The sequence below is a fragment of the Nostoc sp. CCY 9925 genome, assembly GCF_963920935.1.
Lineage (GTDB): Bacteria > Cyanobacteriota > Cyanobacteriia > Cyanobacteriales > Nostocaceae > Nostoc.
The window spans coordinates 1-57,671 of record NZ_CAWUDO010000036.1; the positions used below are offsets into that span (position 1 = coordinate 1).

At 38.1% G+C, this 57,671-nt stretch carries 37 protein-coding genes and 2 pseudogenes (1 of these 39 running past the window's edge); 10 read left to right on the plus strand and 29 right to left on the minus strand.

Translation table 11 applies throughout. From position 1 onward, the window contains the following. Nucleotides 1–179: 179 nt before the first annotated feature. Nucleotides 180–1,085, minus strand: a complete 906-nt coding sequence (locus tag ACM0OY_RS18950; protein WP_414570399.1) for an amino acid ABC transporter substrate-binding protein — start codon at nucleotides 1,083–1,085, stop codon at nucleotides 180–182. Between the two features lie 366 nt (nucleotides 1,086–1,451). Between ACM0OY_RS18950 and ACM0OY_RS18955 the strand changes: the two are divergent. Then, nucleotides 1,452–1,610, plus strand: a pseudogene (locus ACM0OY_RS18955) (ATP-binding cassette domain-containing protein); the annotation flags it as partial. 160 nt (nucleotides 1,611–1,770) lie between these two features. Here ACM0OY_RS18955 and ACM0OY_RS18960 read toward each other — a convergent pair. The 3 genes from ACM0OY_RS18960 to ACM0OY_RS18970 form a co-directional block, all read right to left on the minus strand. Further along, on the minus strand, nucleotides 1,771–2,220 hold the full coding sequence (locus ACM0OY_RS18960) for a hydrogenase maturation protease (RefSeq protein ID WP_414570400.1): 450 nt from the start codon (nucleotides 2,218–2,220) through the stop codon (nucleotides 1,771–1,773). A gap of 90 nt (nucleotides 2,221–2,310) precedes the next feature. After that, nucleotides 2,311–3,171, minus strand: coding sequence for a sulfurtransferase (locus ACM0OY_RS18965; protein WP_414570401.1), 861 nt, complete (start codon nucleotides 3,169–3,171; stop codon nucleotides 2,311–2,313). Nucleotides 3,172–3,268: 97 nt separating this feature from the next. After that, the gene (locus ACM0OY_RS18970) at nucleotides 3,269–3,409 is read right to left on the minus strand and encodes a hypothetical protein (RefSeq protein WP_414570451.1); all 141 of its coding nucleotides are present in this window, start codon (nucleotides 3,407–3,409) and stop codon (nucleotides 3,269–3,271) included. 735 nt (nucleotides 3,410–4,144) lie between these two features. On the opposite strand from ACM0OY_RS18970, the gene ACM0OY_RS18975 reads away from it, so the two are divergent. Continuing rightward, nucleotides 4,145–4,366, plus strand: a complete 222-nt coding sequence (locus ACM0OY_RS18975; RefSeq protein WP_414570402.1) for a DUF4327 family protein — start codon at nucleotides 4,145–4,147, stop codon at nucleotides 4,364–4,366. A gap of 1,095 nt (nucleotides 4,367–5,461) precedes the next feature. On the opposite strand, the gene ACM0OY_RS18980 is transcribed toward ACM0OY_RS18975, so the two are convergent. Further along, complete coding sequence (locus tag ACM0OY_RS18980; protein WP_414570403.1) at nucleotides 5,462–7,117, minus strand: mechanosensitive ion channel family protein; 1,656 nt, start codon at nucleotides 7,115–7,117, stop codon at nucleotides 5,462–5,464. A 107-nt stretch (nucleotides 7,118–7,224) separates the two neighbouring features. Further along, nucleotides 7,225–8,808 carry a mechanosensitive ion channel family protein gene (locus ACM0OY_RS18985; RefSeq protein WP_414570404.1) on the minus strand — a complete coding sequence of 528 codons (1,584 nt, stop codon included), beginning with the start codon at nucleotides 8,806–8,808 and terminating at the stop codon, nucleotides 7,225–7,227. Nucleotides 8,809–9,445: 637 nt separating this feature from the next. Between ACM0OY_RS18985 and ACM0OY_RS18990 the strand changes: the two genes are divergently transcribed. Beyond that, complete coding sequence (locus ACM0OY_RS18990; protein ID WP_414570405.1) at nucleotides 9,446–10,771, plus strand: AAA-like domain-containing protein; 1,326 nt, start codon at nucleotides 9,446–9,448, stop codon at nucleotides 10,769–10,771. 86 nt (nucleotides 10,772–10,857) lie between these two features. On the opposite strand, the gene ACM0OY_RS18995 is transcribed toward ACM0OY_RS18990, so the two are convergent. Further along, nucleotides 10,858–11,667 carry a Uma2 family endonuclease gene (locus tag ACM0OY_RS18995; protein WP_414570406.1) on the minus strand — a complete coding sequence of 270 codons (810 nt, stop codon included), beginning with the start codon at nucleotides 11,665–11,667 and terminating at the stop codon, nucleotides 10,858–10,860. Nucleotides 11,668–11,921: 254 nt separating this feature from the next. Between ACM0OY_RS18995 and ACM0OY_RS19000 the strand changes: the two genes are divergently transcribed. After that, nucleotides 11,922–12,359 (plus strand): VapA/VapB family virulence-associated protein, encoded by a 438-nt coding sequence (locus tag ACM0OY_RS19000; RefSeq protein WP_414570407.1) that lies wholly within the window; start codon nucleotides 11,922–11,924, stop codon nucleotides 12,357–12,359. 312 nt (nucleotides 12,360–12,671) lie between these two features. Here the strand turns inward: ACM0OY_RS19000 and ACM0OY_RS19005 are convergent, their stop codons facing one another. From ACM0OY_RS19005 to ACM0OY_RS19110, 22 genes and pseudogenes are all read right to left on the minus strand, one after another. Continuing rightward, nucleotides 12,672–14,663, minus strand: a complete 1,992-nt coding sequence (locus ACM0OY_RS19005) for a response regulator (RefSeq protein WP_414570408.1) — start codon at nucleotides 14,661–14,663, stop codon at nucleotides 12,672–12,674. Continuing rightward, on the minus strand, nucleotides 14,660–20,734 hold the full coding sequence (locus ACM0OY_RS19010) for an AAA family ATPase (RefSeq protein WP_414570409.1): 6,075 nt from the start codon (nucleotides 20,732–20,734) through the stop codon (nucleotides 14,660–14,662). Before ACM0OY_RS19010 ends, ACM0OY_RS19005 begins: the two co-directional genes overlap by 4 nt. 420 nt (nucleotides 20,735–21,154) lie before the next feature. Continuing rightward, nucleotides 21,155–21,379 (minus strand): hypothetical protein, encoded by a 225-nt coding sequence (locus tag ACM0OY_RS19015; protein ID WP_414570450.1) that lies wholly within the window; start codon nucleotides 21,377–21,379, stop codon nucleotides 21,155–21,157. An 18-nt stretch (nucleotides 21,380–21,397) separates the two neighbouring features. Beyond that, a complete protein-coding gene (locus tag ACM0OY_RS19020) occupies nucleotides 21,398–22,594 on the minus strand; it encodes a family 10 glycosylhydrolase (protein ID WP_414570410.1) in 1,197 nt (398 codons plus the stop codon). 127 nt (nucleotides 22,595–22,721) lie between these two features. Continuing rightward, nucleotides 22,722–24,566, minus strand: a complete 1,845-nt coding sequence (locus ACM0OY_RS19025) for a contractile injection system tape measure protein (RefSeq protein WP_414570411.1) — start codon at nucleotides 24,564–24,566, stop codon at nucleotides 22,722–22,724. Nucleotides 24,567–24,581: 15 nt separating this feature from the next. After that, nucleotides 24,582–26,963: a hypothetical protein gene (locus tag ACM0OY_RS19030; protein WP_414570412.1), complete on the minus strand. Its 2,382-nt coding sequence runs from the start codon at nucleotides 26,961–26,963 to the stop codon at nucleotides 24,582–24,584. Between the two features lie 27 nt (nucleotides 26,964–26,990). Then, entirely contained in the window at nucleotides 26,991–27,215 is a 225-nt protein-coding gene (locus ACM0OY_RS19035) for a hypothetical protein (RefSeq protein ID WP_414570413.1), read from the minus strand. A gap of 5 nt (nucleotides 27,216–27,220) precedes the next feature. Beyond that, nucleotides 27,221–29,002: a tail fiber domain-containing protein gene (locus ACM0OY_RS19040; protein ID WP_414570414.1), complete on the minus strand. Its 1,782-nt coding sequence runs from the start codon at nucleotides 29,000–29,002 to the stop codon at nucleotides 27,221–27,223. Between the two features lie 14 nt (nucleotides 29,003–29,016). After that, the gene (locus ACM0OY_RS19045; RefSeq protein ID WP_414570415.1) at nucleotides 29,017–33,129 is read right to left on the minus strand and encodes a hypothetical protein; all 4,113 of its coding nucleotides are present in this window, start codon (nucleotides 33,127–33,129) and stop codon (nucleotides 29,017–29,019) included. 227 nt (nucleotides 33,130–33,356) lie between these two features. After that, complete coding sequence (locus ACM0OY_RS19050; protein WP_414570416.1) at nucleotides 33,357–35,774, minus strand: DUF4157 domain-containing protein; 2,418 nt, start codon at nucleotides 35,772–35,774, stop codon at nucleotides 33,357–33,359. A gap of 107 nt (nucleotides 35,775–35,881) precedes the next feature. Next, complete coding sequence (locus ACM0OY_RS19055) at nucleotides 35,882–36,289, minus strand: GPW/gp25 family protein (RefSeq protein WP_414570418.1); 408 nt, start codon at nucleotides 36,287–36,289, stop codon at nucleotides 35,882–35,884. A 32-nt stretch (nucleotides 36,290–36,321) separates the two neighbouring features. Then, nucleotides 36,322–37,950 (minus strand): type VI secretion system tip protein VgrG, encoded by a 1,629-nt coding sequence (gene vgrG, locus ACM0OY_RS19060; protein ID WP_414570419.1) that lies wholly within the window; start codon nucleotides 37,948–37,950, stop codon nucleotides 36,322–36,324. A gap of 5 nt (nucleotides 37,951–37,955) precedes the next feature. After that, nucleotides 37,956–38,678 carry a CIS tube protein gene (locus ACM0OY_RS19065; RefSeq protein WP_414570420.1) on the minus strand — a complete coding sequence of 241 codons (723 nt, stop codon included), beginning with the start codon at nucleotides 38,676–38,678 and terminating at the stop codon, nucleotides 37,956–37,958. Nucleotides 38,679–38,687: 9 nt separating this feature from the next. Next, complete coding sequence (locus ACM0OY_RS19070) at nucleotides 38,688–38,852, minus strand: DUF5908 family protein (protein WP_414570421.1); 165 nt, start codon at nucleotides 38,850–38,852, stop codon at nucleotides 38,688–38,690. Nucleotides 38,853–38,854: 2 nt separating this feature from the next. After that, nucleotides 38,855–39,337: a phage tail protein gene (locus ACM0OY_RS19075; RefSeq protein ID WP_414570422.1), complete on the minus strand. Its 483-nt coding sequence runs from the start codon at nucleotides 39,335–39,337 to the stop codon at nucleotides 38,855–38,857. A gap of 48 nt (nucleotides 39,338–39,385) precedes the next feature. Further along, nucleotides 39,386–39,847: a phage tail protein gene (locus ACM0OY_RS19080; RefSeq protein WP_414570423.1), complete on the minus strand. Its 462-nt coding sequence runs from the start codon at nucleotides 39,845–39,847 to the stop codon at nucleotides 39,386–39,388. A gap of 80 nt (nucleotides 39,848–39,927) precedes the next feature. Beyond that, on the minus strand, nucleotides 39,928–41,319 hold the full coding sequence (locus ACM0OY_RS19085) for a phage tail sheath family protein (protein WP_414570424.1): 1,392 nt from the start codon (nucleotides 41,317–41,319) through the stop codon (nucleotides 39,928–39,930). Nucleotides 41,320–41,341: 22 nt separating this feature from the next. Beyond that, on the minus strand, nucleotides 41,342–42,181 hold the full coding sequence (locus ACM0OY_RS19090; protein WP_414570425.1) for a hypothetical protein: 840 nt from the start codon (nucleotides 42,179–42,181) through the stop codon (nucleotides 41,342–41,344). 41 nt (nucleotides 42,182–42,222) lie between these two features. Beyond that, nucleotides 42,223–42,792 (minus strand): DUF4255 domain-containing protein, encoded by a 570-nt coding sequence (locus ACM0OY_RS19095; protein WP_414570426.1) that lies wholly within the window; start codon nucleotides 42,790–42,792, stop codon nucleotides 42,223–42,225. A 748-nt stretch (nucleotides 42,793–43,540) separates the two neighbouring features. Further along, the gene (locus tag ACM0OY_RS19100; protein ID WP_414570427.1) at nucleotides 43,541–45,502 is read right to left on the minus strand and encodes an ATP-binding protein; all 1,962 of its coding nucleotides are present in this window, start codon (nucleotides 45,500–45,502) and stop codon (nucleotides 43,541–43,543) included. Next, the gene (locus tag ACM0OY_RS19105; RefSeq protein WP_414570428.1) at nucleotides 45,502–45,927 is read right to left on the minus strand and encodes an ISL3 family transposase; all 426 of its coding nucleotides are present in this window, start codon (nucleotides 45,925–45,927) and stop codon (nucleotides 45,502–45,504) included. The genes ACM0OY_RS19100 and ACM0OY_RS19105 overlap by 1 nt, the downstream gene beginning before the upstream one ends. Nucleotides 45,928–46,094: 167 nt before the next feature. Next, nucleotides 46,095–46,233: pseudogene (locus ACM0OY_RS19110) on the minus strand (transposase family protein); the annotation flags it as partial. 775 nt (nucleotides 46,234–47,008) lie between these two features. On the opposite strand from ACM0OY_RS19110, the gene ACM0OY_RS19115 reads away from it, so the two are divergent. From ACM0OY_RS19115 to ACM0OY_RS19140, 6 genes are all read left to right on the plus strand, one after another. Beyond that, nucleotides 47,009–47,206, plus strand: coding sequence for a bacteriocin (locus ACM0OY_RS19115; protein ID WP_414570429.1), 198 nt, complete (start codon nucleotides 47,009–47,011; stop codon nucleotides 47,204–47,206). Nucleotides 47,207–47,913: 707 nt separating this feature from the next. Further along, the gene (locus ACM0OY_RS19120; protein ID WP_414570430.1) at nucleotides 47,914–48,204 is read left to right on the plus strand and encodes a hypothetical protein; all 291 of its coding nucleotides are present in this window, start codon (nucleotides 47,914–47,916) and stop codon (nucleotides 48,202–48,204) included. A gap of 1,348 nt (nucleotides 48,205–49,552) precedes the next feature. Beyond that, nucleotides 49,553–49,837 carry a hypothetical protein gene (locus ACM0OY_RS19125; RefSeq protein ID WP_414570431.1) on the plus strand — a complete coding sequence of 95 codons (285 nt, stop codon included), beginning with the start codon at nucleotides 49,553–49,555 and terminating at the stop codon, nucleotides 49,835–49,837. 528 nt (nucleotides 49,838–50,365) lie between these two features. Continuing rightward, complete coding sequence (locus ACM0OY_RS19130) at nucleotides 50,366–50,620, plus strand: hypothetical protein (RefSeq protein ID WP_414570432.1); 255 nt, start codon at nucleotides 50,366–50,368, stop codon at nucleotides 50,618–50,620. An 882-nt stretch (nucleotides 50,621–51,502) separates the two neighbouring features. Then, entirely contained in the window at nucleotides 51,503–52,942 is a 1,440-nt protein-coding gene (locus tag ACM0OY_RS19135; protein ID WP_414570433.1) for an NHLP bacteriocin system secretion protein, read from the plus strand. 218 nt (nucleotides 52,943–53,160) lie between these two features. Beyond that, on the plus strand, nucleotides 53,161–57,671 hold the 5' portion of the coding sequence (locus ACM0OY_RS19140) for an NHLP family bacteriocin export ABC transporter peptidase/permease/ATPase subunit (RefSeq protein ID WP_414570435.1). 820 nt of this gene lie beyond the right edge of the window; 4,511 of the gene's 5,331 nt are visible here — the first part of the coding sequence; the start codon lies at nucleotides 53,161–53,163; its stop codon lies beyond the right edge, outside the window.

Here is a 57,671-nt window from a genome sequence, read left to right on the forward strand (position 1 = left end):
GCAATTGAATTGTGACTCGATGCAATTGAATTGTGACTCGATGCAATTGAATTGTGACTCGATGCAATTGAATTGTCACCCGATGCAATTGAATTGTAACTCGATACAATTCAATTGTGACCTGATATTACCTGTGCCCCTCTGCTCCCTGTATGATAAATATTCAAGCAGAGGCGATATTATAGTTCGCTTTTGGGAATTTCTTCGCGAAATTCTATAACCAATTTCATAGTTTCCACTACCAAATCACGTAAATCACGATTGAGTACTACAGTGCCTTGAGATCCAAACGAACGGTCAAAAATAGCGACATATCGCTCATTACCATTGACGAATCCTTGCATAAACTTGACTAGAGAATAGTTGACTGTATCCAAGAATTTCGAGTTATTTTCTGGCACCATGCAAGCGATACCTTCTTGTGAATAAGGGCGATCGGGTACGATCGCAAAAGCATCTGGATTTTTTTGCTGTTGCAGCCATCCCTCTAAAATAATGCTATCGGATGAGAAAGCATCAATAGTACCTTTTTGTAAAGCTGTGTATCCCTCTGTCCTAGTTTTAAAATATACCAGTTTGGCTTTTGGTTGTAGGCGAGCGATCGCCTGCTCATTTGTGGTTCCAGGCAACACACCAATTCGCTTATCAATCAGGGATTCAGGAGAAGCTAGATTACTTCCTTTGTTAACTAATAATTGCGTTCCAGTTACACCGTAACTTACAGAAAAGTCTACTTTTTTATCTCGCTCCCATGTAAAACTACTAGCATCACACACAATATCAACTTGTCGAGCGACTATTTTAGGAATGCGCTCAGAGGGGCTAAGACCAACTAATTGCAGTTTAATTTTTTTTCGGAGGTTTTTTTCTAATTGCTCTTTAATTAGAGTTAGCATATCTACAGAATAGCCATTTAATTTTTCTTGACTATCCACATAAGCAAAAGGTAGCGCATCTCTACTAGTACCAGCTGTTAATACTCCTGTTCTGGCTACTTTTTGCATCACAGTTTCAGCAGCTACCACATTAGGCATAAGCATTGCAAACATGAGACTTAAAATAGGAATAGCAATTTTTTGAGACATAAGCTTTAAAAGTAGGTCGTTTTTTCAGAAATCAAATCTGATTTACAGCAATTTTCATTTGCATGAAGTACAAAGTTACGGGTTTTGAGGCAGGAGGCAGAAGGCAGGAGGCAGGAGGGAAGAGGTAAACACTGTTTATATTTGATAAATCAGTCCTGAATTTTGTACCTCACTTACTTGCAATCTGCTGTATATGTTAAGTTCAAGAAGTTATCACTATCGAGTACATAGTAAGCTTATCTAGTAACTATTCTTTACATGAGCTTTCTTTTGTCACTCTAGGGAGAGTCAAATCAGCCATTCAATTCCAAACCTTTTTTGATCATCTCGAACCAAGTACTATGAATTACTGTTGATATGTAAACAATCCAAAATTTACATGAGTCTTATAAATTAAGAAAAGTTTTAAAAAAATTAAATCTCCATATTGATTCAGGAGAAATTTATGGCTTACTCGGTGTTAATGGAGCGGGTAAAACGACCACTATTGATATTATTTGTAATCTCCTTAAATCTAAGAGAGGACTCATATTGTATTGAAAAAAACTCATTACACTTAATCTTGTAGAATCCTTTTGCCTATTGCCTATTGCCTATTGCCTATTGCCTGTTCCCTGCCTCTACGAGTAATTTCAAAAATCAAATACTAGTTCTATATGGTGGAAAGTAAACGTTCAGGAAAATTTTAAAGAAGTACACTCAAAGTTTCGTCTACAATTTGTGTAATTTTTTGTAAAGCGATCGCCACTCCAGTTTCAGCAGTTGGTGATAAAGTGTACCCTAATTCAAAGTTTACTCCTGGTACTTTGATCCACCAAGCTGGGGGGCAATAACCGTAAATTGCTTTAGTCAGAGCTAAAAGCGATCGCGGATCGCCCATATGTCCGGCAATAATCTTGAAAGATGCAGGTGAAAGTGGTTCTACTTGGATCTCAGAACTTTGGCAGGCGAAACAAGCATCAATAAAGATTGCCAAATCAGCATGGGCTAAATTTTGAGCAAGTTCGGGGGTGAGTTGGTGGACAGCAAGAGATTGCACGTTAGATAGATGCAACGCCTTAGCTACTCGTTGACCAATGCCATCATCACTACGCAATTCATTACCGTAACCAATAGCTATTACATTGCAATTCATAATTTTTAGCTGTCTAACACCAGCTTCAAGTTATAGAAAAAACTTGAAGAACTTGTGAAGAACTGTTAAATTCACAAATTATTCTGAAGCTTACACGCTCATGACTGTGCTATCAATGGGTAAAGAAAAATCACGAGACCATTCATTCCAAGAGCCAAAATAATTTCTAGCAGAAATTCCTGCCTGTTCTAGGGCTATTAATGTATTAGCAGCCCTTGAACCTTTAAAGCAGTAAATATATACAGTGGAATCAGAAGTAATACTTAGTGAGTGGCAAATTTCTCGAATTTCATCTGGCGATCGAAACATGGGAATTTCCGATTCAGAATTCATCAGACGATGCCATTCTAACCATACAGCGTTAGGGATTCTACCTTTGCGAGGACAAAAATCAGGAGTGTAGGGAGAAGAACTCAGCCCAAGCCATTCTGAACTGTCGCGCACATCTAATTTAATAATTGCTGGGTTGTCAATTGCTTCCAACATCTCGGCAGTAGTCAGCATTATATCAGCGTTAGGATGCAATCTAAATATGCTGCTTTCACGCTTCGGTACTTCATCGGTAGTAGGTAATCCTGCCTTGAGCCATGCTTGATATCCTCCGTGCAAAATTGATACCTGAGCGCAACCCAAATATTTTAGTAAAAACGCTGCTCGACAAGATTGACCGTAACCTTTATTTAAAGTATCTTCATAAACAACTAACTGTTCTGTACCAGATATTCCTACCCTACTGATAATTTCTGCAAAATACTCTTGCAATTCCTTTAAACCTGCTGGGGAGGAATTCTCTAAAAGATAAGTGAAGAAATCTCTAATATTTATGGAATGAGGAATATGAGAAATAGCATAGTCTTCTTGACTTCGCGTATCGATAATGACAGCCTGCGATGACTTTTCTGCTAACAGCGACGTGAGTTCTTGAGGTGAAATGAGGAGTTTTGTATTCACGCTTTCATGCTTCTGTTATTGTACCATTAGGCATTATCCCCCTCGACAGATTTGCGTTTTGAAATGCAAATCACAGAAGCATGAATGTTAAATGTTACTAGAGAACTTTTGAAATCCGCAAAATTAATCTTGTGACATGAAAGCGAGCATCGCTCACTTGTCCTGTATCGTTGAGATAAATGCTAATTTTGGCATGTCCTTTAATTCTAATAACTGGATCGATGATTACTTTTTTCATAACTATACTTGTGAGGAAAGTAATACCAATTCTCTAAAATAAAATTATAGATGAGGACGCGGTAACGCAGAGATTGAACTACAATTTGAGATATACCTAATACCTAAGTTAAATCCTCACAAGTTCCTCAGATTTTTGACTTAACCTCAAGATGTAGCTAAAACAGGGTTCAACAGTGAGGCAGAAGACGCTAATTCTTCTGCCTCCTACTTCTTGTCTTGTGAACCAACGAACTCGTGTTCTGAACCAATCGTTATGCACATAATAGCCAATTTTTACAGTGCGTAATACCATTTCTTTGCGAGGCTGCGCCAAACCCTTTTAACTTCTTTCTTTGTGTTCTTCTCTAACGAGACGCTGCGCGAATGAGTCCTTTGCGGTTCGTTTTTCTTTCTTGTACTTATGGTTTAGCGCATCTTCATACAGAATTGGTATAAGTCCTATGTTGATAGTTTCGCCTGGGAAATAAGTTTCTCGCTGTCGATCGCAAAAAAGCTGATGCCTGCGGCGGGCTGGCGCCAACGCATACAATGATGTTGTTTACGGAGCGTGGCATGTATTAATCAGGTTTTATTCGCGCTCACATCGGCTTGAGGAAGTTGTCAAGTGAAACTGCTGTATAACTTTAATTTACAATCTTCACAAAATCCTCAAATACTTTCGATAAAGTGAAATTAGAGTCCAAGTGTTGATACTTAGGCTCAACCTGCCTAGTTAACATTGAGGGGTTTTGTTATGGATACTCTTGTTAAGTATGACATTCAAGTTATCAAAGATGAAGCGCGTGAACTCGTTAAAAAAGGAGTAATTCGTCGTAACGAGCCAATTTATACTTTGTGTAAATTTATTCCCGGCCGTGATTGGGTTTGCGTAGAACTTGAGCTAGAAAAAAATGAATTTTTGCTTCGGGACAAAATTATAGATCTCTTAGGTCGTGAAGATTGGAGCGAAGATTGATAAAATTGCGATCGCTAGCTATAGCAGGGAATAGGCAACAGGCAACAGGCAATAGGCAAAGAAAGTCTATTAGTGTCAACGTTTTACGATCGGTTTATATTTTAAACTATGCTGCGCTGTAACTGCTATGTATAGAAATCCGATTTGATTGGCTGAAAAAATTCCGTAATCTTCTATAACTCTCTTGCCTATTGCCTATTGCCTCTTTACTTCATAACCTCACAAGTTCCTCAAATTATCTTCCTATAACCAAAGGTGTGAAACTCAAGAGAGAGTACAAAAGATTCTGAAGAGGCCCTCTCCCCGCTTCGGGAAGAAACTTAAAAACATTATTATTCACTCTAAATAATTAAGTCATACTACAACACTAGCTCATACTCTAGATGCCCTCTGATCTTCTTTCAAAATCAGTTGTTCAAATGGCTTATCCAGCAGTAGATTGCTTAAATTAAATAATGAGGATGAGAAAATTTTTCAGTATTTCAACTGATTTCATGAGTAGATAGCAAAGTTACAAATTGTAGGGTATTCAAGTGCCATAAGTGGCGAAAACGATACCCACTTTTTTACCCTCAGTTTACTTAACTTATGAAAATCACATTGATTAAAACACCGCACGTACTCATTGGTATTCTCATGGTAGCGAATTACGTACTATTCACTATGTTGCTCAAGTATTTGGATAGTATTAGTTTGTTATTTGGTAATTGATATTTTAGTTAGCTATATAGTTACTAACTAGCTCACTATTATTATGCGATCGTTTTGAGAAGTAGCGATCGCATTTTACTTGAGGAACTATTACATCAGGTACAAGGTAGGGGCGACCCTATTTTGTACCCAGGGCGGCCGCATCATGTCAACAAGCAAAGTCTATTCTCAATAGAACTAAAATTAATGTCATTAACTCTTGCTTATTGCGAAAATTTTAGGCGATCGCTTTGGGGCTTAAAAAATAATCAAGCGCGAAATCCTGATTTTTTCGTTGGTTTTTAACCTTCGTTGTGATCAAGAGTAATTTAGATGCGTTTGCCCTGATTTTGTACCTGACGAAAGCGAGAAATACTATCAGGTTATTTGATAACCTCTCTTTCATCATCCTAGTGTGTAAATATAAGCTTGTCTTAACCGCCGTACCATTTCTCGACGTACCTCATTTTGGACGCGGTTACCACGCCGCCAGTGTTCTAATTGAATATTATCAACGTAGAATCTCACAGAAAATTGCATCGCAGCACCTTGGATATCAGTTAGCTGAACTTGTGGTTCTTTCCAGGCAGTATTAGACTCTTTAAAACTGTCATGTAACCATTCAACAAATTTTAATGAGTAGTCATCTAGTCTGCTTTCATCTACTCCAGGATTAGAAATTTTCTGAAATATTTTATTCAGTTTTATTTTCATCAGGTCAATCTTTTGTTCCCATTCATCCGGTAAAGTATTTTGGTCTTCAAATACTAAATCAGGGTCTTTTAACCAAGTTTTATACCATTCACGAATTAAACCAATCAAAGTTTGTTTTCCAGTTTGTTGTTGTTCTTCTAGGCGCGATCGCTGTCGTTTGCCTTTACGTTCTGTAATGACTACCAGCCCGACAATGTTCAATATTTCTAGATAGTTTTTCTGGATATTTCTCAGTTCTTCTGCATTCAATCCCCCCTTTTCTAGCTGTTTGATTTCGAGCGCCAAATATTCAAATGCCTGTTCAAGCCTTTGCAACTGATCGTTGACATCTTTTTCAACTAATAAACGCAGTCGTCCTGCTTCTTTCTTTGATAATTTATCGCCTTCTGCTTCTTTTAATGCAGCAAAATTGTCCAAGTATTCAAGTTTTTCATTGATATCACCTAATGTATCTGGATGCCCGATGATAATTTCTTGCAGAATATTTGTTGCTACCACTGCATCAGCATCAACTCTGACTGACACTTTAATTGTATAAGCATAGTGAGTTGTAGGACGACTGAGATTGACTATATTTTGACCACCCAACGATGTGTTTGGTACATAAACTTCGCAATGCTCGTTAATCAAATATAGTTTGGTCACCCGGATACCAATTTGTTTGATAATTGCAACTGACCCATCTGGCATGGAGATGACATCGCCAAATTTAAAGGGTGTATCAACTAACAATACTAACCCGCTGAAAAAATCACTTAAAATATCTTTGACTGCCAATCCCAAAACTACGGTGATGCTACCTATTGCTAAACCGATTCCGCTTAAGTCAACTCCCAAGGTGCTGAAAAACAGAGAGATTCCAATTATATATGTAATTACTGGGATAAAGTTTTGCAGTAGTGGAATTAATACGTCATCCCAGACAGCTTCAGTTTTACGGGCGTAGTCTTTCAAGTAGGCGACTGCTGCTTCTGTAAATAACATACTAACCAAGTAGGTTAAAGCGGCAATTAGCAAGGCTGTGAGTCCTTGCTCAATCCAATCTATGATGCCTCCTGAACCTAATTGGTACAGTGAAAGTTTGAGACTCGCAAACAAAAAAATTGCGATCGCCGGAATTTGTGAAATTGCAAGAATTAATAGGGTTGTATCTTGTTCTGTACGCCTCAAAAACGATCGCAGTATATAGAAGAGTAATATGTAGATGACAAAGAAAACAATTACAGATGCGCCAAATGTATATAAGAAAGCACTGATTTGTGCCCCTGTTGGTAAAGTTGGCGGTGCTGGCGCTACGGGTGCTTTTGATGTAGATTCTGCCGCTTGGGCAATGAGGGTATAAATCATTTGCTATTTGCCTCAAATCTTGTAATTGAAAACTCTGGTGCTATCCAAGCGTCACTTGGATTGTTGAATGACTCTGGAATTTTTTGCATTCAAAAAACAGTAGTAAATTAACATTCTGTACTTTCAGCACGGCCGGGAATGACAATTGCTTCCCGCATTAGGGCATCTGTAAAAATCTTGCGAAGAATGCGCTGGATTTGAAGATGTTTTCCCGGCTTGACTTTCGTCAATGTCCGCAGCAACAAGTTAGACTCACCAAGACTTTCCACCCCATCTACCTGTGTGCTTTCCAATACATCTGGGTAATCTGCTTTTAACTGCTGTCCTACCTCTTCAATCACTTTGTAGACTTGAGTTAAATTGGAATCATAAGGGACACCAACTTCTACTACTGCAAAGATGTATTGTTTGGAATAATTAGTAATTGAGCCAATATTCCCATTCTGAATAATCTGCAATTGACCATTGGGATGTCTCACACGGGTGGTTCTCAGTTCTATTGCCTCGACAATACCTTCGACAACTCTATCTTCAGCTTTTCCAGCCTCGATATAGTCACCCACCAAGTAGTAGTTTTCAAACAGAATAAAGAAGCCGCAGACGATATCGTTAATCAGCGTTTGTGCCCCTAAACCTACAGCTATACCGACAATACCCGCACCTGCAAGTATGGGAGTTGGATCGATTTCTAGTGTATAAAGAATAGAAACAATCGCGCCGAAGTAAATTAAATATTGTAAGAAACTACGAAACAGAGGAACGAGGGTCAGGCGTCTACTTCTTTGAATTTCAGTGAGATTCTGGTTTTTAAATAGCACCTCTTCAACAAATAAGTAGATGACCTCAAACAAGGCACGACTAACAAAGATAATGGCGATGATTTTGATAATTCGCTGGCCAAAAACTGCGACATTGGCGATTAACTGCACCTGCTGAATTACCAACGTCGCCATGCAGACATAAATTACAAATTCTAGACACCGCTTTAAAAAAGGTATCAGATGTCGGAGGCGATCGTAAAATCTCAGGAGGTTATCAGGGCTAGAGTATCTAATGCTCAGAGCATCTAGGCTATCAACTACCACCGCCACTGCTTTGAGTATCAGCAACCCAACGGCAATAATTAAATAAATCCGCAGTCCAATGTAAAGATATTGCGAAACTACTGATGGTAATTTCAAAAACTCGGCACACAAGATTGCAGCCCACAGCCAAATTCCGCCAGTGACTCTTTGATTGAGGGCGTTGAAGAAAGCATCAATACTTTTATCGTCAGCAGTATTTTTTTCTAAGTTCTTGGCGCGAATGCTAGCTACTTTCAGCCAATAATTGACAAATTTCAGTGCGATCGCCGCTACAATCAATGTGCTAACACTTTTAGCTATACCAATTCCTATATCGATCCAAAATCCTGATGGAATACGGCGAATTATGGTTAGTGTGTATTCTTGGAGATTTTCACCACGATAAAGTAAATAACCATTCGCACCTACAATCAAAATAGACGATACTAAACAAGCAAGTAACAGTAATCCTGTGATATTGCGTCGTAGCTTTTTGATACTCCTATCATCACTCCTAAGTATAGAGGACTTAATAAACACCTTGAATGCTTTGCTTACAAGCCAGTTGATGAATAAGAAAATAAAGATTATCAGGCTAACTTCAGCGGCAATAATGAATATGTTCATTTTCGAGCATAACAATTTAATAATTTTCGACAACATCAAAATGGATAGATGTTAATTATTTCATATCCGCATAATTTGTCAATCTTTTAATATTTAATTCAATTTTATTGATTTCATATATGTAGATAAGCCTTGCTCTGCCTAGACATCAAATAAATATTTAATGTCTGCAATTCTCAGTTCGCTAAGACAACATCTTTTCTGCAAAAAGCAAAGCAGAAGCTTGGAAATTTTATTACTAATTATTTTTATATCAAGATTATTCTTGAACGATATCGGAACTTAAGTAAACAGAAAATTGTTGTTTAATTACTGTAAAAATATTTATTAAATTACTAAAATTACCTACATTTTGTATCCTCAATGTATAGAAAAACCTCCGTAGTTGTATAAAAAACACAACATCAAGCCTGTTTGTTTATCTCAGTACTTACTATTAAAAGTACTCTAATTGCTATATAATAGGCATGTTTTACTCGCATAGTATCGAAATATTATTGTCAATACTTGCTTTGTAGGTTTTTGAAAAAATATACTACTGTTAACTCCAGAACATAGCCGAACATTGACTACATTTTGGGTTGTCGGAGTTGTCTAGATCTCAATGAATGTGAAACGCGACGTACACATCCAGAAAATGAACATCGATCAAGTGCTACAAGTTCTATCACTCAGCCAAAAAAAACCTTTGACACCCCTGCAAGAATTAGTGTTGCGCTCGTGCTGGGAGGGAAAAACTTACAACTACATGGCAGCCGAAGTTCACTATGGGGCACAAAGTATCAGAGAAGTGGCTTCCCAGTTGTGGCATGTACTGAGTAAAATTTTTGGAGAACCGATTAGCAAAACTAACTTCCGCCACACCCTAGAGGTACGTCCCCTCACCAAAGCCTACCAGCAATTGATCGAGAAACACACCAGCAGTAACGCTCCTACCCTAGAATTTCCCAGTGGCCCAGTAATGCTATCCTCCCGCTTTTATATCCCTCGTTCGCCAATTGAGGAATTAGCTTATAGAGAAATTACTGAGCCAGGATGTGTTATTCGCATCAAAGGCTCTAGCCAAATGGGGAAAAGCTCTCTCATGCTACGGATTATTGATTACGCTGTATCTGTTGGTTATTGCAGTGTGAATTTGGACTTTCAGCAAGCAGACTCAACAGTATTTGGCAACCTCGATAAATTTCTACGTTGGTTTTGTGCCAACATTAGCAGTAAGTTAGAGCTAGAATCCAGACTCAGTGAATATTGGGATGAAGATATCGGCAGCAAAGTTAGCTGCACCAACTATTTTCAAAGGTATTTGCTAGGACATCTTACTTGTCCCCTTGTTTTGGCATTGAACGAAGTGAATCGAGTATTTGAGTATCCAGCAATTGCTCAAGAATTTTTGCCCTTGTTGCGTTCTTGGCACGAACAAGCCAAGCAAACAGAAATTTGGCAAAAACTCCGCTTGCTTGTGGCTTATTCAACAGAAATTTATATTCCTTTAAAGCTAAACCAATCACCATTTAATATTGGGTTACCGCTAAAGTTGCCCTCATTTACAATCCAGGAAGTGCAGGATTTAGCACAGCGTCATGGGCTAGATTGGAGAGATGGTAAAGAAGCCAAGCAACTGATGTCAATGGTGGGGGGACATCCCTATTTAGTGCGCCTAGCTTTGTATCATATTTCTCAGGAAAAAGTGACCTTAAAGCACCTATTACAACAAGCAGCCACGGAATCAGGAATTTATAACGACCATTTACGACGGCTGTTAACAGCACTTCAGGAGGAGCCAGAATTGGGTGCTGCGGTTAAAAAGTTAATTGCTGCACAAGAACGTGTAAAATTAGAATCTATACTTGCTTATAAATTAGAAAGTATTGGGTTGGTAAAACTCGAGTGCGATCGCGCTAACTTTTCCTGTGAATTGTATCGTTTGTATTGTGAGTCAGCAAACTTAGGTAGTTTTGAATAATAAGTGATTATCTGAAACTTTCTTAAATTAGGAATGGCTCAAATCAATTCGGGTTGTCCGCGTTTACTGAAGTAATGCTATTTTTCTCACATCTCAGACGTGGGGAGCAATGGTGCGATCGCCGATGCATCCAGACCTGTGATGCTAACTACCTGTTCCACCGTCATACCACCTGCCAATAAGTTGCGTGCTGTTTGTAATAACTGCGACTCTGCTCTGTCCGCTCGTTGGCGTTCCTGTTCGGCTCGTTGGCGTTCCTGTTCGGCTCGTTGGTATTCCTGTTCTTCTGGTGTTGGCAGTAATTCTCCCTCCAAAGTCGCCCAGCGTAGCCAAGTTGCATCAATTCCTTTGTAATTTCCCTGCCAACGCTGCAAGGCTAACCCTAAGGATTCACTCACCAATTGATGGCGATCGTTGACAACCAGTGGTTGGTAAACTCTCTGTTGGATAGAAAAACCCGCCCAATCATCTGGGTTAAACGGGTCATACCAGAAATATTCTGGCACGCGCATTTGATTTTGATAAATCAGCTTTTTCTCATTTTTGTCTGCGGCGGCTGTACTTTCGGAAAGCAACTCAATCACAACATCCGGAGCTTTTCCTTCTTCCCAAACCACCCAACTTTTGCGTTCACCTTGAGGGACACCCAACACCACAAAAAAGTCTGGCCCTCTAAAGTCTTGGTTTCGCACCTGCGCCAGACTGTAGTAGACAAACATATTGCCGCCGACAAATCCATCTTCTCGGTGTGACAGCCAAGGGATTAAGCCATCTATCAGCAAGTCAATCTGGACTTTGTGCCGTGCGCTTTCCATTGGGACACCATCATCAAAAGGGAGTTCTGCTTGGGTGGGTGGAATTTCAATTAAGGGTGCAGGTAGGGTGGTTTCTGACATGGCTGTTCATCAGTGGGGTAGCCCGCAGCGAATATATCTATAGTACTTGATAGCGTTCTCACAAAGGGAAAAAGCCTGGGACGCTATATCTACCCCAAGTATTGGTTCTAGCTTGAGGTGGTTTTTTGTGCGATGGATTGGGTTAGAAAAAAATGCCTTTAACTCGAAAAATTCAAAAATTTCTTTTTGGAAACGTCTTAAAAGTGTAGAAAGAAAGGGCAAACCTGAATCTTTGCAAATAAAGGAGAAAAAAGATGACTTCAACAATTTCTGTTAACAAAGAAATTATTGCTCATGATTTTCTGGTTTCTGTACATGACAAACTCGACCAAGACAAGATTGATGCTGCTGTAAAATCTATATTAGGTACAACTTCAAGCTATGGTGCTAATGGAAATGTTGCCAGCTTGATTTTTTACTTGCAATTCCAGGTGAATATTAATAACGGGAAATCCTTTAATGGTAAAGCTGGAGGTTTGTCAAGCGCTGGTGGTGGAGCACTTTTTGGCGATGTGTATACAGACGACCTGAATAGGTTGTATGCAAATACCGTTAGTTTCCAATTCAATGCAACGCCTGTTTACCTAAACATTAACTTCTTTGATAGCAACAGTAATTTGCTTGGAAATTTTCAATCTGGAGGTATTTCGACAGTTTTAGGAATTGGTGGTGGATCGGGGAGTTGGTCTTAAGAACTTCAAAAAAATAATTCCCTAAAAACTATCTATATGTCGATAAAACAGGACTCAAAAGTTTTCATTGAAGTGATTTAGTTACAAATGGTAAACTTTTGCATAGATAGTTGAGGAGGTAGTTGCCGTTGGTAAACACCTCCTCTGCCTTTGTAATAATTATCAGTCTTTGATAGGTAAGAAGAGGCATTTTTTGAAGCTGTGAAGGCGATGGGGAAATTAGGCGATCGCCATGTGTTTAACAACCCGCAGCAAGCTCTGATACCAGTAGTCTTGCTAGCTTTAGGTCAAGTACTTAAACCAAGATATTGTCTATGCTTTAACAGCACCCTTTGAGTTTGTGGCTTTCTCTACAAGAATACTGTGTAAGGTCTGCAATAACTCCTTGGTTGTGTATGGCTTAGGGATAAACTTTTTGACTCCAGGTATTTTAGTCAGTTTATCGCTAACATTCAGACCGCTAACAGCCACAACCTTCACCTGGGAATTCATTTTTTGCAACGTACTAATGGCAGTAGCACCATCCATTGATGGCATCATCATATCCATCAACACTAGGTTAATTTCGTCTTCGTGTCGAGCATAGAGGGCGATCGCTTCAATCCCATCACTCGCTATCAGAACTCTGTAGTTGTAAGTTTCTAGGGAAATTTTGGTTGTTTCTAAAATCTCGCTTTCATCATCAACTACTAAAATTAATTCTCCGTTACCTTTGAACAATTCCAGGTCTTCCGCTAGTGGTGTTTTTGCTACTTCCACTGCTGGCAAGTAAACTTTAAATTCAGTACCTCTACCGACCTGACTAGCCACAGTTATAAAACCACCATGACTTTGGATGATACCCCTGACGGTAGACAGACCCAATCCTGTACCGTTGCCAATATCTTTAGTGGTAAAGAACGGCTCGAAGATTCTGTCAAGGATCTCTGAGGGCATTCCCATGCCTGTATCTGCAACAGTAATCACAATGTAAGCACCAATATGGGCATCAATATTCATGCGTGCATACTGTTGATCGATGAAGAGATTTTGGGCAGAAATTTTGATATGACCACCTCTGGGCATAGCGTCACGAGCATTAACTACTAAGTTCATCAGTAGCTGATGTAGGTGCGTTGCATCGCTAATTACAGCCCAAAGTCCCGGCTGAATATGCGCTGTCAATTCAATCGATTTCGGAAACGCCTCTTGGACAATTTGCTGAATTTCTGAGAACAGATGGTTTACTTGCACAACGGTACGCTGTCCTTCGACTCCTCGCGCAAATTGGAGGACTTGCTTGACCAAAGCAGCTCCACGTTTAGAATTATTTTCTATGGTCTTCAACATTTGTTGATTGCGCTCATTGGTATCAGACATTTTGAGTTGCAACAGTTGTGCTGCCGTCAAAATGGGAGTGAGTATATTGTTTAGGTCATGAGCTATGCCACTAGCTAGGGTGCCAATACTTTCTAGACGTTGCGCCCGGAGAATTTGACTTTCTAAATGTTTCTTTTCGGTAATATCAGTATTTACCGTTAAAATTGATTTTGGTTGTCCGTCGCGATCGCGCATTAAAGTCCAACGACTGGCAACAATAATATCTTGTCCTTGTTTATTAATTTGGTGTAATTCACCATGCCAAAAACCAGACTCAGCTATACTTGCATAAATATTTTGGATTTGAGATAAGCTTTCTGGTGGATATAAAATCTGATTGACATTCATACCAATTACATCGGTAGATTTCCAGCCATACAAATCCTCAGCCCCTTGGTTCCAAAAACGGATTTGATTGACAAAATCTTTGACAATAATTGCATCACTAGTAATATCCAACAAAGCAGCTTGTTCGCGGATTTTTTCTTCGACTTGTAAGCGTTCAGCAATTTCGCTTTCCAAGCGTAAATTTTGTTCTTGCAGTGTTTTTGCCAGAGTTCGCAGTTTCAGATGGAGTTGAATTCTCGCTAAGACTTCTTGATGTTGAAGTGGTTTAGTAAGGTAATCAACTGCCCCCAATTCAAAGCCTTTGACTTTATCCACTGTTTCGGAAAGTGCAGTCATGAAAATAACAGGAATATCTTGCGTTAATTCACTCTTTTTTAGGAGACGGCAGGTTTCAAAACCGTCCATTCCCGGCATGAGGATGTCTAATAGAATTAAGTCAGGTGGGGCATACTCGGCTCTAGCGATCGCACTTTCGCCGTCTTCAGCAATCAAAACCGTAAATCCAGCTTGACCTAGAAAATCAAACAGCATTTCTAAATTTATCGGAGTGTCATCAACAATTAAAATGACACTGGATTTATTAACATCATTTTTCATACAGCCTCAAAATACTTTTGGAGAAATTCTAATATTTGTTTTCCTTTAAAACCTTTAGCTAGTTGATATAAATGACTAGCAAAAGGCTGCAACTCGTCATCTATTTCTTCTAGTTTTACAGCTCGTTCAGCAATGCTTCTTAAATCACCCCGCATCGCCAAATCTAGCAAAATTGCCAGTTCAGTTGCTGAAGGAGGCACAATAAGAGTCTGAGATGTTAAGTGTAAAGTATTAGTGGGACTTTTATTTTCGTCCTTCATTTTTCTTACCTTACCTTTATCTTCATATACCCATTCTAATCCCAAGTGAACCTGTAACTTTTCTAAAAGTTCTGCTTTTTTAATTGGTTTTGCCAGAAAATCATCACACCCTACTTTGCGACTTTCTTGTTGATTAAATTCAAAAACACTAGCTGAGACAGCAATCACTATCACTTCCTTAAAGTTTTGTAGCACTCTGAGGCGACGGGTAGCTTCAAATCCATCCAAGTTTGCCATTACCAAGTCCATAAAAATCAAGTCTGGCTGACATTCAGGAACTTTGCCAAGACAATCTAAACCATCAGCTGCTTCTACAACTTCAAAACCTAGAGGCTCTAAGATATTAACCAATACAGACCGATTTTCCCATTTATCGTCTACCACCATAATTTTACGTTTAGCGCCTAGAAAACCAATAATGTTAAGTTCATTAACATTATTTTTTGTGTGTTGAACAACTTCTGGTAATTCCAAATCTAGCCAAAAAACGCTGCCTTTACCTAATTCACTTGTGACATATAATTCACTCTCCATCATCTGAACCAATTGGCGACTAATAGACAAACCTAATCCGGTTCCTTCTGTCTTAAGGCTATCTTCACCTACTTGCTTGAAAGGTAAAAATATCTCTTCTAATTGCTCTGGAGCAATACCAATTCCTGTATCTTCTACTTGAAATCGAATTTTGGAGTTTGATAATTGATCTGCAAGTTTATCTGTATTATTGATCCACTCTCCATCCTGATTTACATAGCCTACTTTAAAAGTAATGCTACCTTTTTTTGTAAATTTAACTGCATTACTTAGTAAATTAATTAAAATTTGACGTAAGCGTTTGTCATCAGCAGAAATTAGACTAGGTAGTGGATATAAAGGTTGGTAAATTAAGCTAATTCCCTTATGTTCAGCGCGAATTCGACAAATTTCTACTATTCCTTCTAAAAAAGCTGGAAAATTAAACTCTTGTAAAGAAAGCTCCATTTTTCGAGCTTCTATTTTGGAAATGTCTAAAATATCATTGATCAGTGTTAATAGATGTTCACCACACTGATGTATAATATTTACACCATTCTTTTGTTGGGCAGTTAAAGATGTATCTGTCTGGAAAATTTGAGTATAACCCAAAATACCATTGAGTGGGGTTCGGAGTTCATGACTCATGTTAGCCAGAAATTCACTCTTGGCACGGTTGGCAGATGCAGCTATTTCTTCAGCTTTTTGCCGTTCGCTAATTTCTTGTTGTAATTGTAAATTTTTATCTTGTAATTCTAGAGTCCGCTCCTGAACTTTTATTTCTAATGTCCGATTATATTCTTCTAAATGATTATAGAGACGGGCATTCTCTAACGAAATTGCTGCTTGTGATGATAACAGTTGTAAAACTTCTAAACGTTGGGGTGTAAATGCCCCGGCAATCAATTTATTTTCTAAGTAAAGAATGCCAATCAGCTTACCTTGATGAATAATCGGGCTACATAAAATAGATTTTGGTTTGTGCTCAACAATATAGCTATCTGTTGTAAATCCTCCCTCACTGGTAGCATCGTTAAGTACAATATATTCCTGAGTTCGATGTACATAATTAATAATATATATAGGTAATTGCTGACTCAATTCTACAGGTGTTGATTGCTGAACATTGATTTGGGTTTGACCAAAGCTACCTGAAGCCTCTATAAATAAATTACCTGCTCTCTCTAAAATTAAAAATCCTGTTTCCGCACCAGCATTCTCAAGCACAATTTGCATCAATTTAGCTAGCAATTTGTCAAAAACAATTTCACCAGAAAGCGCTTGTGAAGCTTTCATAACTGCTGCTAAATCAAAAGATTCACTAATACTTTGATTCAGAGATTGGATGAGTCGGTTCCTTTCTGGGCTGTGCGTTCTTTGTTCCGACATCCGAGCGAAAATTTGGGGATATTTTACTTCTAAATCTCTCAGCTTTGCTGTTGCTCCCCAGTTACTATATCCATAGTAAGCATCAGCGAGATAAGTCTGAGCCACCTTTTCTTTACCGCACTGAAAATAAAATTTTGCTGCTAATTCATTGGCAAGAGCCTCTTCCTGGATGTATCCTTGCTCTTTAGCTCCAGCAATAGCTCGATCATAATATTCCATTGCTTGCCAATATTGCCCTAATAATCGTGCTTTTTCTGCCTCTATAAGCTCATATTTATGCTGAAAATTCATCGGAGCCTTGTTTGCCCAAATTTGCATTTTTGTTTGGTTATTAATTATTTTATCCCAGAGATATTTTTGCTGTTCATTTGATGCTAATTGATAAATGCCTAGCCGTGCTAAAGAATCGTAGAAATGAAATACTGGCACATGTAAAAATGCTTTGACACCATCCAAATAATGCTCGGCCTGTACTGCATTTTGCGCTGCTTGTTGGTAGTCACCAAATAAATAGCAAAGGATAAGTTTGTTTAAATAAAAGTAGTGAAGGCCAGTTCTAGCATTAGCTGTTTGCAGTAATGGCAATGATTTGTCTTCGTTATATACTTCACCCACTAGACGACACTGATTTTCACAAGGTCGGAGTAAGTTAAAAACTGACTGGTGAAAGATTTCATTCCAACTTAAGGCATTTTCCTGTTTAAGTTGAGCTAGAACATTACTAGTTGTTGCTATTTCTTTTTCCAATCTTGGCAATTCTTCGCCAATAAAATATAAATGCTGACATTTGTGTGCAGCAGCATAGCAACCATATTCAAACTGTCCGTTTTCCAGACCACTAGAGTAAGCATTTTCTAAAAGTGGTAACGTTTCCTTAGCATGAACTTTTCCATGCATCGTACATGATGCAGCCACATAAAATATGCTTGTCTTCAGTTCTAAAACATTTAATTTTTCAACTAAGCTTAATGCTAATTTGCCAAATTTATAAGCTGAATCTATATCTTGAATGATGCTATTTAAAATTACTGCATAACAAACATAACCATAAGCTGAAAAAGGTGCATTTCCATAGTAGATAGATAAATTTACCTGTTCGCACACCACCAACGGAAACAATGTGGGAGCAGCTTGATAAGTAGATGAACCCATACTAGTTAGCATTCTCACAGCTGCTAGCTTGTCTACATCTATCATTAATGGTAGGTTAATCAGGTCTTCTATTTTTTTCGTAGCTAAATTAGTCGCTGTTTGATTCAGAGTTTCCTGAATGTCCGACAAGCTAGGCGACACTGGAAAACTAATACCTAACAATTCTAGCGCTTGTAAACCAATTTTTGATGCTTCAAGTGGTTTAAGTTGCGCCATAGAAGCTTGGATTTTTACCTCATAGACTTTCATTTTATGGAGTGGAATTTTTGCTTGCTGTAGAACAAGGTTGGCCCATTTCTCCATCTTTACAAAATCACCGTTGAGGTATGCTATTTCTACTGCTGACTCATAAATTGATAGTGCTAACTGGTATTGATTTTGCCAGCTATCTAATGTTAATAATCTCAAACCTTCTTTTAAATAGCGCATGGCAGACTCATAGGCTGCTGCTGCTTTTGCTTTCTTTCCTGCTATGAAGTTGAGTTCAGCTAACTCATATTTTTCTGATTGTGAAGTTAGCAAATCAATACCATAATTTAGGTGATTTACTAAATAAAAAATGTTTTCTTTTTGCTCTTCAAGCGAAGTTTTTTGGAGAAGCAATTGCCCGATTTTCAGGTGAGTTGCTTTTTTCTGAATATCTGGAATCAAAGAATAAGATGCTTGCTGCACGCGGTCGTGCAAAAATTTGTATGTAATTGTTTGCTGTTCTTGCTCTATTATGAGCTGTTCTTCTATCTGCTCGGTAACAACTAAAGGTATTTTATAAGATGAGTTTATAGGTAAAACTAAACCTGCTTGCAAAGCTTCCCATAGTTCTTTGGCTGTTTCTGACAAAGACTTTTGGTTAACAACGCTCAAAATATCTAAAGTAAACTTATCGCCAATACAAGCAGCTAATTTTAAAACTTTCTGTGTTACTGGTAATAACTTTTGAATTTGATTAACCATTAATTCAACTACATTATCAGTAATATCAATCTTGTGTATAAGTTTAATATTCCACTCCCAACAACCTGTATCAAACTTAAAAAATAACAGATTATCTTGGTAAAGAGATTTAAGTAACTGGGTTACAAAAAATGGATTACCCTGGGTTTTGTGCAATACTAAATCAGCTAGCTCCTGTGATTTTTCTAGACAACTACGGAGTGTATCGTTAACTAATTGCTTGATATCATAAATCTCCAAAGGCTGGAGAACAATATTGTTGACATTCGCATCAGATTTTTGCAGTTCTTCTAGAGTTAATATTAATGGATGAGTCCGATTCACCTCGTTATCTCTATATGCTCCTATTATTAATAAATATTTACTCTCAGGGTCACTAATTACCAGTTGAATTAACTTGAGAGAAGCTGCATCTGCCCACTGTAAGTCATCCAAAAAAATTACTAGTGGATGTTCGGCTTGAGAAAATATATGAAGAAATTGTTGAAATAATCGATTAAAGCGGTTTTGAGCTTCATTAATTCCTAGTTGTGGTACTTCAGGCTGAGGACCGATAATTTTTGCTACATCAGGAATAACGTCAATAATAACTTGACCGTTGACACCAACCGCTTCTAATATTTGTGTTTTCCAGTTTGTTATTCTTTCAGTACTTTCTGTTAATAGTTGTCGCATCAATTCTTGAAAAGCTTGAATTAATGAAGCATAAGGTATATTGCGTTTATACTGGTCAAACTTTCCCGAAATAAAATAACCACGCTGGCGAATGATGGGTTTATGAACTTCATTTACTAACGAAGATTTACCAATGCCAGAATAACCGCTAACTAGCATTAACTCAGTTGCACCAGAACTAACTCGCTCAAAGGCATTTATCAATTTTGCAACTTCTTGCTCTCGACCGTAAAGTTTTTGGGGGATCAAAAATTGGCTATATAAATCAAGTTGACCAACAACAAAATATTCAATTTTACCAGTTGCTTGCAGTTGGCGTAAACATACTTCTAAATCAGCTTTCAGCCCTAAGGCGTTTTGATATCTTTCCTCAGCAGTTTTAGCTAATAATTTCATGACAATATCAGAAACTGCTAGCGGTATTTTGTTATTTAATTCGTGAGGCGTAACTGGAATTTTGGCAATGTGTGAGTGAACTAATTCTAAAGGGTCATCTGCAACAAAGGGCAGCTTCCTAGTTAGCATTTCGTAAAATGTTACGCCTAAGGAGTAAAAATCAGTTCGATAGTCTATTGAGCGGTTCATTCTCCCAGTTTGCTCAGGCGACATATAAGCTAGGCTACCTTCGAGCAAATTAAGATCGTTAACTATCTGATTTTCTCTAGATAGGCGTGATGCAATACTAAAATCGATAATTTTTATTTTAACTGTGTTGGAATTAATCAGGATATTTTGAGGTTGAATATCTTTATGAATAAGATTATTTTGATGTAGTTGATGTAGTGTTGTAGCTAATTGAATAGCAATTTGCAAAAAATGGTTTAATTTGAAATTTTCTGTGTTAATAATATCCTTGAGTGTTTCTCCATCAAAATCTTGCAAGATAAGTGCTACACCATTTTGTGTGCTTTCTAAGGCTAGAGGTTGAATAGCTCCTTCTATTTGTAGAGAATTCAATATTTGATACTCGTGCCTTATGCGGGCAATTTGTTCTATGGTGGGATACTCAGCTTTGAGAGTTTTAATAATTACTGAGGTTTGTTCTGACTCTTTGAAACCACGGTAAATACAGGTATTTATGCCATCAAAAATAACTTTGATGAGGTTGTAATCGGCAAGGATAATACTCATATTTATTTTGTTACTTGAGTTAGCTGAATTGTCAAATCAGCTATAAAAAACTTGTTGTGGCATTAAAAAGGATTATTTAAATAATTTGACAATGATTCTGATACGTTGTCGCTTGTTTGTTGTATGTTTATGGTAAATAATTTTACTTACCTACTTACTCACACTACTATGATTATTTTAAATTTTTGTTATGCAACCTGCCGATTTTTGAGTTATATTCAAGAAGTTTTATCTCGATCTTAAATTTTACTGTCATTTAAATCGGAAATTGTCATTATTTTTTGACGTATTAATAAGCCTGAGATTGATTTATGTGATTGAAAGTAAAGGAAAGTAAAGCTTTGATGAGATAATGTCGCAAAAACTAAAGCGTCATCCAATGGAATTATATTACGAATTATATCATGTCCGGATAATAACTTACGATAAGAGCCTGAGAGTACAACAAACATGGCAGCCAATAGGTGTTGAGGGATGAGGCCTACCACTATCCCAAAACAGGAAATCATTAGCATTGCCACCTGTGATGTAGTCATTTCCGGCATTGCCATGAATGGTATCACTGCCTGCACCGCCCGCCTGGGTGTAGTTATTAACAGTACCTAAAAGATTGAGAGCAACAATACTCTGATTGTTTTTACCTATGGCAAGGTTAGCAGAGGATCATATCGAATTTTTTAAGCTAGAAGCTGTTTTTTCTGGATTACCGGAAAATGGAAAAACTAAGATACTTCTAATGTTTGGATTATTAACTAATTTTCTTAGACGATTTAGTTGATAATCTGTGATTGCCACTCCAGCATATTTTTGAGCGTAGTTTAATTCTTCTTCAAAGTTCTTATCATTATAAGCTTGAATAAATACCCGATCTACTCCCCATTTTTCCCAGTCAGCTGCAAAATATTTTTTAGCCCAATAAGGATTATGATGGCAAATATCAAAACTTACTGATGAATTAGCTTGTTTCATAGAGCTTGTCATTTCTTGCACAAATTTAGTTAAATTTGCAGTTCTATCAACTTTTCCCGGTAATTCAGCATGGTAGCCTAGATAATCATCCCATTGAACTGCATCAATATTTGGATATTTTTTGACAAACTCAACTAAGATATTTTTAAATAGAGCAGCAACTTCAGGATTTTCCACATCAAGTACATAATGATCGATCCCAGAGTAGGTTTTATCCACTCCTGGAACAATCCATTTTCGGGTAACTGCTAAATCAAAAATTGGGCTATTTTTATCTATTTTGATTCCCTTCTCGAAGTAAGCGTGAACTTGCATTCCTTGGTCATGCGCCTCATCAATCAACCAATTCAACCATTGTTCCCGAAACTGGTTTAGGCAACTTTTATACCCTAGAGTTTGCTGCATAACGTCGCTTTTGTACATCGTACAACCATTCCCCCAAACACCGTGAATGATTGTATTAATTCCTTGAGTGCGATAGTAACGAACTCTTTGCCGGATGGTTTGTTCATCAGCATTATTTGTAGCTTGGTAGCGAGTTAAATAAATTCCTCTAATTACTTTTTTCTCCCAAGGAGTAGGAGGTAATGGCGTTTTTTGAACTTCTATTGTTTTACCTGTAGTTTCCTTATTCTTAACAGCTAAATTTAAAGGGATTGATAAAGTAGAAGTCGGGGTTGAAGAAGCAGTTGGGATGGAAATCGTGGATGTAGTTGGAGTAGGGCTGAGAATAGGAATAGTTACTCGTTCATTCTTTGGTAAAAATTTGCTGATATCTAAATTCCCTTTCTGGCTGAACCACCAGTAAGCAGATCCTAAGACAGCTATAATTACAGAAAATGGAATATTTAAGCATCCACATCCATTTGGCTCTTTATTTTGTTGCGGCATATTATCTAAAAGCTATCACTTAATCTCACTTTATATGTACAGATTGCTGCCATTTAACTGCATGGTCATAGACTTTTATCCTCACGACTTGTTAAACTCTTAGTCTGCGATCTGATGCACTATCTTTTTACCACTCTATATATAAAATGTTATCCATCCACGGCAGTTTGATAACTCGTATACTCCAAGGAATTCTATCTAGTAAAACATCGTAAGTTTCACGTTGAATTTGTAGCAGCCACCCAGCATCACGAACTCTCAAAATGCCGTTTCTCTGCAAAAAAGCTTTTCTAAATCCGTCTATAGATGTATTTTTCAAAATATTCCAATTTTGAATCACCGCAGATAAAAAATTTTCACATTCTGTTCGTTCGTATGTAGTGATTTCTAAATTAGTGTCTATAGGTTCTACTAAATCTATGGCACAAAGTATTTTGTTTAGGGGAAAACTATGTTCAGATGAATCTGTTGAACCATCAACTAAATACTGGAGTAAAATAGCTGCTCGTTCAGCAGATATCATATTAATAAAAAAATTCTTTTGTACTAGCCCTATTTTAATGAAAAAACGATTCAGAAATGGCCATACCAAAATTAATCCTGCATTGTAAATGTAGATTTCATCAGAGTGACTAAAAGTATTGACAGAATTTACAAGTGTAGTTTGCTTGGAATTGGTTTCTTGTTTGATTTTGATTTTAAGAGTTTGAGTAATTTCTAAAATTTCGTTGAGGCGTTTTATTTGGTTAGATTTACTCTCTACCAAAGCAGGATTTTTTATTTCCTTTAGTGAGATTTCAAGCTCATGTTTAAGTTGATTTATTTGCTGTATGTTTTGCGGTGATATCTGTCTATTTAGACTTAATTGTTGTAATTCGGTTAATAGAAATTTTGCTTGTTTATCTTCTACAATCAAGTGTGTATATTCGCTAGATATTTTGATTGCTGTTAATATTTTTGGAAGTGTGCTTTTGAAGTGATTACCTTCTTGAATTAGATGCTCTATTTTGGCAGCAAGATTATTTATAAACTCAGTATAATTAATCCCATTACTTGTAGTAATATGTAACAAACTTGCTTGGATTAATCTAACTTTATTCAGTTCAGTATTACTATCTGAGGAGAGACTGAAAAATATTCCTTGCCATTTATCCAATCTAAATTTTGCTTCCGGAATATTTCTAGTCTGCTCTAACTGTTTAAATATCGGCTTTGTGTCTATATTATAGTCTGTAATAAACTGGACTAAATGCGCAGTAAATAACCCTACTATTTTCAAGAGTATTGAATCAGAAAATTGGTAAATAATCCGCTGTAATTGCTTTGCATCTTGAAAATTTTGCTCGATAAGATATTTAATTTTATTTGGTGAATTTGTGATGAGGCGATCGCAACACTCTTCTAGCTCTTGTTTGCTTAATTTTTCACTCCACCAAGGTAGCATACCTGTTTGGATAAAGTAGCTAAAAACATCTAGTTGTGAAGCTACTTTCTCAGCAATTTCTGGGATTCCGATTTGATCGGATGATATTTCATACCAAGTTGCATCAATAGAGTTAACTTGATTTTCTCGTGGATTCTTACCTGTCTCTACACCTCTTTCATCAGATAAAACTTCTATTTTAGGAAGCAGCATTGAAGATTCGTTAGTATTAGGTTGTATCTCTCCTGAAAAACTAGAAGGTGATAGACGAATTTCTTCTGGTAATTGTTGCTGAAGTTTTTCTATAATTTTATTAATTAATTCCTGTTCCAAATTATTAATATCAATATTTCCTAGATTAAGTTCTAAAGTATTAATTCGATATATTATGTCTGAACTGCTGAACTGACTCAAGACATTATCAATAAGGGGAATAATTTTATGGCTATATATTCTACTTAACTCATTTTGTAGTTCAAAAGCACCTTCTTTTGAACTCAAATTAAGTTCTATAACCTGTTTTTTGATCGAATGTCGCTGTTGGTTCACTTGCAAAAAATTTAATCAACTCACTACAAAATCTGTACCGATAGTCATATACCCTAGAACGCTAAATTCTCCGATATCAACACTAGCAATTCCCAAGGCTTTAATTAAGTTATTACTAATACTCTTAATATCCTCAGGTTGAGCATTTTTATCCACAATTGTGTTCAACCAGTGAGTATAAGACCTTTCAAAATCTTGCATTTTAGATTTATCTAGCCAGTGGTAATAAGGGGTTATATGAGCAGGAATTTCTGCACTGATAATGTTATAAATTAGTTTTCTAAAGTTTTCATTTTGAAACTGCCAATTAGGGAATACAAAACTAAGTTGGAAAGAATAAGGATCTCGCGATCGATCTACTTGTACCCATTTTCCTTGTTCTGATTTTACAAATCCTGTTTCTATTTCTATATCGAATGTATCTTCTTGAACATTGCTAATAAAATAAATTCCATTGTAATTATTTGTGCAAAATATTTGTATTTGTTCGTTTTCGTGAAGCCCGTGTAGTATAGAAACACAAGTTACTACTTTGTTTGAAATTGTGTTTGATTTAAATTCCAAAATTTCATAACCTAAATTTAAAAAATTAGGGTTATGATCGGAATTTTGACTGCTATAAGGACGAAGTAAAATATGTTCGACTAAATGAAATCCTTCTGTTTCATTTGATTCATCAGAGAGAGCTAAAGTTTGTCGCTTGTAGGGGATTCCGATTAAGCTGCAAATTCTTTGTTTTAGACCTGATACGTTGTCTGTATCCCAAACTTGACTCGGATCAGTATAATTAAATGCTTTACCTCTTCCAGCACTAATTTGAGGATAGTTTTCTAAAAAAGTAAGTTTATGATTAATTAGTTTCTCTTCCAGGATTGAGTTATATAAAAGTAAAGAATAATCTGTAAATTTTTCACAATACTGTGCTATTAAATAGTTCAGGAAACGGTTTTTTCTTTCTAAATCAGTGTTATTCCATTTATCTGCTGATGAATTATTATTAACTTTGAGGATTTCAGTTGCACCTGGAAACATAGAAACATCATGATAAAAATAGCTGTTCTTGTTATTTCCTTGAAAATGAAATAAATTTTTAGCATGTTCTAATTGAGAAAAATAGTTAGCTAAAAGTTGATCGAAAAACATTAAATAAGCTTGCAGTTGCTTTGCTTGAGCTTTGCGTTGAGGAGAAGCAGAAGCAGGTAAACCTAATTCTCCAATACCGTAATTAGCAGGAAACTCGTTTTGGATTGATTCATAGTCAGATAATTCTCGATATTGTCCTTCAGGGATGGGGATATCTTTTATTTGTGTAGTTGATAGTGATTTTGTGTTTTGCTCTTGTAAGGATGCCAGATGAATTTTAGCTTTAGCCAGGTTCAAATTGCACGGAATTTGTCCTTTATAAAAGCTAATATTATTTGTCAAACTATCTATATTTTTAAGTTGGGGTGTAAGATTAGTATCTAATGCCAACGCCCATTCTTCTAATTCTGACGACTTGTTGCTCGAAAGATTGATTTTCCTAATTGTTTTTATTCCAGGAATATCTAAAATAATCTTAATAAAATCAGAAGTGTGGAGTTCATCTTTCTTAGTGAAGCTCTCAAGTTGTTCATCATCAATAAACCCATGTTCAAGGGGAAAACCCTCAAAAATTGCTTCAGGAGTTTTACCTAGCTCTAGTAATTCTTTTAAAGTTAAGAATCGTAAATGAGGAGAAATAAAATTCTCTAAGTCAAAATATATCTTTGCCATTAATTCATTGACATCAAAGCCTTCTTCTACTTCTATATCGGCTTTGATAGTAATTTCTTCAATGGATAATATTTCGATTGAAGGAAAATCTTCACACAGATTGCGGTGTTGATTAAGTTTAGTTTTTATTTTTTCTATTAAGCTGGCTTCATCAAATATATTCTTTTCTTTTTCAACCATTACCCGATAAAGCCCATTTAAATTGACTTCTTCAGTGAAATCAGAAGCTTTAAAAGTTAATGTATGAAGAATGGAATCGTAATAAATCAGGGGTTGTGAGTTCTTAATGGGTTTTAACCAAGCATTTTTAACACCATCAATGTCAATTAATAGTTTACGATAATCATTAATTGTCAGGGGATTAACGGTGAGAATTTCTCTAGCCGTGAAAAACTGTTTCCTGTTTTCTCCAGGAGAAGGTGCAAGCAAGTCTTTCATCTCGAAGTCAAGCCGATAGCTTAAATCCGTGATGGCATAGCAGAGCTGCTCTAGGATAGTAATACCAGGATCGTGGGTATTGTAATCTGTCCATAGTTTCCCTGCTAGGCGTTCAATGTGCTTTATACCTTCTTGTCGCAATAAAGCAAAATTCATCCCAGGGTGTTCGGGGAGAGTGCTAGAAATCGTAAGGTGTTCAGTCATGGTGATTTTATGGTTTTGGCTAGTGATTTAACTCCCTATTTCCTCTTTTTCTAAAACTTCTACCTTTTCTGGTTTAGATGCAGTACCATTATTTTTTGTTAGTTCTTCTTCTAATACTTGAATTGCTCCTTGAATGCGGAGTAAAGTTTCCCGGACACTTACTTGTTTGGATTCTAAATCTGCGAGGACTTTTTGTCCTGATGCAAATTCAGATTTGAGTTCGGCAAGGCGTTGTTCGAGTTGTTGTTTCATATTTTTTAACTGTTACATCCTATATTACTCATATTATTCAATTTTTGAATTTGGATTTTGAGTTCCTCAATTTCATCATTCATCTCAGTTTTTAGTTGTGCAATTTGGTTATCTATTTCAGTTTTAAGCTCTTTTAATCCTCCTATTGCTAATATGCCAAAGTCAGCATATTTTAATGTTAGCGTTGTTTCATGATTTTCTTGATTTTTTATTTCGCCAACTAGAGATGGAAACAAAGGCTGAACATCTTGTGCAATAAAACCAATTTTCTTAGTTTGAGCATCAGGATTATCTTTCCAATGATAGTTTTTGACATCCATTTGCATTAAACGACTTAAGATATTACCTTCATTTTCGATATTTGTTTTTAACCGGACATCAGAGACAGAATCCCAATTATTGTCACCATCCCATTTTATTACTCTATTGCTATTAGCTTTACCTTGGTATGAGTTCAATACTTTAAATAGCAAGCCGTCACCATCTAAGTACATCGTCAATTCATTCACAGTAGTCTTGAGTTTTAAATCGCCATTCACTTCTAACTTTGCACCAGGATTCGTTGTCCCAATTCCTAAATTGCCGTCAGGATTGATGGTTATTGCGTCTACAATACTCGGTTTACTATCACCTTTCTTTTGGGTTCTGATTCTCAAACCAATATCTCGATTGGACGAGTCGTCTCTTGCTTGAAAATAAGCAATGTTTTGCGTGCTATATTCTTTGAGTTGGATATGGCCTGAAAAGTCGATATTTGTTGTACTACCAACAGATGCAGCAACGGATAAAGAGTCGGTTATAGTTAATTTACCCTTGATGTATTGATTTCCTTCCACAGTTAATTTATAGCTACCTGGGTCAACTGTACCAATCCCAACATTGCCGTCTTTAATGACCATCTGTACTGTTCCTTTATCACCAGGATTTAGTTCAGTGTCATTATGAGTGCCACCTTTGTACCAAACAAAGTTCTTGTCACTGCGGAAATATTGAGTACCATTCTGTACTCCAATGCCATAATTTTCATTCCACAAGTTAATCATCTGTCTTGTAGATGCACCAAAACGAAGACTTTCTGTTACTGATAGATTTCCAGAAATAGTACCAGAAGTAATTTTGTCAGCTGATAAGTTAGGAATACGCTCAACAGCTAATATCCCAGAAGTAATTTTATCAGCTGATAAGTTAGGAATACGCTCAATAGCTAATATTCCTGAAGTAATTTTATTAGTTGATAAGTTAGGAATGCGGTCAACACTCAATATTCCAGAAGTAATTTTGTCAGCCGATAAGTTAGGAATACGTTCAACAGCTAATATTCCTGAAGTAATTTTGTCAGTTGATAAGTTAGGAATACGCTCAACAGCTAATATTCCTGAAGTAATATTTGTTGTATCGATTTTACCCGTAATTGTACCAGTAACTTTTAAATCCCCATTTACCTCTAACTTTGCTCCTGGAGTTGTTGTACCAATCCCTACATTCCCACTACTGCTGGTAATAAAAAGCTTACTACCTCCAGAATTAGAGATATTTAAACCTATTTTATCCTTATCAGGCTTTTGATTAATACTCCAGGTTTTTGTCTCACCTGCATAAAAATCCATTAATTTTTCATCCGTACCCTGTGCCTTAATCTTTAAGGGTGTATCTGCCCCAGATGGCTTTTCTATGCCATCATCTTTAATATTGAGAGTGGATTCAATAAAGTCGGCAAAATCCTGTTGAGAAGGCTTTGTTCCTGTTTTAAATAATCCTTGCAGTTCAGTTCTACTCTTTTGAGCCACAATCTTTACTCCTTTTAACTAACAATAAAATCAATACCGACAATCATGTAACCAACGCCTTCAAAATCCTCCTCATCATAATTTTCTGTGCCAATTAGGTCGATAATATGTTCAGGGGCAGAAACTAAAATTGAATCCGGGTGTTGTACCTGGGCGAGATTAGACTGATTTACCCGATAATAAGTATCTGATTTGCCTTGAGAACCTGCTTTGATACCGATTTGCTCAATTAATTTGAGATTGGCAACATAATCGACATAGGGTCTGTTCTCAATAAAATAGATGAGTGAGGAACTGTGGATTGAACTTCCAAAGGTAATGTCTGCTTGTTCTTCATAGGCCCAGGGGGACAAAAAGCGTTTAATATCTTCATTGAGTTGATTGAGATAGTAACCCTGTTCATATCCATTGCGAAAACGAATACCCACTCTATATTTAATACGTTCGTAGCGGGGATTTTTCACCACAATTTGTACAAATGGTGAGGTATATTTTTGCAGATATGCCTCGATTTCCTTGAGCAAATATAAAGGTGCTTTGGGTTCGAGGGGAAAGAACGGCGCAGTATTAGAAATATCGGGAACTACTACCACTGTTACCTTTGCAGCCTCCGGATTATTTGAGCCAGCAGCAGACGTGATACATTTGGCCTTATAAATTTGGGGAAAATGTTCCAGTACCAGACGTTCGTAATCCCAAGGAGTTATCGCCCTCTGTTTATGGCGCAGTCTTTCACTCACCCGCATAGTAAAAGCGCGGTTATCTTCTTTTGCTTTACCGCCAAATGATGTATGAGGCTGTTGTACTGTTTTGATGGCGGGATCTCGTGTGACAAATCCTTGAATAGAATTAGATGCGAGGGGTTTACTGAAATGCTCGGCTACATTTCCCTGATTGATAAAAGTAGCCCTAACTGCTTGGGTTTTGATGTCCAAAGTATCAGGAATGGCGGTGGTATTTTCCTTGGTGGTGGCTCGTAACCAATGTAAATTACTGGGTAATAAGTTATGCTCAGTAGTGGCTTTGTCTGGGATACTCAAGCGGATAATCCCCGGATCTACTAACCCGTTGGTAGTATCGGAAAGTATCTCTGTGTCTTGAAATTCTCGCCAATTATTACCACTCAAGTAACTCCAGTGAATTTGTGGCGGAGTGAGTTCGCCATTGCCACTTCCCGCTATCATTTGGAAGAGGATGGAAATGTTTTGCGGTGGTTGCAGATTGCAAAGACCTATGTATAAACTGGCTTCTTCTTCATATTGAGGTAGGAGATAATATTGGTTACTTGTTGAGTTATCTTGATTGAGGGTTTGGATATCTGCATAGCCAAAGGGATGAAGATGGAAGATTTGGCTGGATTCATGATTGCTTGGGGACGCTTGCAAGTCAACTTCCGCTGAAGCAGTATAGTCAAGGGAGATAGTTTTTACTTGTGGGGTATAGGGAGGATAAACTGTCAGGTTTTTTTTGTCATCCGTTGCCAAAGCAACCTTATTTAAGACTATCGGATATAAATCATGTGCAAAATCAGGGCTTTCTAATTCCAGTTTGAAATACCTGCGTTGCTCAAAAGGATCGTCTGTATCGGTTTCTAGATTAGAAGTGTCGAGAGTATAGTCAGAAATATTAAAATTTTGATAATTGAGATTAATTGAATTACTTAAAATGCTCCCATTCTGAGAAAAAATAGATTTAGAAGTTTCAATTTTAACCCAGCTTCTATTATTGAGAATTTTCAAACTGGCTTGAAAACTGCTATTGTCAATTTTGGTAATTACCCCAGTGTCCGAATAAGCTTTGTAGTATTCTCCAAAGTTTTTAGGCAGTCCCATCCATTCCATCTTTATGAAAAGACTATCTAATTTTTTGTAACTAATTTCTCGATTGGCGAAGTAAAAGCTCGAACCTGCTTTGGGATTATTACCAAAGGCTTGAAAAGGAGTTTTAATATTTATGACTGAGTTATCATTCCGCAATTGTAACTCCTGAAGATTTTCAACTTTAACTTTTAGGTTTACCTTTTTTAAAAGTACCGATTTAAATTCTTGATAATAAATTGCTTGTTCTTCAGTATCTTTTAATTCTGATACTTGTTTCAACAGAATTTTTACCACCGGATACGGAGTAGTAATAAAAGAGGTTGATTCCTCCACTTTTGGTGGCAAAATACTAGGCAAGGTGGGATCGAGGGTGAAATTAAATTGTAAGCTGTTGAGGTAAATAGCAGAAGTTTGATATAGTTTAATCTTGCCATTACTAACAACCTCTTGAGGAAAATTACCGATACCAATTTGCTGGATATTAGCTTTTTTACTGGTTAATATTCCTGTAATCTCAAATATTTTACTGTCATTCCAGATAAGAATTTCCCCTATATTATTGGAATCAAATGTATCATTAGTAGCTGTCAAGGACACACTTGTAAAGTTACCATTTTCAGGAGTACCCAAAGAGATTTCTGAAGTGTTATAGGATTTAAGTGCTTCTTCTAGAATAAAATCGCCAATTTCATATTTAAATGATTGAGGTTGTATCCATTGAGTTTCACTACTCAAATAAATATCAAAAGGTTGAATTTTACTACTTAGCATTTTTTGGAAAGCATTTCGATTCAACGTTTTCCCTTCAGATGCGAAGGTCAGGGTAATAGTACGTGCACCTTCTCGCAACAACAATATGGGGGAAGTAACTGCAAGACCGAGAGAGTTTTGTAAAGTTTTAGTAAGATTTCCAAAAGTATTAAAGCGTTGTAATTTAGCTGCTTGCCCCTCTTTTATATTAACTGGAGAATTTGGATAAAGATTTTTAATTTCCGTTCTTCCAATGGGAGGATAAGTAAAGTTGATTTTCTTAGTTTGTGCTTTTTCAACGAGTCGATAAACTTCTTCCCAATTAGGATTTACTGTAGTAGCCTGGATTTCCATAATCTTGCGGAAATCTTCTACGCTCATATAAAGTTGTTCTTTGATATATCTAATAACTAGTTCTTGAGTAATATTATTAAATATCTCAACCAAGGTTTTATAATTATTCGGCATTTCCGGTAAATAATCACCAGGATTAGGACTACCGAGAGCCAACTTCATCATTCTCTCGAAGCCTGATTTTTCTCGCTCTTCCTTTAAAGTATTACGCCTTGTGAAAGTAATTTTTTTTCTGTAGGCTTTTTCTGTGAGTTTATAAACCTCTTGCCATTCTAATTCCGTAGGTTTTTTGATATTTTGATTATCCTGATTTATTTGGCGATCGTGTATCTCAAAGCAATATTGGAAATTTTCTATCGTATCAAAAAATAGCTGATTTTCAATATATTGTTTTGCTTCTTGAGAGATTTGCTTAGTATTTTTAAGTGGTTGATAAATACGTTGTTTGAGATAACTAATATCAACAGGTTCGCGATTCAAATCAGGAAAACTATCTCCTTGGTTGGGGCTACCAATTGCCCATCGCAGCATATTTTCAAAAGCGCGATCGCTTTTATTATCTTGTTGATGAATGTCTTCTAAAGTAATGTATTTTTTTTCTATAAATAAAGTTTTAACGCTCGCTACAGTAGCTCGATTAACGATGATGTCTTCATCAGTAGCATAATTGAGATTAATACCTTGGCTATCTTGACCTGCGTTGAGCAAAGTACCCTGTTTAATCAGATGTGTTTCTTCTCCTGGCGCCAACTCAAAAATGACATTAACTTTGTCTGAAACTTCCGCTTTAGTAGCTAATTTCAGTACCTCTTGATAGTAAAAATCGAGATATCTTTGGGTCAGTGCTTTAAACTGTTGCTGCGGATAACGTAATAATTGTAAAAACGTAAATAACAGAACTAGATGAGGCTGAGATAATTGTCTGAGTGTTAATTCATCATCGGCGAAGCTTTCCGGATTATTAATGTAAGCAACCATTTGGTTCACATCTGCCGCAAAGAAAGGTGACCAATCACCTTTTATAGTATTGGACTCATCGTAATAGTTGAGTTTTGTGGCATACTCTTTTACAAAAGTCAGTAAATCTGATAGGTCACGTTCATCAACTGCAACATAATCTGGTTCCAGTTCTCTGAGTAAGCGATCGCGCTGACTAACACCATCCCGAAAAACTCGATCTTTAATTTGCTTGCTTGTATTCATATTCGCTTTTTGGTCGCCTCCTAATGAAGCAATTTTTCTTGTTACCGTTCCCGGAATTAAGTTGCTCTCCTGCTACTGTCAAGCCCACAAAATATTACCTAAATGAGCATTAATCGGTGAGCGATCGCTCGATATCTATTTTCCGAATTAGGCGATCGCACTGCGTTATGATGGGTTGGTTTGATACGCTACTTCATTAACGCACGTTACAAGAGCAGGCGATCGGGCTATCTCCGACTATTGGTGGCTTTTACCATGTCGTATATTCCCATCATTATCCCTTCCCATTCTCCTATGGGTCGCCTTGCGGGCCCTTGCTCTCTCGCTCCTATGGAATCGTACATAGCTCGCTCCTGCGCCGTCCTTGTGTCAAGTCCTGCTTTCGGTGGTCCATACTGAATTACTTCTCTCCTCTGGTTGGCCTGATCGGTGTCCAAGAGAGTCCCATATGCGGGGTTCAGATACTCCAAGTGTCGATTTTCCATTACGACTCCCATTCCCCGTCGTCCCACAGGCCCCAGTTGCTCTGGGCCCAATTTACTACTGTACGGATTAATGCTGCCAGCCAGCACGGGGTCCATGAACGTGTTGTTGGAAGCGTCGCGCTGGGCCAGACCAGTGTTACTGTCCAGGATCGCACCATAATGCCCTCTTAATATCTGATATAGATACTGTTTTACCGTGTAACCACTGAGACCGTCGTTCAACGTATCGGTCTTGTTTATGCCCACAGCTGTACAAATTTCATCTATTACCTGTTCGACCAAGGTAGTATCAACTGCCTGCAACGGGTTTGTCACCTGGGTTGGCAAGCCAGTTGCCACGTCATAAAGGTCGCTCTTATAGTAATGCATCCCTACCAGTTTCTTCGCGAGTTCGCCCCCTCCAGTGTGTGCATTCATCAGCATGAAGTAATTACATAAGAGCGTTAAAAACCCAAGAAAGTCTTTTTCTGCTGCGCTCGATAGGTCGATCTTTGTGGTATCTGGCAAAAATTTTCGTGTCACCTGAACTCTTGGCCACAATCTCTTAATGGCTGTCATAGCCGTTTTTGCTACTGCTACCGAACGTTTCGTCAGCGCTACATTCCTGGCATGTTCCTGTTCTGGTGCATTGTGCCTCGCATATCGAGCCATTCTGTTCTTTTGTTGAGTAGTCTGCTCGAATAAATGGGGTACTTGTGCGAGTTTTATCCCATATGTTGCGTGAAAATACCCTAAACGTGGTTGGAAAAGGGAAGAATTCGGACTGTCTGAGCCGATATAATATGCGTCCACTGGTGCGCCCACAGCCGCTTGTGTATCATTATCTATAGCGTCATACATTCCATTTACTGCGTTCACTACCCCGCGTACCCTCGCTAGAGCCTGAGTCCTAGAAAGGGTATTCTCATCCCATGCTGTTGTCACAACCTCGACAATACTGGCGCCACTCGGCATGAGATTTCCACGGATAGCTTGCAGGCTGTCCTGCTGATTTTGGTTTAGACCGTTATGTGTCGCATATTGGTCTAGCTCTGCCTCGTAGAGTTTATTAAGGGTTCTACTATGGTCAACATTTAGATAACAGTGGCTTGCGACAGTCATATCCACTAAATTCGTATGTCTACCTCCCATTCCTGCATCCATCGGCACATTGTTCATAACTATATTGCCCCCTCCCGCTAGAGATGGCACCGCGATGTTGGCTTTGTGTGTAAACAACATAGGTAGCTCAATTTCAAATCCAAAACGCCTTTGAACTTGGTCGCTTGGAGTTGAGGAGATGGAAATATCGCTTCCAGTATTCTGGTCGTCATGTTTTCGGGTCTCTTTGCGACCAATGCGATCGCCATTCTGCTGCACTACATGGGTCAACTCATGGGCAATCAACTCCTGCCCCTCCCGACTCCCCGGCTGATAGGCCCCCTGCTGAAAAAACACGTCTTGCCCCGTTGTAAACGCCTTCGCCTGAATCGATTGATTCAACTGGTCTGACTGTTTATCCGTATGTACGCTCACTCCACTAAAATCCGCCCCCATCGCCTGCCCCATTGACTGCTGTAGTCCGGTATCCAAAGGCTGTCCGCCACCCCTGGCACTATTAATGGCTGATGTCAAATCCGTTGATGCCTCACCGCCGCCAATTCCTTTGGAACGCTGCACCATCGGCTTCATCCTTAATCCTTCTACCTCCTCCCTGTCTTTACCTTGCACTACCTCACCCGAATTCCCTGGTACAGGACGATTAATTTGCTGTACCACTGATGCTGCTACCCTATCTGCTTCCTGCTCATAACGGTCATTGGCTCTGCCTATGGTCAGCTTTGTTTGCACCAACCCTCCCGCTGCTAAACTGATTCGAGGTGATGCTTTTAGGTGGTTTACAGGGGCAAAATTGGCTTGCCTTTCCTGACGCTTCGGTGCTTGTAAATGGTTACCTTCAGCTTGTAATTTTGATGATATTTTGTCTGTACCTTGGAGCGATTTCTGCACATTAGCGATCGTTTCCCCTGGCTGTGGATAGTCTGATAAGTCATTTGTTTGTGCCAGTGCTGTAGCATTTTGACTATGTTGAGGAAATTTACTTTGTTCAAAAATGCTCTTTTTCTGTACTAACTTAGGTTTGTTTCGAGATGAAACTTGTTGCTTACCCATATTTGCCATATTTCCCTTCCTTTTTCGCTTTTGATTGAGGTGTATATACTGTCACCCTTCTAAATCCTGGCGTAATTAATTTAAAATCAACTTTATAACTGTTTATTGGTAACTGTCTATACCGTATGTGCTTCATTAATATAAAAAGGATAAACCAGATTAAATCGAGAATTAGTCACTCGTACAGTATAAGTAACACTGATGAGCAATAACCCTTCTTTTTCGCTTTCATCAATATTAATATCCTCTACATCGATACGTGGTTCGTGGTACAAAAGCGCATCAGAAATCGTACCTTTAATACCAGTAATTAAACCTTGGCTAATTTCTTCAAAAAGAAACTGACTCAGTTCGCAACCAAAGTCAGGCTGCATAATTCTTTCTGCTGGACGAGTTGAGAGGATAATTTCTAGACTTTGGACAATATCTTCCTCATCCGATACCATCTCCACTGTTCCAGTATCCTGGTTAAATGTGGGAGGAAAACTCCATCCTGTTCCTAAAAAAGAGCTATTTGTTTCCATAGTTTATATGTATTTTTATTTTATAAAAAATTTTAATTTACATTTACTTTTGAACCTTTGATAGTTATATTTTGACCTTCGATAACAATGTCTTTAGCTGATTGAATTTTAAATCCACTATCGTCCATAATCATAGTATTACCATTTTCATCGACTAAGTTAATACCTTTATCCTTTTCCGATAACTTTAAAATATTGCCCTTCGGCGTACTAATTTCAATTAACTTATTTTGATCATCAAAGAGTATTTTTAGTGATTTTTTGGTGACAATCCCTTTTTTATTATTTTCCTGGGTTACAGTAAAACCAGGGGGTAAAGCATTTTTCTCACTATGCAGCGCACCTAAAATTATGGCTTGTCTAGGATCATCATTGATAAAGCCCAGAATTACTTCATCACCTAATTCTGGTCTAAAGAAAATACCTCTTTGATTACCAGCCTCAACAGAAGCTAATCTTGCCCAAATAATACCATCTGTTTCAATCGAGGGGATTCTTACTTTTACCCTAAACTGTTTATCTTTATCATCTTCATACTTATCAACAATACCAATTTGCAAGCCATTAATTGCCGGAACTAATCCTGATGCTGGGGTATCAATAATATTATGATTTTGTTGAGCAAAAAAATCGGCGGATAAACCAAACTGTATATCTGTTTGCCAGCCTTGTTCATTAACCTGATGGCGGATTGCCGTGACTAATGTTTTCCCATTAAAGCGTTTGCTGATACCTGCGACTTCCATAATATCTCCTGGCTTAATATCAGCAAATCCAGGAACTTTGAGGCGGCCTTTAAACATTGACAAACGAGTTTTCAGTAATTTTGCATCAGCCCAAGCTTGTATTTCTTGGCTATCTAATTGACCTGAAGCAATCAATTGATAGTTGTCTGCACCAATAGTTTTTACTGATTCTTCTACTTTTAAATTACCCTGACTAAGAGAGACATTTTTAGCTTTTTGTAGTGCTGATATTGCTTGCGTTTTCACATCCCAAGCTGTACTTTCTACCGATGCATACTGATGACAAATATCAGCTGACATCTCAAATTCGTAAATATCACTGATACCGTATTCAAAGGTATGTTTTGGTAACCCTTTGAGATTAGGCTCTTCTACAGTAATTTTGCCATCATCAGCTAAAACCCAGTGACCATTGACATCTGCACGAGATACAATAAAATCCCAGTCCGTGCAGTAATATTGCACCATTTCTTTATGCTTTGGTTTAGTTGGAGCAATAGATGTACCCGCAGTTTTGATAATTTTTTCAATAATTTCTTTGTCTGTCATATCTCGAAAGACAGCACTTTTTCTTTGATGAGTTAGTTTAATTGCTGCGTCTTTTAAGTCAACAGTTAGGAAAGAACCATATCGATCTACTTGCAGGGAATGTCTAACTACAACACCCGCAAAAACCGTTGCTTCGTTTTGTGCTTCACCTTCATAACGAAGCTTGATTTCGATTTTATTACCGGGTTTAAAAAAGTCTGTATTACTAATCGTAAATTCCCGCTTAGCAGCGTCACCATCTAGTAAAATTATTTGAGCGATCGGGATTTTATTCACCTCTTTAATAACATCAATAGATATGACGTTGTATTCAGGGTTCATCGTTGACCCCTCACTCAAAATTGTTACTGTAACGACACCACTCATTATGTTTATACTTCTTTAATTGGCGGTAGTTTTATATTCGTTCCTGGTTTCAGTTTTCTGAAGTTATTGAGATTATTAGCACAAGCAAGCTGGATATAATAAGTAGAATTGCCGTATACTTCTTGAGCTATTAAAGGCAATTTATCTCCACCCTTAATAGTTTTAGAGTGAGATAAATCTGGTGAGTTTTTATTTTCTTGTTTAATCCGCTTGGAATCTTGTATGTCACCTATAAAAACTGTATCTAACTCGGCTCTTATCGGTTGTCCACTCCGGTTAAACAGCGTATAGTTAACATTAACGGATTGGAGGCGGCAATCAAAAATTAAGTCCCCCCATTCAATTTTGAGAAATTTAGGTTCATGGGTCTTGCCATCCATATAAGTAGTTAACTCAAGAAAGTAATTTACTTGCTTGTAAACATCTTTCGTTCCTTTCAGCTTACCCAGAAATGAAGCAGCTGCAAACCCATAAAGCCCATAATCTGATACCCCTGTGTCATCTAAAATTAACTTGAGGGACAAATTCTGAGGTTTGCTGAGAGAATATTTTGCAGTGCGGCCAGTGGTATTAATCCCCTGATAAGATTGATAAACATTCTCATATTTTAAAGAATAAGATTCCGGATTAAACATGGCTTCAAAGGTTTCTTGTGGTAAACCAATCCGAAGTCTATTGCCATAAACACGAATCTTCAGCTTTTCTAATTTAAAAGGGTTTTTAAGCATATATTTCCCTTATCTTTCTTGCTTACGCTCCAAAATTTTTAGCACCTGTGCCACACAAGCAGCAATGATTTCTTGTTTTTCTTTAGAATTGCCTTCAATTTGGGATTCGTAATTACTATCATTACTATCGACAATGTTGGCACGAATAATTAATTCTTTGATTTCCACAGGCATAGCTAAATACTCACACTTTGAAATCTTGCGTAGGCTAATTCCATCGTATCTATAACCACTGCATTGGCATTAGCATCTAGATCAGATACTGTCCATTTCACGGGATAAGCTCTCTTAAATAACCAACTAGAAAGAGGAATACTATTCTCATTAAGCAACATAACTAAGACATTGCTGGGTGTAAATCTCATGGAACTCATGGCAATATTAAACTCTGCATTCAGGGGAGAGCCAATCATCATTCCTCTTTCTAAAATCAGATTATTATAAGTGACATGAGTGGGCAAACGATGTCTGAATATATTTTCACCGCCTTCACGAATGTCTGTTGTCTCTATTTCCGCAGAAATTCCCGATACTCTTTGAAAGCGAATATCTAACGGATTAGGCACAATTCCGGCAATGAAGAAGACGACCATAAAATAAAATCCAACAGGAGGATTTTCTGTTAAAGTAAGTTCCGGAATGGGAAATTTATCTGCCATCAAATGAGAATTTTTGCAAAAATCAATAAAAAGGGTAAAAATGATTCATTATCCGGGATAGTCAATCTTGAGATCGTTAGCCATTAGATCCAAACTTTCAATAGCAACTTCATTGCTAGTTGCATTAAATGATGGTGCATCTAGTTTCTTAGGAAAAGCATTTATAGCTGTCCAGGAGACAACTGCTGCACCTGTTTCGTCTAATAAATCAATCCGAATATCGCGCTTGGCTACAGTATTCAATTTAACGCTACTAATCCAGCTAAATAAATAGCTGTCTTTTCTGACAATGCCTTTTTTTAGGCTTAAATTAACAGGAGTGCTTAATCCTGGCATATACTTTGCTCCGTCTTTATAACTCATGCCATCTCTATAAGTGATGGTTTCATATTCAATGCTTAATCCCGATACTTCTGAGAAAGCATGGGAATCATCTCCATCTATAGTAACTCGGTAATAAAAGACAGGAATTGGATAATTATTTTTGATATCTTCTGTTGACGTTGCCATAATTTATTTGCCCTTAAAAATGAACTGTTTTTACTATTATTGATAAGGTGGGTAATATCCACCTTACTGCCCAGTTTGCCCTATGCTTCCTGTAACTTGTGGGAAAACTTCAGGATAATGAACTCAGCCGGACGAACTGCTGCAAGACCAATTTCCACAATCATGCGTCCTTCCAAAATATCTTGTGCTGTCATGCTTTTTCCGAGTCCAATATTGACAAAATAAGCTTGTTCTGGTGTAGTACCAGCCAGCGCACCTTGTCGCCATAATCCTTCTAAATAACTTTCAATTAGAGATTTCACTTTTAGCCAAGTGATGGCGTTGTTGGACTCAAAAACAACAAATGCGGTGGCTTTCTGAATTGATTCTTCAATGAGATTGAACAGTCGGCGCACAGGTATATACCGCCATTCATTGTCATTACCAGCTAAAGTTCTTGCACCCCAAATTAAGGTTCCTTTCCCGGTAAAACTACGAATAGCATTGATGGATTTACCTGCGGTGGGATCTATGTTGAGATTCTCTTGTTCTTCGTTGCTAATTTTGACCGTAGGAGCAAGTACTGATGCCAAGCTAACATTAGCAGGTGCTTTCCAAACTCCCCTGTCCCTATCTACTCTGGCATATATTCCTGCTACAGCAGCACTTGGAGGTAATACAACTCGCTTTTTAGCTATCTCAGTCTGAATTCTGTTGTAGAGATCGGTGTTTGTGGTTTTGCTATTAGTCAGCTTTTCACCTTGTGTATCAGCATTTTCTCCAACTCCTTTGATAGTTACAGAATCATCGGTGTAATAGTAGTTGAGTGAGGTTTGCAAGTAGGGATAATAAGCTGCACCATACTTTAATTCATGTGTTTCTGTGCCAATAAAACCTCGGAATTTCTCAACTCCCCCTGTCTTATCCCCTGTCTTATTCCCTGTCTGATTTTTTTTCTCTTCCAGAACATCGAAAATAGCAAATCTATCTTTTAACTTATTGCATTGCTTCAAAGCTTGCTGACAAAGCACGTAATAATCGGGTTCACTTAAATTTACTGCATCGGTCAGTAGTATTAAGGTAGGTTCATCTTCTTTTTCTAAAGCTGATAAACCTGGGTCAAAATCAGCTTTTTTCAGACCTCCTGTACTGTATCTACCCACCGAAATTATATAACAACCACCCCCACCATTATCAAAATACAGACGCAAAGCGTAATACATTAAATAGTTGAGTGCAGGAGTGCTAACGCTAGTAATTACGCCTGCTTCATTTGTAACTTCAAAGTTAGATGCTTGAGCTTTTCCAAACAACGTTTCATACTCAAGGAGTGAACTAATTCGAGTTGGTTTATTAGTTAAATCTTCATCGCCTTGTTGAGCTTTTTCTGTGTAACCAAGAAAGGCGGGAATCGCTGTAGATACATCGGCGACTGAGGGGGGAAATGTAGAAATTTCCTCGACATAAACGTTGGGAGTTTTATAAGTTACCATGTTTCAATCCTTTTTTGAAGTTTTATAGATATTTCAGGGCATTAATTACTTGAATCCCATTATAATTAGGGGGATTAGGTAAATGTTCTATCCATACAATTGGATTGCTGCTTTCACTCTTTTTCTGCTTTAAAAGCTGAATATTTTTTATCCCTGCTTCCTGACAAGCAATTTCTGAGTCAGATCTAAAGAGATATTGTTGAGATTGAGGAAATTGTTGCTTAAGAACCAAAAATATAGAATCTGTTTTTTCAGCTTCAGCACTCGTAAATTTGGTAAATTTAATTTCTGTTTTCCTGGTTGTATCTTTGTCTTGAATCAAGAATTCGTCGCCATTAGTTTCACCATCAGTGAGTAAGTAATAATGCCACTGTTGTTTTTTGGCTTGAAAAGTAATTTTATATTCACTACCCTGGTTGAAAATTTGAGACATGGAAGAGTGATTATAAATATCCACGATGCCAAAAATATTGTGTCCACTGAACAATTTTCGGTCAGATAATTTAGTTTTAGTTATTTCTAAATTTGATGCTTCAAGGTTAGTATTTTTTTCATTACTAAACTGATAAATATCATTAATACCTGGCTTCCAATCAATTTCTGTAAAATCTATAAAATCTTGATTTTTGAGTTTCAATATAAAACTAAATTGCAAATTGTCAGCAAGTTCTATCAAGGGCCTATTTTCCGAATCTACTGGTGCAATTACCACTATTCCGTTAATTTTATTTTTGACAATCAGACGATGACCATTAAGTATTTTGTTACATTTACTTGTAGGTTCAAGATTGAAGTCAGGACATATTTTATCTTGATAATATTCGTGAATAATCCTCAATTCAAATAGTTTTTTGTAAGGCATAATCTAGATGATTTGTGATATTATATGTTGTTTGTAAAAAACTATATATTTGAAGTCAGAACTACCTTCTCAGTTATATCAGAGCCAACTTCCACCGTATCTGCATCTGTAAAGACAACCATTCTGACTTTATAAATCGCTGAAGGCATGTAAAACATACCCAAACCAGCCCAAACCTCTCTTTGTTCGGTAAACGATAAATTAATCAGTTCGAGGGTCAATTTTGCTATTTCAGAATTCAGTGTTGGAGAGTTATGGTGATTGAATAACCGATGACTTTGAAAAAATTTGATAATTAGGGATAAAAATTGTAAAGATTGCCTGTAATCAGTAAAATTTGCAGCAAAGAGAACATATAAATTGAGGTAAATATTAGGGTTTTTTGGTGGGTTACTACCTTGATTAGGTATCCTTTCATAGGCTGCACCAGAACGAAAAGTATAGTCTTCTTCTAGATTGACTAATAAGGTAGTAATGGCATCATTTTGGAAGGAAACTTCTTTCTGATTTCGTTCCTGAACAAATACAACCTCAAAGTCCTGTGCTCCGGTTTTGACTCGGATGTAGCTGTTGAGTTGTTCCTTGAGGAATGAGAGGACATGCTCTATCATAGGCAATAATCCAATAATAATTATTAATTTTTCCTATTCAAAACAACACACTATTTCTAGAACATAACAATTATTAACTATCAAAAAAAATTGATAACTAATCGTGAGCTAAGAGTTTATTTATAAAGTAAATATTAACTAAGATGTGTCATGACTATGTAAGTATTTGGGAATTTGAGACAGTGAGAATTAGCCGCAAGACACTATATTTATCAGTGCGTTATAGCAACACTTAACGCACCTAAAATTTCAGGTTTACTTTATAAATCATCTCTACCTTAGCAAAGGAAACAAATCGTATTTCTTTGACTATTTACTGCTGAAACAATAGTCGTGAGTATAACAACAACCTTGTCTGTCAAGTTAAATACAAAATATAACTTTACATTTTATGTTTTATTAAAAATATGTCTTGAAATTATTGACGTTGCTGAATTTAGGTATGAAAATGGTTAAGTGATTTGTCTGATTTCAAAACAATTGTTACAGACGCTTTAAACAGCGCGTATCTACACGAAAAATGATATATCTAAATCAGCGACACTAAAATTATTAATTTTAATTCTCTTTATCGCCAACTCAAAATTAAATCCTGGTATAGTATTTAGAATTGTGGTGAAAGCTTGTATATCAAGCCGAGAAAACAAATATTGTCAGTTACTGTATTACAAAACGGCGTAGATGAAACAACTATTAAGACGATCGCCATTCCTTGGTAGAAAAAACTTTTGCCTTCCACACGATAGTACTAGATCCATCCTTTGGTTTCTTCATCATTTAATAATCTTTTCAATTTGAGATACTCCCGTTGTGCCGCTTGCAGAATGTGTTTCATCATCACTGGTTCATCCGTATCAGCTGCGAGAAAAGCGGCATTCATGGCAATATTGCGGATATTACCCCCAGCAACCTTGAGTTGTGCTAATTTTTGGTAGTCTAACCCTTGGGTGGGTGTTTGAGACGGGAAAATGCGCCGCCAAATTTCGGTACGTGAGGGGGCTTCTGGGAATGGAAATGCAACCATAAAGCGGATACGGCGCAAAAAAGCAGAATCTAATGCATTTTTTAAATTTGTGGTCAGAATAGCCAAACCTTGATATGATTCCATACGCTGGAGTAAATAAGATACTTCGACATTAGCATGGCGATCGCGGCTATCTTGAACTTCTGTGCGTTTGCCAAATAGGGCATCTGCTTCATCAAATAGTAAGATTACTCCTCCTGTTTCGGCTGCTGCAAATATACGCCCCAAATTCTTTTCTGTTTCGCCTATATATTTACTCACTACGGCACTTAAGTCAATGCGGTAAAGATCGAGACGAAATTGATTTGCTAATACCTCGGCTGCCATAGTTTTACCAGTTCCGCTTTCCCCGTGAAATAGGGCGCTAATCCCTAACCCGCGACTACCTTTGCCAGCAAAACCCCATTCTTGGTAAACTTTAGCCCGTTGTCGGAGGTGAGTGGCTATGTCTGTGAGTACCTCGCGTTGTTGTTCCGGTAACACTAAGTCATCCCAAGTGGCGGATGTATCTATGCGTTGGGCTAAACCATCGATATGAGGGCGGGCTTGATGGCGGCAGAAATCCCAAAGTAAGTTGGGGTGGGCAGTCTGGGAGGTGTCGGTAAATTGTGCTTTTTGAAGTTTGAATTGCAGACACGCTGCTTGAATGGTGGCGTTGCTGAGGTTAAATTGAGATACTAACTTGGTAATCTCTCCATTGAGTTGGTTTGCTTGTGTGGCAAGATGGGTTGCCCAAATTTCTGCTTGTTCTTGGTAGCTTAGTTGGGGCACATCAAAGGTAATGAGATGATTGTGTTTAGTGTGTAGTCGTTCTCCACTAGAAATAATCACAGGTGTTTGCAGATGTTCCACAAACTGGGAAACGGTGAAAGCAGGTTTTGGCTCGTTCGGCAAAATATCATCACAGTCAAGTAAGAGCAGACTATTTTTTAGTAAAGCTTCCCTTTCCCAACGTTGTTTCATTTGGTAAATATCATTGGGGGATTGGGTAAGCACCGCCGCAGACATGACATGCAAATTATAGCCAAGGCGAACAGATGCTGCTTTGGCTATGGCATATTTAGCGGTTATTTCCCCACCACAGAGTTGCAAGGTGGGAGAAGCGGAGGAAAGCTCAGACCAAATAGCAACTAATTGCTCTACAATCTGTTCCTGGGAGGGAGCTAAAGGTGTTTGCTCAAGGTGAGAGGGAAGGGGATGGACAAAACCCATTAATTGCTCGTCAAAAGCCGCTTCTCCCAGAAGATAACTAAGAATTCGTGGATTGATACGGAGGGGGGCTTGCGTAAGGGTAAAGCCTGTACCAATTTCAATTAATCGCCATAATTGTAAGGGATTTTGGGAAGAAAGTACAGACCAACTGGCTTGAGGGAAGGTGGTTAAAGCTAAGGCAAGGGTAGGATAATTTAGTTGTGGATTTCCCTGGACTTTGGCACATAACTGGGCAAGGGTGGGGTCAATTTCCAGGGCAGTGCAGAGAAGGAGGATATCCCGTTCAAATTCAGTGAGGTAAAAGAGGCGACATAAAGTTGCCAAGGCGGATGTAGGTAATATTGTTTCGGGAGTCAGGGGCTGCGGGGCTTTATCTTCGAGCTTATTTTCGAGGTATTGACGGATATAGCCAGTAGCTTGAATCAGTGTGACCAGGTTTTCTTGATGCCAATGCGATATGAGGGATGTTTTCATCAGTTTTTAGAGCAACGACCCTGTAATATTAAGTGAAAACGGTCTGCAACATGAATGGCTTCTGGCGCTCCTTGGCGAATACCACTTTCATAAGTTTTTGATCTATCTCGTGAGACGACTTTGACACCAGGGTGAGCTTTTAACCATTCTGCTAAGGTTTCAGCTTTTGCATCTTTTAGTAGAGCGATTGGTCGCCTGCGTTCTAGGTCAATTAGTGCTGTGCCGTAGGTTTTACATTTACGAAAACAGAAGTCGTCTACCCCAAGAGTCTGTGGCGTTACGACTGGTGGTAATGGGATTGAGCGTACTAATTGCAATAGCGTGTTGCGAGAAGTTGTTACCCCCAATTGCTGTGAAAGTCTTACCCCGGCTGCACCGCCCATAGCTCTCAAATGTTTGATGGGGTGAAGTTTGAAGTATCTCAATTATATCTTTCTAACTTCCGACTTCTGCCTTCTGCCCTCTGCCTTCTGCCTTAAAGCCCGTAACCTTTCATCATCAGCAAAAGTTGCCAAGAACCTTAATGTGGTTTCAAAATTGCCTTGTTTGCAGTTTGAAGCGTTTATGTTTGCAGTTCGCTACAGCTACCCAACGAGGAAGCTCCACAAATTACTGCACAAATCGCAATAGTCAAAATATCAATTAAATTGTGTCGCTTCGTGCGATCTAGAAAGTGGGTCTTCTATCATTGCAAAGTGGTCAGCAATTGTGATTTTGAGCTTAAGTTTCACGCAAAGTGGGGCAATATTGCTACTTTTACAATGACTTTACCATCAATGCACCATCGCTTATTCTTCATCCCACACGTGTCGGTCGAAGCCCTTGTCGCTAGACATTGCTGCCTTTATCCCTCTATTAGTATACGTGTACTATATTTAGATGCGTTTGCCCTGAGATCTAGAACGTTTTGCTACCGACAAGAGGACTTTTCAAACATGTTCTTAGACCTCTTCCATCAATCCTTATTAAAGGGGGCCTATTTAATATTTGTAGTGCTTTATAGCTGGCAAAAAACCTGATATCAACTCACTAAGCCCTGTTAAACATAAATATTTTGTCGTAGCGCACAGCTAGCTGTGTGCCCCTATTAACCTATTTATATCATTATTAATGGAAATGATATGAATTGGTGATTAAAGTTCAGAAATCAGCCTTTTGATATAAGCTATATTTCTTTTTATATGGTCGATGTAAGTAACTTGTACAAAGCTTATCTGTGGATTTACCATCTTACGCAAAAACTTAAAGATATCACCTAATTAAGCAAAATTTTATATAAAACATCCTGCTTAGGTATGAAATTTAGAAGTTTTTATCAAGTGTTGGACATCGTAAAAATGTTATTACTAAAAGTAAGAAAAGTGAGATTTAAAGAAGTAGGAAAAGTAGTAAAAGTAAGAAAAGTAGATTCTTTTGTATTAACTATTGACAAGCTATTAATTTAACTGTTATTTGTAAGTACATCAAAGGCACAAATGCCTACTCAATTTCTTTCTGGAGAAAATCATGGTTAACGATAAGAACTTGGCACAATCTAACAATCAAGAAGTTATTGTGGAGGAAATTAATGAAGAAGAATTAGAAGAAGTAGTGGGAGGAATAGGATTATTAGGCACAGTACTTAGAGGAGTGGCTACTCTTCTCGTAAGAGTGGGAGATGCTGGCGATGAGCTTTTAACAGGTCTTGGGACTTTTGCTCCCTAATCTGACGAAGTAAAGTATAAGAAATCTAATTTCTCAGATATGAGAAGTATTTGAGCAAACCAACATCATAAAATAACTCAAGGTAATTCTTGAGAATCAAATAAAAGCGGTAAACCAACTAGCATAAAGATACTAGCCTACAAGGGCTGTAGTTTTTATAAAAGTTTGTTTAACCAAGAGAATGCTACAAATTCGTATTCATGGTCGCTCAAGTAATTCGTAGTAAAATCCGAATTATACACTCCTCACTATCTGTTTACTACATCGGTCAGAAGTCGGAATACTCTTACTTCTGACCTTTATCAGTGCCATAAGCCTAAAGTTTGAATTGAAATTAAAAGATTTAAAATCTTAGAGATTTAGCGCCCTAATAAAGATGTATGATGCTGCCAATATCAGCAGTAATTTTTGAAGTAGCCAACGAACATTTTTATAGTTTTTATTGGTATTTCAATAAGATCAAACTACAAAATATTCAATCTGTTGGACGTAAAAGAATAAATTTGTTTATACAATATTCATTCTAAAACTTTAGATTTGAACTCTTTAGCTTTGTTTTAATATTTTAGAAAAAATTATAAAAATAGGAAGATTAAGTTAAGTTATAAAAGTGGATTTTTATATTATTTATTGACAAAACATTAAAAAAATTGTTACTAATAAATACATGTTTAACGCAAATTGTCTACATATTTCCGGAGTAAACTATGGCTAATATCAATGGAGTTAGTTTAAAATCTCACAGTCATCAAAAAGTTATTATCGAGGAGCTAAGAGATGGTGAATTAAAGGGAATAGTGGGTGGTGAAACAATATCTTATTCAGCTTCCAATGTAACGGGGGATGGAACCGAAATTATCATTGAACAATCCATTCAAGACAAGCAGACCGGAAATAATAGAAAAGTCACAACAAAGACAAGTAAAACTGTGAATGGAATAACACAAGCAACGACAACAATCTTGAATTATGTTAGTGGAGTTCTTCAAGTTCCCTAACTATCTGTAGCATTCCTAAATGAATTGTGAAATTTTTCGTTGAGGTAGCGAACAGAGTTGGGGGAATAAGGAACAGGAAAGAAGGGTTACAAATAAATGTACTTTGATTTTTCACAAATGATTTAGGACTGCTATATGGAGTAGAACAAGAAGATGTCGAAGTACCAGCTAGAGTGAAAATATTACCCCTGGAAAGGTTGCAGTTTTTCTAAAAATTGATCGATTGAAGGGAGTACTGTAAGTTCATTCTTCGTTGTTGGTCGCATGATGTCTGCTATAACTGCACATTTTACACTTCTGTTCTTTCTGAGTTCGACTTTATCCAAAATTAAGAAGTTAGTTATCTTGATACACCCAAAACACCACCTTTTTGGCAAAAACTTTTTCGCTATTGCTGACAATTGATGAAATAAAAAAGTAAGATTACCGTACTACAAAAGTTTCGTGTCAGCTTGAGCGATGTCAATAAATGGATAAAGTTGAGTTACCACTGCATTGTTCAATTAATTCTAACCAACTACTTATTCCAGTATTTCCCAACTAAGTAATGGAAAAATCTCAGCTTCAAAGCTAGATATCTCTAATATTCTCGGCTTGTTAAAACAAGTCGAGAATTTTGTTATTTACAAATAATAGATGGCTTTTATTTTAATGGTAAATAAGTAATATAATCCTGTAAGTTGGTTATAAAATCTGGAGTAATTACTTTTTAAAGATATAATTTTTAGTTTGATATTATCTCTATATTTACATAGCAGTATTATTTTATTTTTGATGGTTTTTGTATTTATAAATGTCGTGTAATCCTTTTAAAGCAAGGATAGCAGCGATTCATAATAAATATTTTTTCTAGCTTACTTAAGTAGAGTTTATAATTTTTAGTGCCAAAAATTTGCTTTTAAATAAATAGTTTTATAGACTCACTGTCTACTTTGCTATTACTAGTCTAATTATTTTTACAATGTTATACTAATTTTGTTTTTCCTACTTTTCTTACTTTTATTACCTTGATAATTTTGCTAAATCTATTATTTTTAATTTGAATTGCAATTTCGTTTAATATTTTTTAAAATCCAAACTTTAGCAATCCTTTTTATTAACTTTACATTTTCTTTATATATTTTCTAAACAAAAGTTGTATAGTTTAAATATGGTGAAATTCAAAGACAAAGCCAAGAACAAATATCTTGAGATGTATTAGTTTAGTACTATCGAAAGGTAAAGTTAACAAAAAAGCATTAGATACTCTTTTTTGAAGTATCTCAATTCTTTTGTTAGCCATAATTTTTGGTGAAGTCAAAGAAGAATTGCACTATCCAAATATCTTTTTTTAGAAGGAAATAATTTTATGTCAGTTGCAACACTTGAACAAGAAACCCTCGTAGTAATGACAGAGTTAGCTGATGAAGAAATCAGTGGAGTTGTAGGTGGTGGCTACAATTTCAGTGCCAAAAAAGTAGATGTTGATGTCGATAATGACAATGACGTTAAGATCGGAAGTGTCAAAGGCGGCAAGAACGACATCAATGTAACCAATCAAACAGCTACTGCTGTAGCAATTGGTGGTGGAAATGCTTATGCTTCAAACTACTCTGATAGCAGCAGAGATCGTGCGACCTTGATTAATTGGTAATAAGTTGTCTCTCTAGTACGCTCTGAATTGAGTTATCACCTCAACAAAAGTCACTTTAACCGTTTCGTTTGTTTGTATTGCCAAAAATTTCTCTATCATGATTTGTATTATCGCTACAAATCACGGCAGCACTAAGCTAATAGGTATGGAACTTACACATTATTTCGTTAAGACCCTCATAAACCAGTAGTCCTTTGCCAATTGCTACGAACAACTGACAAAGGACTAGAGACGACCCTTACGAATAAGTGTATTGACATCTTATAACATAGTGGCCTGACTATTTCTGGCATTAGAACTTACGACAACGACAATACTACGTGAATATTGGCGGGTGTAAGCTGGATAATGTGAAAGGTCAAAGGTAAGCGACCACTCATTATTATTCCTTACTTCTTACCTACCCGTCAATGTTTTCTTATAAAGATTACAGAATCGTTATATTAACGGAACTTACTGTAATTTTTGGTTAAGTGACTAAAAAAATTTCGCTAGACCAGAGTCATTTTGTAGACGGAAGGATTTGTTATGGTCAACATCGCTTTTGAACGAGAAGAGGTTGCAGTTATTACAGAGTTGGATGAAGAAAAAACGTTTGCTCTCGTTGGAGGAAATGGTTGGCAACCATTAAAGTGGCTACCAATAAAATGGGAACCACCAGCCCCACCAGCCCCACCAGCCCAATCAAATTCCCCATTAGGACAACTACCTTGCGATAGTATTGTCATAAACATAAAGATTGACAATAAAGTTCTGGTTGATATCTCAACGAAGGACAAATGATATAGTAGTCCCAAATGATACGTGAGAATTAATGCAGACTTGAAGACTTGTAAAATAATGATTTTTTCTCACGAATGATTCGGAATTGCTATGGAAGGCGACGCTCACGGTTAAGTGACTTTTTACGAGTTCTGTAAACTCTTTTTTCTACTAGTGGCGCGACAAAACTAGAATAATGCATTAGTTAAGTTGGATTGAGCCATGCTCAACCCAACAAATATATTAGCGTAGCGCACCACTCAAACACAAATGTGATAACCGCTGTGGAATTTGTTGCATACCTTACTGATGATTAGCAAATCTTACTTTTCTTACTTTTCCTACTTTTATTACTTTTAGACATCAGTTATATGTGTTTATTTTTAAAGACTTTTAAGCTTTAAATTTAGTATTGACTTCGGTTTTAAAAGTTAGTATTGTCATAAATATGGCAAATTTCACATTAACCAAATTCATCAGCTAGACTCAGTTTATAAGTAGACTGACTCTAAGTTATGTCAACTCTGTTCGATATAGGGTGTAAAAGATTGATTATTTAAGCTTAAAAGTATTTTTCTAAATTATTACCCTCTTTTATAAATGCTGTGAAAAATTTGATTTGTCCTAAAGTTCTGAGGAAAGCAGCCTTTCCTCAGAACTTTAATTTATGTCTATAAAAAATCAAAAAATTAAAAAGAATTAATTTATAAATTCCTCATTCTCTCATCAGATGATATGATTAGAATAATTTCTATTTGTGAATATTAATACTGTCAAATAAGCAAACAATTGTATTGCCTATTTTTCATTTAAACTGCAATTCCTAGCGATCGCAGCAACAGTATTGTATTCACTCAAAACTATTTTATGTTTTTATTCCCATAGAAATGGGGACGGTGTTTGGTGGTTAGGCAAAAAAGCGACCTGTTCCGCAAAGAAGCTTTAGAGCGTGCTTCTTCGCCCGAAGAACTAGATCAAATCATGCAGGTAGTCAGCCCGAAAAAGTGGCTACCTTTAGTTGCTGTTGGTTCCTTAGTGATGACGGGGCTGACTTGGAGTTTTTTAGGTCGAATTCCAATTACTGTGACGGGTACTGGCATAATAGTTTATCCCAGTACAGTTACCTCGTTTCAGTCACCGATCGCAGGTAAATTGCGAACAATCAACGTCCGAGTTGGCGACTATGTAAACAGAGGAGATGTGCTGGCAACCCTAGACCAAAGCGAAATGGTGAAACAGCTACAACTAGTACGCTCTAAATTACAACAACTACAAACAGAAGATCGCGCTGCTAACTTAGTGCAACTACAGCGGCAAAACGCAGACAAAGAAGCCATTAAACAGCAACGCCAATCTTTAGTGCAAAATCTCCAGGCAGTACAGAAGCTAACACCGATTTTAAGAGAAAAAGGGCTAGACTCGATTGCTCGGGATCGCGCCAACCAAACTCAAAGCTTACAAGCACTACGACAACTGTTGCCTATCTTCAAACAAAGATGGGACAACCGCAACAAACTATTGCAAGAGGGAGCAATTTCTGGCGATTCAGTCCTACAGTCACAGCAAGACTACTTAAATGCGGTAACACAAATCAATGAAGCCGAATCCCAACTCAAGCAACTGGATGTCAAAGAAGCAGATGCCCAACGCCAATACCTAGAGAACTTGAACGCAATTAAAGATTTGCAAGCGCAGTTAAAACAACTAGATAGCAAAGAAGCGGCTGCGGCACAACAAGACTTAGAAGCCGTAACTAACCGCAGAAAAGAAATTCAGGAAGCTCAGCGGAATATTGCTCAATTAGCACTGCAACTATCGAGTAACAGCTTAGTCAAAAGCAATTACTCCGGAAGAGTCTTAGAAATTTCCACCACGCCAGGGCAGGTTGTTTTACAGGGTACACCCATAGGAACGATCGCCGCACAACAGCGATCAGCTAGGCCTGTAAGTGTAGCATTTTTTCCCGTTGGCGATGGTAAGCAAATTCAACCGGGAATGAAATTACAAGTCACGCCTACTACAGTCCAACGCGAACGCTTTGGTGGCATCATTGGTGCTGTCACAGAAGTCTCAGCCTTTCCTGTGACTAAAGAAGGTGCATTAAGTGTAGTCGGCAATTCTGAATTTGTAGAAGCTATTATGTCACAAGGGCCACAGATGCTAATTACTGCACGACTGCAACCAGACAATTCGACCTTCAGCGAGTACAAATGGTCTTCTTCCCAAGGGCCACAGATGAAGGTCACCTCTGGAACTACCACCTCTGTACAAGTTACCGTGGAAGAACGCGCCCCGATTACCTTTGTTCTACCGATTCTGAGATCCTGGAGTGGTGTTTCTTGATACTAGGAATGAGGGGGATAAGAGAGCAGGGGGAGCAGGGGAGGCAGGGGAAGATGAGGGAGATAAAACTTCTGCCTCCTGCCTTCTGCCTCCTGCCTTCTGCCTCCTGCCTTCTGCCTTCTGCCTCCTGCCTTCTGCCTCCTGCCTCCTGCCTTCTGCCTCCTGCCTCCTGCCTTCTGCCTCCTGACAACTGACTTCTTGTTTTAAAAAATATTTTTATGTTCTGGCGAAATCTGCAAAATATGTTAGAGCGATGCCTGCGGTGGGCAAAGCCGACGCGTAAATACAAGCGATGTCGCACTCCCACTCTGCTGCAAATGGAGGTAGTAGAATGCGGCGCTGCTGCTTTGGGAATTATTCTGGGTTATTACAATCGCATTGTCCCACTGACAGAACTGAGGCAAGCCTGCGGCGTCTCGCGGGATGGAGTTAGTGCCTTAAATATCTTAAAGGCTGCCAGAAATTATCGACTTACGGCTAAAAGCTTTAAAACCAACTTAACCGGTTTATTACAGTTAAAATCTCCCTATATTGTATTTTGGAACTTTAACCATTTCTTAGTAGTGGAGGGATTCGATAAACAGCGAGTTTATCTTAATGACCCTGCTACTGGACGGCGCACCGTCTCCTTAGAAGAATTCAGCGGTGCTTACACTGGTGTAGTGCTAGTTCTAGAGCCTAATCCAGAGTTTCAACCCGGAGGACGCAAGCCCAGCACAATCTTAGCTTTGTGGTCGCGGCTGCGAGGTTCTCTTGGGGCATTACTTTACTGCGTGCTGGCAGGATTTTTGTTAGTCATTCCTGGACTGGCAATACCAGCATTTTCCCAGGTATTTGTAGACAACATATTAATTGAGCGCCGTTATGAGTGGTTGCGTCCGCTAATTTTAGGCATGATTTTCACAGCCGGACTCAGTGGATTTTTGACGCTGCTACAGTTGCAGTTTTTGCGTCAGATGAAAATTAAGTTGTCCGTGGGCATGAAGAGTCGGTATCTGTGGCACATTTTACGCCTACCCGTTAGTTTTTACGACCAGCGTTATGCTGGGGAAATCAGTAGCCGTATGCAACTCAACGAGAGCATCGCCGACATGCTTTCGGGTGAGTTAGCAACTACAGTAATTGCCGCAGCATCAATATTTTTATATGTAATAGTGATGTTGCAATATGATGTTGTACTAACTTTAATTGCGATCGCCTTTGTCATTATCAACCTTGCCGCCTTGCAGTGGGTGAGAGGGCGGCGCACAGATGCCAATATCAAACTCATCCAAGAACAAGGAAAAGTTCGCGGCGTAGAAATTTCTGGTCTTCAGAGTATGGAGACACTAAAAGCATCTGGCTTAGAGTCAGATTTCTTCTCGCGGTGGGGGGGTCACTATGCCAAAGCCATCAACACCCAGCAAGAATTAGAAGAAACAAACCAGACAATAGGTGTTTTACCATCTTTTTTGTCAGCGATCGCTTCCATGCTGCTTTTAGCTGTGGGCGGTTTGCGAGTCATGGATGGAGCCTTGAGCATCGGCATGTTAATAGCCTTTCTCGGCATGATGCAAAGATTTTTCGCTCCAGTAAATAATCTCATCAGCCTGGGAAGCGAACTCCAAGAAATGGAGGGTAATCTAAATCGCCTCGATGATGTCTTGCGTAACCCCATCGATGGGCAGTTGCGGGAAAGAGGCAGGGGGGCAGGGGGGCAGGGGGGCAGGGGGGGCAGAGGAGCAGGGGAAGAAAATAGTTTTTTATCTCTCTTGTCTCCCTCATCTTCCTCATCCCCCTCATCTCCCTACCCTCTGCCCAAACTCCAGGGTTATGTTGAGTTACGCAATGTAACATTTGGCTATAGTCAAATAGCCCCGCCGTTGATTGAAAATTTTAATCTTTCGCTCAAGCCAGGGCAGCGAGTTGCTTTGGTGGGTGGGAGTGGTTCTGGTAAGTCTACTGTTGCCAAACTTTTATGTGGGTTATACGAACCTTGGCAGGGGGAAATTTTATTCGACGGCAAACCTAGAGAGCAAATTTCTCGCCAGGTACTAGCCAATTCTATTTCTGTCGTCGAGCAAGAGATTTTGTTATTTGCTGGCAGCGTCAGAGACAACTTGACGCTTTGGGATACTACGATACCTGACACTCATCTCGTTCGGGCTTGTCAAGACGCAGCGCTTCACGATGTCATCCTTTCACTACCTGGAGGCTATCATGCTGACCTTTTAGAAGGTGCTACCAATTTAAGTGGCGGTCAGCGACAGCGGTTAGAAATTGCGCGTGCTCTGGTGAATAATCCCAGTATCCTAATAATGGATGAAGCCACCAGCGCTCTAGATGCCGAAACAGAAAAGAACGTCAATCGCAATCTGCGGTTGCGCGGTTGCACTTGCATCATCGTGGCGCATCGCCTCTCGACCATCCGAGATTGTGATGAAATTATTGTCCTCCATCGCGGCAAGATAGTCCAACGAGGAAGCCACGAACAATTGCGGCAAGTTGAGGGGCCGTATTTACAATTAATTCGCAGTGAGGAAGCAGGGGAGGAGGCAGAAGGCAGGAGGCAGCAGGCAGAAGTTTTATCTCCCTCATCTTCCCCTGCTTTCCCTGCTTTCCCTGCCTCCCCTGCTCTCTTATCCTTTTCAAACCTCAAAGGACAACACCATCGTTTTCAATGCAATGAATCGCTACTGCTAGACGATCCTGAGTCAATTTGGTTAGTGAAATCTGGTTACTTGGCGCTATTTGCGATCGCAGTTAATGATGGCATTCCCGAAGGCACCCGTCGCTATTTATTTAGCAGCATACCAGGACAGGCGATATTTGCGATCGCACCAAGTTTACAAGGTAAGCAGCAAGAGATTTTGGCAGTGTCGCTTGAGGAAACAGAAATTCTCAAAATATCGAGAACTGACTTTAACCAGTTGTTTGCTGAGGCTAATCAAGAAGTAGTAACTCTGATAGAACGCTGGATTTCTCAATTAGGTTCGGTACTTGCTGGTATTACTACACCAACAACACCAACATCGCTGCCAGAAATCGGGCATTTCTCCTTAGTCAAAGACCAAATCTTCCAGCCGCATCAAATAGCATGGGTGCGAATTCTACAAGGACGTGCTAGATGGATGGGGTTTGACGATCTGCCGTTAACTCCTGCCTGTGGAATGTTGCCTTTAGCTGCAAATATGTGGTTGCAAGCAAATAACGCTATAGAGTTGAAAACTGTTAACACCGCAGACATCGAAGATATCAATTCATTATTAGATGGTTTGTCCCAAATACAAAGCTACTTCCTTGAGTGCGTTAATATGCTGCAACAGCAGGAAATGGATGCAGAATTGCTAAGATTTCAAGCTAGGGAACGTCTTGAGAGCCAAGTGATGCAACAGACGTTAGCAGAATTAGCATCTGTATTGCCACAGCTAAAGTCAGACAGACTAAATAATATAGGATTTAGTAGTAATCTTGATGCAACCGATCCAGACCAAGCCTTACTAATGGCTGCTGGTGCTGTTGGACGAGCATTAGGAATTAAGATTCGTCCGCCAGCTACCTCAGAAGATTTATCGCGAGTACAAGATCCTGTGGAAGCGATCGCTAGAGCTTCGCGTATCCGCGTGCGACGAGTTCAGATGCGGGACAACTGGTGGCAAAAAGATTGCGGTGCAATGTTGGCATTTACACTTGCCGATAAATTGCCAGTAGCACTATTACCGGTGTCTGATACGCGTTACAAACTCTACGTTCCTGGGCAACAAACGCCTATCCCTGTCGATGCCCATATAGCAGCAGCCCTAGCTAAGACTGCCTACGCATTCTATCGACCTTTACCCGATAAAAAGCTGAAAACTTTTGATTTGCTTCAGTTTGCCCTCCAAGGACATTACAAAGAACTAATTTTAGTTTTTGTAATGGGAATTACCATCAGCCTGTTAGGAATGCTGACACCTCAAGCTACAGCTATCCTCATCGACAAAGCTATCCCAGATGCGAATCGAGGGTTGTTGAGCCAAATTGCTGTTGCTTTGGTGGCTGCTGCTTTTGGCGGAACGCTATTTCAACTCGCCCTTGGGTTTGCCACCATTAGACTGGAAACTTTTGCCGATTCCTCAACCCAAGCGGCAGTGTGGGATCGATTGTTAAACTTGAAGGCTTCCTTTTTTCGTCCTTTCTCAGTTGGGGACTTGGATTCTAGAGTTACAGCTATTAGTCAAATTCGCCATAAACTGGGTAACACAGTTTTAAAAACAATCTTTTCCAGTTTGTTCTCCTTGCTAAATCTGGGATTGTTATTTTACTACAATGTCTCCTTAGCTCTCATAGCTTGTGTAGTAGCACTGGTAAATATTGCCGTTACTATCATCTCTGGTGTTTTCATTGTCCGTAAAGTTCGCCCATTACTAGAACTACAAGGACAAATTTTTGGCGTTATGGTGCAGTTAATTAACGGAGTTGCCAAAATCCGAGTTGCCAAAGCTGAAGCCCGCGCCTTTGCCTACTGGGGTAAACAGTATACGCATCAACTGAAACTAATGCTGAGTACCCAAGGCATTGAAGATAGCCTGGCAGTAATCAATCAAGTATTACCTGCAATCACCACTGCTGCCCTGTTCTGGTTTGCTACTAGCTTAATTGTGCAGTCCCAAACTCCTGGAGGAGGTGGTTTATCCACTGGCACTTTCTTAGCATTCAATGTTGCTTTTGGTACTTTTATTAACGGAGCCACTAGCCTCAGCAGTGTAGT

What these genes read in the sequence shown, in the direction of transcription:
- ACM0OY_RS18950 (WP_414570399.1), bottom strand. Translation starts at nt 1,085, where the DNA reads ATGTCTCAAAAAATTGCTATTCCTATTTTAAGTCTCATGTTTGCAATG.
- ACM0OY_RS18960 (WP_414570400.1), bottom strand. Translation starts at nt 2,220, where the DNA reads ATGAATTGCAATGTAATAGCTATTGGTTACGGTAATGAATTGCGTAGT.
- ACM0OY_RS18970 (WP_414570451.1), bottom strand. Translation starts at nt 3,409, where the DNA reads ATGAAAAAAGTAATCATCGATCCAGTTATTAGAATTAAAGGACATGCC.
- ACM0OY_RS18975 (WP_414570402.1), top strand. Translation starts at nt 4,145, where the DNA reads ATGGATACTCTTGTTAAGTATGACATTCAAGTTATCAAAGATGAAGCG.
- ACM0OY_RS18980 (WP_414570403.1), bottom strand. Translation starts at nt 7,117, where the DNA reads ATGATTTATACCCTCATTGCCCAAGCGGCAGAATCTACATCAAAAGCA.
- ACM0OY_RS18985 (WP_414570404.1), bottom strand. Translation starts at nt 8,808, where the DNA reads ATGAACATATTCATTATTGCCGCTGAAGTTAGCCTGATAATCTTTATT.
- ACM0OY_RS18990 (WP_414570405.1), top strand. Translation starts at nt 9,446, where the DNA reads ATGAACATCGATCAAGTGCTACAAGTTCTATCACTCAGCCAAAAAAAA.
- ACM0OY_RS18995 (WP_414570406.1), bottom strand. Translation starts at nt 11,667, where the DNA reads ATGTCAGAAACCACCCTACCTGCACCCTTAATTGAAATTCCACCCACC.
- ACM0OY_RS19000 (WP_414570407.1), top strand. Translation starts at nt 11,922, where the DNA reads ATGACTTCAACAATTTCTGTTAACAAAGAAATTATTGCTCATGATTTT.
- ACM0OY_RS19005 (WP_414570408.1), bottom strand. Translation starts at nt 14,663, where the DNA reads ATGAAAAATGATGTTAATAAATCCAGTGTCATTTTAATTGTTGATGAC.
- ACM0OY_RS19010 (WP_414570409.1), bottom strand. Translation starts at nt 20,734, where the DNA reads ATGAGTATTATCCTTGCCGATTACAACCTCATCAAAGTTATTTTTGAT.
- ACM0OY_RS19020 (WP_414570410.1), bottom strand. Translation starts at nt 22,594, where the DNA reads ATGCCGCAACAAAATAAAGAGCCAAATGGATGTGGATGCTTAAATATT.
- ACM0OY_RS19030 (WP_414570412.1), bottom strand. Translation starts at nt 26,963, where the DNA reads ATGACTGAACACCTTACGATTTCTAGCACTCTCCCCGAACACCCTGGG.
- ACM0OY_RS19035 (WP_414570413.1), bottom strand. Translation starts at nt 27,215, where the DNA reads ATGAAACAACAACTCGAACAACGCCTTGCCGAACTCAAATCTGAATTT.
- ACM0OY_RS19045 (WP_414570415.1), bottom strand. Translation starts at nt 33,129, where the DNA reads ATGAATACAAGCAAGCAAATTAAAGATCGAGTTTTTCGGGATGGTGTT.
- ACM0OY_RS19050 (WP_414570416.1), bottom strand. Translation starts at nt 35,774, where the DNA reads ATGGCAAATATGGGTAAGCAACAAGTTTCATCTCGAAACAAACCTAAG.
- ACM0OY_RS19055 (WP_414570418.1), bottom strand. Translation starts at nt 36,289, where the DNA reads ATGGAAACAAATAGCTCTTTTTTAGGAACAGGATGGAGTTTTCCTCCC.
- vgrG (WP_414570419.1), bottom strand. Translation starts at nt 37,950, where the DNA reads ATGAGTGGTGTCGTTACAGTAACAATTTTGAGTGAGGGGTCAACGATG.
- ACM0OY_RS19065 (WP_414570420.1), bottom strand. Translation starts at nt 38,678, where the DNA reads ATGCTTAAAAACCCTTTTAAATTAGAAAAGCTGAAGATTCGTGTTTAT.
- ACM0OY_RS19070 (WP_414570421.1), bottom strand. Translation starts at nt 38,852, where the DNA reads ATGCCTGTGGAAATCAAAGAATTAATTATTCGTGCCAACATTGTCGAT.
- ACM0OY_RS19075 (WP_414570422.1), bottom strand. Translation starts at nt 39,337, where the DNA reads ATGGCAGATAAATTTCCCATTCCGGAACTTACTTTAACAGAAAATCCT.
- ACM0OY_RS19080 (WP_414570423.1), bottom strand. Translation starts at nt 39,847, where the DNA reads ATGGCAACGTCAACAGAAGATATCAAAAATAATTATCCAATTCCTGTC.
- ACM0OY_RS19085 (WP_414570424.1), bottom strand. Translation starts at nt 41,319, where the DNA reads ATGGTAACTTATAAAACTCCCAACGTTTATGTCGAGGAAATTTCTACA.
- ACM0OY_RS19090 (WP_414570425.1), bottom strand. Translation starts at nt 42,181, where the DNA reads ATGCCTTACAAAAAACTATTTGAATTGAGGATTATTCACGAATATTAT.
- ACM0OY_RS19095 (WP_414570426.1), bottom strand. Translation starts at nt 42,792, where the DNA reads ATGATAGAGCATGTCCTCTCATTCCTCAAGGAACAACTCAACAGCTAC.
- ACM0OY_RS19100 (WP_414570427.1), bottom strand. Translation starts at nt 45,502, where the DNA reads ATGAAAACATCCCTCATATCGCATTGGCATCAAGAAAACCTGGTCACA.
- ACM0OY_RS19115 (WP_414570429.1), top strand. Translation starts at nt 47,009, where the DNA reads ATGGTTAACGATAAGAACTTGGCACAATCTAACAATCAAGAAGTTATT.
- ACM0OY_RS19120 (WP_414570430.1), top strand. Translation starts at nt 47,914, where the DNA reads ATGGCTAATATCAATGGAGTTAGTTTAAAATCTCACAGTCATCAAAAA.
- ACM0OY_RS19125 (WP_414570431.1), top strand. Translation starts at nt 49,553, where the DNA reads ATGTCAGTTGCAACACTTGAACAAGAAACCCTCGTAGTAATGACAGAG.
- ACM0OY_RS19130 (WP_414570432.1), top strand. Translation starts at nt 50,366, where the DNA reads ATGGTCAACATCGCTTTTGAACGAGAAGAGGTTGCAGTTATTACAGAG.